General features: G+C 64.6%; 48 protein-coding genes and 1 tRNA gene (1 of these 49 running past the window's edge). 22 read left to right on the forward strand and 27 right to left on the reverse strand.

Features of this window, described 5'->3' with window-relative positions; genetic code table 11:
* The 5 genes from rplJ to D4Q51_RS16020 all read right to left on the reverse strand — a co-directional run.
* Window positions 1-43, reverse strand: the start of a protein-coding gene (rplJ, locus tag D4Q51_RS04095) for a 50S ribosomal protein L10 (protein WP_120076471.1). The gene continues 473 nt to the left of window position 1, outside the view; 43 of the gene's 516 nt are visible here — the first part of the coding sequence; it begins with the start codon at window positions 41-43; its stop codon lies beyond the left edge, outside the window.
* 354 nt (window positions 44-397) lie between these two features.
* Entirely contained in the window at window positions 398-640 is a 243-nt protein-coding gene (locus tag D4Q51_RS04100; RefSeq protein ID WP_120076472.1) for a hypothetical protein, read from the reverse strand.
* A gap of 74 nt (window positions 641-714) precedes the next feature.
* Window positions 715-954: a helix-turn-helix domain-containing protein gene (locus tag D4Q51_RS04105; protein WP_120076473.1), complete on the reverse strand. Its 240-nt coding sequence runs from the start codon at window positions 952-954 to the stop codon at window positions 715-717.
* On the reverse strand, window positions 954-1,508 hold the full coding sequence (locus D4Q51_RS04110) for a DUF2975 domain-containing protein (protein WP_120076474.1): 555 nt from the start codon (window positions 1,506-1,508) through the stop codon (window positions 954-956). Before D4Q51_RS04110 ends, D4Q51_RS04105 begins: the two co-directional genes overlap by 1 nt.
* Before the next feature lie 30 nt (window positions 1,509-1,538).
* Window positions 1,539-1,667, reverse strand: coding sequence for a hypothetical protein (locus tag D4Q51_RS16020; protein WP_276309484.1), 129 nt, complete (start codon window positions 1,665-1,667; stop codon window positions 1,539-1,541).
* Between the two features lie 406 nt (window positions 1,668-2,073).
* Between D4Q51_RS16020 and rpoB the strand changes: the two genes are divergently transcribed.
* The 6 genes from rpoB to D4Q51_RS04140 all read left to right on the forward strand — a co-directional run bounded on the left by rpoB (window position 2,074) and on the right by D4Q51_RS04140 (window position 15,523).
* Window positions 2,074-6,255, forward strand: coding sequence for a DNA-directed RNA polymerase subunit beta (gene rpoB / locus D4Q51_RS04115; protein ID WP_120076475.1), 4,182 nt, complete (start codon window positions 2,074-2,076; stop codon window positions 6,253-6,255).
* A gap of 71 nt (window positions 6,256-6,326) precedes the next feature.
* A complete protein-coding gene (gene rpoC / locus D4Q51_RS04120; protein ID WP_120076476.1) occupies window positions 6,327-10,700 on the forward strand; it encodes a DNA-directed RNA polymerase subunit beta' in 4,374 nt (1,457 codons plus the stop codon).
* A gap of 83 nt (window positions 10,701-10,783) precedes the next feature.
* The gene (locus D4Q51_RS04125; RefSeq protein ID WP_162925128.1) at window positions 10,784-11,278 is read left to right on the forward strand and encodes a hypothetical protein; all 495 of its coding nucleotides are present in this window, start codon (window positions 10,784-10,786) and stop codon (window positions 11,276-11,278) included.
* A gap of 87 nt (window positions 11,279-11,365) precedes the next feature.
* Window positions 11,366-11,836 carry a hypothetical protein gene (locus D4Q51_RS04130; protein ID WP_162925129.1) on the forward strand — a complete coding sequence of 157 codons (471 nt, stop codon included), beginning with the start codon at window positions 11,366-11,368 and terminating at the stop codon, window positions 11,834-11,836.
* Between the two features lie 69 nt (window positions 11,837-11,905).
* Window positions 11,906-13,237 (forward strand): glutamate--tRNA ligase, encoded by a 1,332-nt coding sequence (gene gltX / locus D4Q51_RS04135; protein ID WP_120076479.1) that lies wholly within the window; start codon window positions 11,906-11,908, stop codon window positions 13,235-13,237.
* A gap of 96 nt (window positions 13,238-13,333) precedes the next feature.
* Window positions 13,334-15,523 (forward strand): TonB-dependent receptor, encoded by a 2,190-nt coding sequence (locus tag D4Q51_RS04140; protein WP_120076480.1) that lies wholly within the window; start codon window positions 13,334-13,336, stop codon window positions 15,521-15,523.
* A gap of 52 nt (window positions 15,524-15,575) precedes the next feature.
* Here D4Q51_RS04140 and D4Q51_RS04145 read toward each other — a convergent pair whose 3' ends face one another.
* Window positions 15,576-16,175, reverse strand: coding sequence for a nuclear transport factor 2 family protein (locus D4Q51_RS04145; protein ID WP_120076481.1), 600 nt, complete (start codon window positions 16,173-16,175; stop codon window positions 15,576-15,578).
* Window positions 16,176-16,214: 39 nt separating this feature from the next.
* Window positions 16,215-16,769, reverse strand: a complete 555-nt coding sequence (dcd, locus tag D4Q51_RS04150) for a dCTP deaminase (RefSeq protein ID WP_120076482.1) — start codon at window positions 16,767-16,769, stop codon at window positions 16,215-16,217.
* A gap of 168 nt (window positions 16,770-16,937) precedes the next feature.
* Here dcd and D4Q51_RS04155 point away from each other — a divergent pair, with 168 nt between their 5' ends.
* Window positions 16,938-17,450, forward strand: coding sequence for a PilZ domain-containing protein (locus D4Q51_RS04155; protein WP_162925130.1), 513 nt, complete (start codon window positions 16,938-16,940; stop codon window positions 17,448-17,450).
* A 9-nt stretch (window positions 17,451-17,459) separates the two neighbouring features.
* Here the strand turns inward: D4Q51_RS04155 and putA are convergent, their stop codons facing one another.
* Entirely contained in the window at window positions 17,460-20,567 is a 3,108-nt protein-coding gene (gene putA / locus D4Q51_RS04160) for a bifunctional proline dehydrogenase/L-glutamate gamma-semialdehyde dehydrogenase PutA (RefSeq protein WP_240624557.1), read from the reverse strand.
* 91 nt (window positions 20,568-20,658) lie between these two features.
* On the opposite strand from putA, the gene D4Q51_RS04165 reads away from it, so the two are divergent.
* Complete coding sequence (locus D4Q51_RS04165) at window positions 20,659-21,384, forward strand: Nmad3 family putative nucleotide modification protein (RefSeq protein WP_276309485.1); 726 nt, start codon at window positions 20,659-20,661, stop codon at window positions 21,382-21,384.
* On the opposite strand, the gene D4Q51_RS04170 is transcribed toward D4Q51_RS04165, so the two are convergent.
* Genes D4Q51_RS04170 through ftsE form a run of 4 tightly spaced genes read right to left on the reverse strand, consistent with a single transcriptional unit; the run spans window position 21,381 to window position 24,248 of the window.
* Window positions 21,381-22,082 (reverse strand): lysophospholipid acyltransferase family protein, encoded by a 702-nt coding sequence (locus D4Q51_RS04170; protein WP_120076486.1) that lies wholly within the window; start codon window positions 22,080-22,082, stop codon window positions 21,381-21,383. The genes D4Q51_RS04165 and D4Q51_RS04170 overlap by 4 nt on opposite strands.
* Window positions 22,079-22,609: a YdcF family protein gene (locus D4Q51_RS04175; protein WP_120076487.1), complete on the reverse strand. Its 531-nt coding sequence runs from the start codon at window positions 22,607-22,609 to the stop codon at window positions 22,079-22,081. The genes D4Q51_RS04170 and D4Q51_RS04175 overlap by 4 nt, the downstream gene beginning before the upstream one ends.
* Window positions 22,606-23,526, reverse strand: a complete 921-nt coding sequence (locus D4Q51_RS04180) for a cell division protein FtsX (protein ID WP_120076488.1) — start codon at window positions 23,524-23,526, stop codon at window positions 22,606-22,608. The genes D4Q51_RS04175 and D4Q51_RS04180 overlap by 4 nt, the downstream gene beginning before the upstream one ends.
* Window positions 23,526-24,248, reverse strand: coding sequence for a cell division ATP-binding protein FtsE (ftsE, locus tag D4Q51_RS04185; RefSeq protein ID WP_120076489.1), 723 nt, complete (start codon window positions 24,246-24,248; stop codon window positions 23,526-23,528). Before ftsE ends, D4Q51_RS04180 begins: the two co-directional genes overlap by 1 nt.
* A gap of 163 nt (window positions 24,249-24,411) precedes the next feature.
* On the opposite strand from ftsE, the gene D4Q51_RS04190 reads away from it, so the two are divergent.
* The 5 genes from D4Q51_RS04190 to D4Q51_RS04210 all read left to right on the forward strand — a co-directional run bounded on the left by D4Q51_RS04190 (window position 24,412) and on the right by D4Q51_RS04210 (window position 29,749).
* Window positions 24,412-25,227 carry a zinc-ribbon domain-containing protein gene (locus D4Q51_RS04190; protein ID WP_120076490.1) on the forward strand — a complete coding sequence of 272 codons (816 nt, stop codon included), beginning with the start codon at window positions 24,412-24,414 and terminating at the stop codon, window positions 25,225-25,227.
* A gap of 120 nt (window positions 25,228-25,347) precedes the next feature.
* Window positions 25,348-25,434: transfer RNA gene (locus D4Q51_RS04195), tRNA-Leu, on the forward strand.
* A gap of 180 nt (window positions 25,435-25,614) precedes the next feature.
* Window positions 25,615-27,687, forward strand: coding sequence for an HAD-IIB family hydrolase (locus tag D4Q51_RS04200; RefSeq protein WP_162925131.1), 2,073 nt, complete (start codon window positions 25,615-25,617; stop codon window positions 27,685-27,687).
* On the forward strand, window positions 27,684-28,823 hold the full coding sequence (locus tag D4Q51_RS04205; RefSeq protein ID WP_120076492.1) for a glycosyltransferase: 1,140 nt from the start codon (window positions 27,684-27,686) through the stop codon (window positions 28,821-28,823). The genes D4Q51_RS04200 and D4Q51_RS04205 overlap by 4 nt, the downstream gene beginning before the upstream one ends.
* On the forward strand, window positions 28,820-29,749 hold the full coding sequence (locus tag D4Q51_RS04210; RefSeq protein WP_120076493.1) for a glycosyltransferase family 2 protein: 930 nt from the start codon (window positions 28,820-28,822) through the stop codon (window positions 29,747-29,749). The genes D4Q51_RS04205 and D4Q51_RS04210 overlap by 4 nt, the downstream gene beginning before the upstream one ends.
* Here D4Q51_RS04210 and D4Q51_RS04215 read toward each other — a convergent pair.
* Window positions 29,665-30,777: a glycosyltransferase gene (locus D4Q51_RS04215; protein ID WP_162925132.1), complete on the reverse strand. Its 1,113-nt coding sequence runs from the start codon at window positions 30,775-30,777 to the stop codon at window positions 29,665-29,667. The genes D4Q51_RS04210 and D4Q51_RS04215 overlap by 85 nt on opposite strands.
* A gap of 98 nt (window positions 30,778-30,875) precedes the next feature.
* Here D4Q51_RS04215 and D4Q51_RS04220 point away from each other — a divergent pair, with 98 nt between their 5' ends.
* From D4Q51_RS04220 to trxB, 7 genes are all read left to right on the forward strand, one after another.
* On the forward strand, window positions 30,876-31,640 hold the full coding sequence (locus tag D4Q51_RS04220; RefSeq protein WP_120076495.1) for a Crp/Fnr family transcriptional regulator: 765 nt from the start codon (window positions 30,876-30,878) through the stop codon (window positions 31,638-31,640).
* Entirely contained in the window at window positions 31,637-32,428 is a 792-nt protein-coding gene (locus D4Q51_RS04225) for a sulfotransferase family protein (RefSeq protein ID WP_120076496.1), read from the forward strand. Before D4Q51_RS04220 ends, D4Q51_RS04225 begins: the two co-directional genes overlap by 4 nt.
* A gap of 61 nt (window positions 32,429-32,489) precedes the next feature.
* Window positions 32,490-33,158 (forward strand): guanitoxin biosynthesis heme-dependent pre-guanitoxin N-hydroxylase GntA, encoded by a 669-nt coding sequence (gene gntA / locus D4Q51_RS04230; RefSeq protein ID WP_240624561.1) that lies wholly within the window; start codon window positions 32,490-32,492, stop codon window positions 33,156-33,158.
* Entirely contained in the window at window positions 33,155-33,745 is a 591-nt protein-coding gene (locus tag D4Q51_RS04235; protein ID WP_120076498.1) for a DUF1989 domain-containing protein, read from the forward strand. The genes gntA and D4Q51_RS04235 overlap by 4 nt, the downstream gene beginning before the upstream one ends.
* On the forward strand, window positions 33,742-34,299 hold the full coding sequence (locus D4Q51_RS04240) for a DUF421 domain-containing protein (RefSeq protein ID WP_120076499.1): 558 nt from the start codon (window positions 33,742-33,744) through the stop codon (window positions 34,297-34,299). The genes D4Q51_RS04235 and D4Q51_RS04240 overlap by 4 nt, the downstream gene beginning before the upstream one ends.
* 64 nt (window positions 34,300-34,363) lie before the next feature.
* Window positions 34,364-34,606, forward strand: a complete 243-nt coding sequence (locus D4Q51_RS04245; RefSeq protein WP_120076500.1) for a hypothetical protein — start codon at window positions 34,364-34,366, stop codon at window positions 34,604-34,606.
* A 387-nt stretch (window positions 34,607-34,993) separates the two neighbouring features.
* Window positions 34,994-35,959 carry a thioredoxin-disulfide reductase gene (gene trxB, locus D4Q51_RS04250; RefSeq protein WP_120076501.1) on the forward strand — a complete coding sequence of 322 codons (966 nt, stop codon included), beginning with the start codon at window positions 34,994-34,996 and terminating at the stop codon, window positions 35,957-35,959.
* Window positions 35,960-35,974: 15 nt separating this feature from the next.
* On the opposite strand, the gene D4Q51_RS04255 is transcribed toward trxB, so the two are convergent.
* Entirely contained in the window at window positions 35,975-36,883 is a 909-nt protein-coding gene (locus D4Q51_RS04255) for a prephenate/arogenate dehydrogenase family protein (protein ID WP_120076502.1), read from the reverse strand.
* Window positions 36,880-38,019, reverse strand: coding sequence for a histidinol-phosphate transaminase (hisC, locus tag D4Q51_RS04260; protein ID WP_420807525.1), 1,140 nt, complete (start codon window positions 38,017-38,019; stop codon window positions 36,880-36,882). Before hisC ends, D4Q51_RS04255 begins: the two co-directional genes overlap by 4 nt.
* 62 nt (window positions 38,020-38,081) lie before the next feature.
* Between hisC and metX the strand changes: the two genes are divergently transcribed.
* Window positions 38,082-39,185, forward strand: coding sequence for a homoserine O-acetyltransferase MetX (gene metX / locus D4Q51_RS04265; RefSeq protein ID WP_120076538.1), 1,104 nt, complete (start codon window positions 38,082-38,084; stop codon window positions 39,183-39,185).
* A complete protein-coding gene (gene metW / locus D4Q51_RS04270; protein WP_120076503.1) occupies window positions 39,182-39,769 on the forward strand; it encodes a methionine biosynthesis protein MetW in 588 nt (195 codons plus the stop codon). Before metX ends, metW begins: the two co-directional genes overlap by 4 nt.
* Here the strand turns inward: metW and D4Q51_RS04275 are convergent.
* The 12 genes from D4Q51_RS04275 to D4Q51_RS04330 all read right to left on the reverse strand — a co-directional run.
* Window positions 39,766-40,905, reverse strand: coding sequence for a GGDEF domain-containing protein (locus tag D4Q51_RS04275; protein ID WP_162925133.1), 1,140 nt, complete (start codon window positions 40,903-40,905; stop codon window positions 39,766-39,768). The genes metW and D4Q51_RS04275 overlap by 4 nt on opposite strands.
* 120 nt (window positions 40,906-41,025) lie before the next feature.
* The gene (locus D4Q51_RS04280; RefSeq protein WP_162925134.1) at window positions 41,026-41,496 is read right to left on the reverse strand and encodes a VTT domain-containing protein; all 471 of its coding nucleotides are present in this window, start codon (window positions 41,494-41,496) and stop codon (window positions 41,026-41,028) included.
* A gap of 105 nt (window positions 41,497-41,601) precedes the next feature.
* A complete protein-coding gene (gene fdhD, locus D4Q51_RS04285; protein WP_120076506.1) occupies window positions 41,602-42,384 on the reverse strand; it encodes a formate dehydrogenase accessory sulfurtransferase FdhD in 783 nt (260 codons plus the stop codon).
* Window positions 42,374-42,658: a formate dehydrogenase subunit delta gene (locus tag D4Q51_RS04290; protein WP_120076507.1), complete on the reverse strand. Its 285-nt coding sequence runs from the start codon at window positions 42,656-42,658 to the stop codon at window positions 42,374-42,376. Before D4Q51_RS04290 ends, fdhD begins: the two co-directional genes overlap by 11 nt.
* The gene (gene fdhF / locus D4Q51_RS04295) at window positions 42,655-45,510 is read right to left on the reverse strand and encodes a formate dehydrogenase subunit alpha (protein ID WP_120076508.1); all 2,856 of its coding nucleotides are present in this window, start codon (window positions 45,508-45,510) and stop codon (window positions 42,655-42,657) included. Before fdhF ends, D4Q51_RS04290 begins: the two co-directional genes overlap by 4 nt.
* A gap of 2 nt (window positions 45,511-45,512) precedes the next feature.
* Window positions 45,513-46,031 (reverse strand): molybdenum cofactor guanylyltransferase, encoded by a 519-nt coding sequence (gene mobA, locus D4Q51_RS04300; protein ID WP_120076509.1) that lies wholly within the window; start codon window positions 46,029-46,031, stop codon window positions 45,513-45,515.
* Window positions 46,031-47,590, reverse strand: a complete 1,560-nt coding sequence (locus D4Q51_RS04305; RefSeq protein WP_120076510.1) for an NADH-ubiquinone oxidoreductase-F iron-sulfur binding region domain-containing protein — start codon at window positions 47,588-47,590, stop codon at window positions 46,031-46,033. The genes mobA and D4Q51_RS04305 overlap by 1 nt, the downstream gene beginning before the upstream one ends.
* Window positions 47,587-48,015 (reverse strand): NAD(P)H-dependent oxidoreductase subunit E, encoded by a 429-nt coding sequence (locus D4Q51_RS04310; RefSeq protein ID WP_120076511.1) that lies wholly within the window; start codon window positions 48,013-48,015, stop codon window positions 47,587-47,589. Before D4Q51_RS04310 ends, D4Q51_RS04305 begins: the two co-directional genes overlap by 4 nt.
* Window positions 48,012-48,851 carry an S-formylglutathione hydrolase gene (gene fghA / locus D4Q51_RS04315; RefSeq protein ID WP_120076512.1) on the reverse strand — a complete coding sequence of 280 codons (840 nt, stop codon included), beginning with the start codon at window positions 48,849-48,851 and terminating at the stop codon, window positions 48,012-48,014. Before fghA ends, D4Q51_RS04310 begins: the two co-directional genes overlap by 4 nt.
* The gene (locus D4Q51_RS04320) at window positions 48,851-49,234 is read right to left on the reverse strand and encodes a VOC family protein (RefSeq protein ID WP_120076513.1); all 384 of its coding nucleotides are present in this window, start codon (window positions 49,232-49,234) and stop codon (window positions 48,851-48,853) included. Before D4Q51_RS04320 ends, fghA begins: the two co-directional genes overlap by 1 nt.
* A gap of 14 nt (window positions 49,235-49,248) precedes the next feature.
* Window positions 49,249-49,629, reverse strand: coding sequence for a VOC family protein (locus D4Q51_RS04325; protein ID WP_120076514.1), 381 nt, complete (start codon window positions 49,627-49,629; stop codon window positions 49,249-49,251).
* 161 nt (window positions 49,630-49,790) lie between these two features.
* The coding region (locus D4Q51_RS04330; protein WP_120076515.1) for an S-(hydroxymethyl)glutathione dehydrogenase/class III alcohol dehydrogenase at window positions 49,791-50,816 on the reverse strand (1,026 nt) is incomplete at its 5' end.

Raw genomic sequence — 50,816 nt, forward strand, 5'->3', positions numbered from 1 at the left:
TGTTCAGCTCGGCGACCGCTTCGGTTTTCTGCGAACGATCCATGCCGTACTCCTTCACTATGGCCGCCCGCGTATTCGTGCGGACGACCGGCTCAAGTTGCCACAAGGCTCATGCCGCATGGCATAGGTGTTGCCAGATGCGCTCACCGCGATCCGGCGTGTCCATTGATGGGGAAGGAGGTGCGTGACGCATCACGCTGGAAGCGCGCCGCATAGAGCGGAGCGCGAAAACTCTTTTCCCCGTCTAGGCTGGAAATTAAGACCGGCACATTCCGGTCGCCAACTGTCTCGGACGGATGACTGCAAAAGCAATCGGGGCGGGCAGATAGCTGCCACGCCCCGAAAGTCAAGCCGAAAGCGCGCGGGCTCCCGCGCGCCCGGCAGGAAGAAAAGCCGATCAGATCTCGTCGGCGGTTTCTTCGAGCACTTCGGCTTCTTCTTCGAGATTGGCTTCGGCAGCTTCGTCGCCCATTTCGTCGGCGAGTTCGGCTTCGGCTTCGGCAACGCCTGCTTCGGCGTCCATCACTTCGGCTTCCATCTCGGCGATGTCGTCGGCCTGTTCGCCAGCTTCTTCAGCCGGGCCGCCGCAGGCGGTCAGGGCGAAAGCGAGGGGAGCGGCGACGAGCATGATCTTCTTCATAATGATTTCCTGTCCTTGAACCCTGAAATCCGGGCGAGCCGCGATTGCCACACTGTCGCCACAATTCCAAGACCCTACTTTTCCTCGTAGCCCAGCAGGTCGCCCGGCTGGCACTGCAGTTCCCGGCAGATCGCCTCAAGCGTGGAGAAGCGGATGGCCTTGGCCTTGCCGGTTTTCAGGATAGAGAGGTTGGCCAGGGTAAGGCCCACCCGCTCCGCCAGTTCGGTAAGGGTCATGCGGCGATCGTGCAGCAGGTCGTCCAGCCGGATCACGATCCCGGTTCCTTCCGCATCGGTCGATGGTTTCGGGGGCATCAGACGGTTCCTTCCAAATCTTCGCGCATCGCGGCGCCGTGGCGGAACACGCGGGCCAGGATGAACAGGATGATGACCATGAGGATCCCGGTGAGGTCGAACCCGCCGTCGACGGTAAAGTTCACATCGTCCAGTTCGTCGGCAAACTGCGCCAGCCGGATGCCCAGCGCGACAGCCGGAATCAACGCCAGTTGCACGCCCAGCATGAGCCATCCCATGAGAGAGAGCCTGTCCGCGTTCGCGGGCGCGAATGGATCGCCCTCGCCCACCGTGCCGATTATTCTTCGCAGCGTTCCGAAGAAGACGAACAGCATGACGACGATCGCCAGGCCGATCAGCATGACGCCAAGCAGGGTGAAGACCGGGAAGACGGCATTCGGATCGCCCACGTCCACCGCGTACTCGGCAATGATCGTGCCTCGCCAGAACAGGATCGCGGCAGATGCGACGATAAGCGCAAAAGCCCCGACGGCCATGGCTGCCTGCATGAACAGGCAGAGTACCTTCCCGGCCAATAGCAGCAGGTCGTTGGGGCGGTGTGAAGCATCGGTCATGGCTCTATACTCCTCTGTCGTATCCGCCGATCAGGCCAGCGCCGGAGCCGCGATGGCGACGCCCTGCTGGGCCGGAACGGTGGTGATGGCGCCGAGCGAACTGATCGCGATGACGATTGCGGCAAGAGCAGCGAGCGAATTGTTGAGCAGACGGTTCATTTATCGATCTCCTTGAAGTGGCTTATTGAAAATCGATATGGCCGAGTCGCTCCTTATTGTCAATCAATAATATCGAAAAACAATATGCCTCTTATCGTTTTGCAAAAGGGCGTGCTCGCGGGCCGATCGCCCCATTGACCCGACTCGGCGCCGTACCTATATGGCCTCCATCGCCGGAATGGCTTCGAGCAAGGTGCGCCTTACGCGGGGGCGCATCACAGGACGGAAGCTTCCGGCATCTGCGTGAGACTTGGGAAACAAGGCTGCGGTGGCAGAACCCCTCGGGGCGTGCCCTCTTGCGGCCGTTTTTGCGTCTCACGTCCCTCCCGCTTGTGAACATTTCTCGGCGCTTCTCATCCGCAAGAGAGGCGCGCACACGCGAAGATAAGGCCAAGGGCTCTATAATATGGCGAACAAGTCTCTCCCGGCGACTGCTGGCACGAAGAAGAAGCGCATCCGCAAGATTTTCGGCGACATCCACGAAGTCGTGCAGATGCCGAACCTGATCGAGGTGCAGCGCGAAAGCTATGAGCAGTTCCTGCGCTCCGATCCCTCGATCGGCTACGTCTCGGGCTTGGAAAAGACGCTGCGCAGCGTTTTCCCGATCCGTGACTTCGCCGGCACGGCCGAGCTGGACTTCGTGCACTACGAGCTGGAAGAGCCCAAGTACGACACCACCGAATGTCGCCAGCGCGGCATCACCTACGCCGCCCCGATGAAGGTGACGCTGCGGCTCATCGTGTTCGAGGTGGACCAGGAAACCGAAACCCGCTCCGTGCTCGATATCAAGGAGCAGGACGTATACATGGGCGACATGCCTCTGATGACGGGCAACGGCACCTTCCTCATCAACGGCACCGAGCGCGTGATCGTGTCGCAGATGCACCGTTCGCCCGGCGTGCTGTTCGATCATGACCGCGGCAAGACCCACTCTTCCGGCAAGTTCCTGTTCGCCGCCCGCGTCATTCCGTATCGCGGTTCGTGGCTGGACTTCGAATTCGACGCCAAGGACATCGTGAACGTGCGTATCGACCGCAAGCGCAAGCTGCCGGTTACCGCGCTGCTCTATGCCCTGGGCCTCGATAGCGAGGACATCCTCGACTACTTCTACAACAAGGTGACCTGGAAGCGTTCGACCGGCAAGTCGGGCGAAGGCTGGGAAATCCCCTTCGTCGCCGAGAACTGGCGCGGTGCAAAGCCCGCCTTCGCCCTGGTGGACGCCAAGACCGGCGAGGAAGTGTTCCCCGCTGGCCAGAAGGTTTCGCCCCGTGCTGCCAACAAGGCGGCCAAGGACGGGCTTGAAACCCTGCTGATTCCGACCGAGGAAATTTTCGGCCGCTATGCCAGCGCCGACCTGATCGACGAGAAGACCGGCCGCATCTACATCGAGGCGGGCGACGAAGTGTCGCCGGAAAATCTCGAGAAGCTGGACGCTGCCGGTATCGACCAGCTCGATCTGCTGGATATCGACCACGTCACCACCGGCCCGTGGATCCGCAACACGATGGAAGCCGACAAGGCCGAGAACCGTGACGAGGGTCTGGAAGCGATCTACAAGGTCATGCGTCCCGGCGAACCGCCGACCAAGGAAACCGCCGAAGCGCTGTTCGAAGGCCTGTTCTTCGACGCCGAGCGTTACGACCTCTCGGCCGTTGGCCGCGTGAAGCTGAACATGCGCCTCGGCCTCGACGCCGAAGACACCGTCACCACGCTGCGCAAGGAAGACATCCTCGCCGTGGTGAAGGAACTTGTCGACCTGAAGGACGGCAAGGGCGAAGTCGACGACATCGACAACCTCGGCAACCGCCGCGTGCGTTCGGTGGGCGAGCTGCTGGAAAACCAGTACCGCGTCGGTCTGCTGCGCATGGAGCGCGCCGTGAAGGAGCGCATGAGCTCCGTCGACGTCAGCACCGTGATGCCGAACGACCTCATCAACGCCAAGCCCGCCGTGGCTGCCGTGCGCGAGTTCTTCGGCTCCAGTCAGCTCTCGCAGTTCATGGACCAGACCAACCCGCTGTCGGAAGTCACCCACAAGCGCCGCGTTTCGGCGCTCGGGCCGGGCGGCCTGACGCGTGAGCGCGCAGGCTTCGAAGTCCGCGACGTTCACCCGACGCACTATGGCCGTATCTGCCCGATCGAAACGCCGGAAGGCCCGAACATCGGTCTGATCAACTCGCTCTCCACCTTCGCCCGCGTCAACAAGTACGGTTTCATCGAAACGCCGTATCGCTCCGTGAAGGACGGCAAGGTCTCTGGCGAGGTGAACTACCTCTCCGCGATGGAAGAGCAGAAGCACACCGTTGCCCAGGCATCGGCCGCGCTCGATTCCGAAGGGCGCTTCGTGGAAGAGCTGGTCTCGACGCGCGAGAACGGCGAATTCGCGATGAGCCCGAACGAGAACGTCACGCTGATGGACGTCTCGCCCAAGCAGCTCGTCTCTGTCGCCGCATCGCTCATTCCATTCCTGGAAAACGATGACGCCAACCGCGCACTGATGGGCTCCAACATGCAGCGCCAGGCCGTGCCGCTGGTGAAGGCCGAGGCTCCTTGGGTGGGCACCGGCATGGAAGAAACCGTGGCCCGCGATTCCGGCGCTGCGATTGCCGCCAAGCGTGCGGGCATCGTCGACCAGGTCGACGCCGGCCGTATCGTGATCCGTGCTTCGGGCGAAGTCGATACGACGAACCCCGGCGTGGACATCTACACGCTGCAGAAGTTCCAGCGTTCCAACCAGAACACCTGCGTCAACCAGCGTCCGCTGGTGAAGGTGGGCGAGACCGTGAATGAAGGCGACATCATCGCCGACGGTCCCTCCACTGACCTGGGCGAACTGGCGCTGGGCAAGAACGCACTCGTCGCCTTCATGCCCTGGAACGGCTACAACTACGAGGACTCCATCCTCATCTCCGAGCGTATCGTGAAGGACGACGTCTTCACCTCGATCCACATCGAGGAATTCGAAGTCATGGCGCGCGACACGAAGCTGGGCCCGGAAGACATCACCCGCGACATCCCCAACGTCGGCGAGGAAGCCCTGCGCAACCTCGACGAGGCGGGGATCGTCTACATCGGTGCAGAAGTGCATCCGGGCGATATCCTGGCGGGCAAGATCACGCCGAAGGGCGAAAGCCCGATGACGCCGGAAGAAAAGCTGCTGCGCGCCATCTTCGGCGAAAAGGCCAGCGACGTGCGCGACACCTCGCTCCGCCTGCCGCCCGGCGTTGCCGGTACCGTTGTCGAGGTGCGCGTGTTCAACCGCCACGGCATCGAGATCGACGACCGTACCCGCGCCATCCAGAACGAGGAAATCGAACGCCTCAAGAAGGATAGCGAGGACGAGCGCGCAATCCTCAACCGTGCCACCTACAACCGTCTGCGCGACATGCTGGTGGGCCAGACCGCGAGCGCCACGCCCAAGGGCGTGAAGAAGGGCACGGAAATCACCGACGAAGTGCTCGACAGCGTCGATCGCATCGACTGGTTCAAGTTTGCCGTCGCCGACGACAACATGCAGAGCCAGCTTGAAGCGGTGAAGGGCCAGTACGACGAGGCCGTGAAGGCCATCAAGGACAAGTACGAGGACCGCAAGGAAAAGCTCGAGCGTGGTGACGAACTGGCGCCTGGCGTGCTGAAGATGGTCAAGGTCTTCGTGGCGGTGAAGCGCAAGCTGCAGCCGGGCGACAAGATGGCCGGCCGTCACGGCAACAAGGGCGTGATCTCGCGCATCCTGCCGGAAGAGGACATGCCGTTCCTGGAGGACGGTACGCCGGTCGATATCGTTCTGAACCCGCTGGGCGTGCCTTCGCGCATGAACGTCGGACAGATCTTCGAGACGCACCTGGGCTTTGCTGCGCGTGGCCTCGGCCACCAGATTGCCGAGCAGCTTGACGAGTGGCGGGCGAACAACCCGGACATCACCGCGGGCAAGCCGCCCGAGGCGCTGATGACCAAGCTGAAGGACGTCTACGGCGAGAACTACTACGACGATCTCGACAGCCGTACGAACGAGGAAGTGGCCGAACTGGCCGAGAACCTGCGTCGCGGGGTTCCGATGGGCACCCCGGTGTTCGACGGCGCGCGTGAAAGCGACGTGACCGACATGCTGCTGAAGGCGGGCTACGATGCATCGGGCCAGTCCACGCTGTATGACGGCCGCACCGGCGAGGCGTTCGACCGCAAGGTGACCGTGGGCATCATCTACATGCTGAAGCTGCATCACCTGGTCGACGACAAGATCCACGCCCGTTCGATCGGCCCGTACTCGCTCGTCACCCAGCAGCCGCTGGGCGGCAAGGCGCAGTTCGGCGGACAGCGTTTCGGCGAAATGGAGGTCTGGGCGCTGCAGGCATACGGCGCGGCCTACACCTTGCAGGAAATGCTGACGGTGAAGTCCGACGACGTGGTCGGCCGCACCAAGGTCTACGAAGCCATCGTCAAGGGTGACGACACCTTCGAGGCCGGCATTCCGGAGAGCTTCAACGTGCTCGTCAAGGAAATGCGCTCGCTGGGCCTCAACGTCGAACTGTCCTCGCTGTCCGACGGCGAAGACGAGGACGAGGACGGCTTCGGCCAGATAGCTGCTGAATAACAGGGATCGGCGGCCTTCAGTGGCCGCCTCCCCCGCCAACCCCTGTTAACTCCCCCAAGGGAAGTGAAGACATGAACGAACTGACCAAATTCACCAACCAGCTGGCCAAGCCGGAAACCTTCGACCAGATCCAGATCGGGATTGCGTCGCCGGAGCGTATTCGCAGCTGGTCGTTCGGCGAGATCAAGAAGCCGGAAACCATCAACTACCGCACGTTCAAGCCCGAGCGTGACGGCCTGTTCTGCGCCCGCATCTTCGGCCCGGTGAAGGACTACGAGTGCCTGTGCGGTAAGTACAAGCGCATGAAGTACAAGGGCGTCGTCTGCGAAAAGTGCGGCGTCGAAGTCACCGTGACCAAGGTTCGTCGTGAGCGCATGGGCCACATCGAACTGGCCGCGCCCGTCGCGCACATCTGGTTCCTGAAGTCGCTGCCTTCGCGCATCGGCCTGCTGCTCGACATGCAGCTCAAGCAGCTCGAACGCGTGCTGTATTTCGAAAGCTACATCGTCACCGAGCCCGGCCTGACGCCGCTGGAGAAGTTCCAGCTGCTGACCGAGGACGAACTGCTCGAAGCGCAGGACGAATACGGCGAGGACGCTTTCACCGCCGGCATCGGTGCCGAAGCGGTGAAGATCATGCTGATGGACCTGGACCTGGAGCAGGAACGTGCGGACCTGCTGGAAGAACTGGAAACCACCAAGTCCAAGCTGAAGCCCGCCAAGATCATCAAGCGCCTGAAGGTCGTCGAAAGCTTCATCGACTCCGGCAACCGCCCGGAATGGATGATCCTCGAAGTCGTGCCGGTGATCCCGCCCGAACTGCGCCCGCTGGTGCCGCTGGACGGTGGCCGTTTCGCAACGTCCGATCTCAACGATCTCTATCGCCGCGTCATCAACCGTAACAACCGCCTGAAGCGCCTGATGGAACTGCGCGCGCCCGACATCATCGTGCGCAACGAAAAGCGCATGCTGCAGGAATCGGTCGATGCGCTGTTCGACAACGGTCGCCGTGGCCGCGTGATCACGGGTGCCAACAAGCGTCCGCTGAAGTCGCTGTCCGACATGCTGAAGGGCAAGCAGGGCCGCTTCCGGCAGAACCTGCTCGGCAAGCGCGTCGACTATTCGGGCCGTTCGGTCATCGTGACCGGCCCGGAACTCAAGCTGCACCAGTGCGGCCTGCCCAAGAAGATGGCGCTCGAGCTGTTCAAGCCGTTCATCTACGCCCGTCTCGATGCCAAGGGTCTCTCCATGACCCTGAAGCAGGCGAAGAAATGGGTGGAGAAGGAGCGCAAGGAAGTCTGGGATATCCTTGACGAGGTGATCCGCGAGCACCCCGTGCTGCTGAACCGCGCGCCGACGCTTCACCGTCTCGGCATCCAGGCGTTCGAGCCCGTGCTGATCGAGGGCAAGGCGATCCAGCTGCACCCGCTCGTCTGCTCGGCCTTCAACGCCGACTTCGACGGTGACCAGATGGCCGTTCACGTGCCGCTCTCGCTGGAAGCCCAGCTCGAAGCGCGCGTGCTGATGATGTCCACCAACAACATCCTCTCGCCCGCCAACGGCAAGCCGATCATCGTGCCGTCGCAGGACATGGTGCTGGGTCTCTACTACCTCTCCATGGACCGCGAAGGCGAGCCGGGCGAGGGCCGCGTGCTGGGCGATATCGACGAGGTGCACCAGGCACTGCACGTTGGTGCGGTGACGTATCACTCGAAGATCACCACCCGCGTCCCGCAGACGGACGAGGATGGCAACACCTACATGCAGCGCGTCGACACCACGCCGGGCCGCATGCTGATCGCCGAGTGCCTGCCCAAGAGCCACAAGGTGCCCTTCGAGGTGGTGAACCGCCTGCTGACGAAGAAGGACATCGGCGACGTGATCGACGAAGTCTATCGTCACACCGGCCAGAAGGACACGGTGCTGTTCGCCGACGCCATCATGTCGCTCGGTTTCCGCCACGCGTTCAAGGCCGGCATCTCGTTCGGCAAGGACGACATGATCATTCCGGACAGCAAGGAAGGGATGATCGAGGAGACCAAGGCGCTGGTTGCCGATTACGAGCAGCAGTACCAGGACGGCTTCATCACCCAGCAGGAAAAGTACAACAAGGTCATCGATGCGTGGTCGCGTTGCGGTGACCAGGTTGCCGCTGCCATGATGGAAGAGATCAAGGCCACGCCCAAGGACGAGAACGGTCGTGAGGCGCAGGTCAACTCGATCTACATGATGAGCCACTCCGGCGCCCGTGGTAGCCCGGCACAGATGAAGCAGCTGGCCGGTATGCGCGGCCTGATGGCCAAGCCTTCGGGCGAAATCATCGAGACGCCGATCATCTCGAACTTCAAGGAAGGCCTGACCGTTCTTGAATACTTCAACTCCACCCACGGCGCGCGCAAGGGCCTGGCGGACACGGCGCTGAAGACGGCGAACTCGGGTTACCTGACCCGCCGCCTCGTCGACGTGTCGCAGGACTGCACGATCGTGGAAACGGACTGCAAGACCGAGAACGCGCTGGAAATGCGCGCCATCGTTCAGGGCGGTTCGGTCATCGCGTCGCTGGGGGAGCGTATCCTGGGCCGCACCGTGGCCGAGGACATCGTGAACGTCTCCACCGACGAGGTGATCGTGAAGGCCGGCGAGATGGTGGACGAGCCAATGGCCGCCGCCATCGAGGCAGCCGAAGTGCAGCAGGCGAAGATCCGCTCTCCGCTGGTTTGCGAAGCCGAACAGGGCGTTTGCGCCACCTGCTACGGCCGCGACCTTGCTCGCGGTACGCCGGTGAACATCGGTGAGGCCGTCGGCGTGATCGCCGCGCAGTCCATCGGTGAACCGGGCACGCAGCTGACCATGCGTACCTTCCACATCGGCGGCGCGGCGCAGGTGAACGAAACCTCGCACCTCGAATCCATCTCGGACGGCAAGGTCGTGTACCGCGACATGCCGACCATCATGGACAAGAAGGGCCGTCGCCTGTCGCTGGCTCGCAACGGTGAAATGGTCGTGGTCGACGCCGAAGGGCGCGAGCGCGCTATCCACCGCGTTCCTTACGGTACGGTCCTCATGTTCGAGGATGGTGCCGAGGTGAAGGAAGGCGATCGTCTGGCAGAGTGGGACCCGTTCACCCTGCCGATCATCACCGAACAGGCCGGTATCGTTCGCTACCAGGATCTGGCCGAAGGCAAGACGCTGGAAGAGCGCGTGGACGAAGCCACCGGCATCGCCCAGCGCGTGGTCACCGAGTATCGCGCCGCCGGCCGTTCGAAGAAGGAAGACCTGCGTCCGCGCATGACTCTCTTCAACGAAGCCGGGGACGAGAGCGAAGCCGCGCGCTACATGCTGGCGCCGGGCACCACACTCTCGGTCGAGGACGGTCAGGAAGTGCAGGCGGGTGACATCCTTGCCCGTGCTTCGCGTGAAGCGGCCAAGACCCGCGACATCACCGGTGGTCTGCCCCGTGTGGCCGAACTGTTCGAGGCCCGCGTGCCGAAGGACGCTGCCGTGATCGCCAAGATCAGCGGCCGGATGGAATTCATCCGCGACTACAAGGCCAAGCGCAAGATCGCGATCGTTCCGGAAGAGGGCGATCCGGTCGAGTATCTGGTGCCGAAGACCAAGGTGATCGACGTTCAGGAAGGCGATTTCGTCAAGAAGGGCGACACGCTGATCTCGGGCAGCCCCAACCCGCACGACATCCTTGACGTGCTGGGCGTGGAAGCACTGGCCGAATTCCTCTGCACCGAGATTCAGGAAGTCTATCGACTCCAGGGCGTGAAGATCAACGACAAGCACATCGAGGTGATCGTTCGCCAGATGCTGCAGAAGGTCGAGATCACCGATGGCGGCGACACCACGCTGCTGCCGGGCGAGCAGGTCGACTTTGCCGAGATGAACGAAGTGAATGCCAAGCTTTCCAAGGGCAAGGAGCCTGCCAAGGGTACTCCGATCCTGCTGGGCATCACCAAGGCATCCTTGCAGACGCGTTCGTTCATCTCTGCCGCCTCTTTCCAGGAAACCACCCGCGTGCTGACGCAGGCGGCGGTCGAAGGGAAGAAGGACACGCTCGTAGGCCTGAAGGAAAACGTCATTGTGGGTCGCCTGATCCCGGCAGGCACGGGTGCGGGCATGAACCGCATGCGCGTGACGGCCTCTTCGCGTGATGCTGCGCTGCGTGCACAGTACAAGAAGATGCAGGACGCCCTGGTCGCGGCCGAGGAAGCCAAGGCTGCCGAGAAGGAAGAAGCTGTCGTTGCAGCGGATTCCGCTACCGAGCAGCACGAAGCCGAACTGGCCCGTGATCCTGTCGATGCCGCAACCGGTGATGCCACCATGGCGACCATGGTCGACAGCGGCGAAGGCACCGATGCCGACGCTGGCGAATACAAGCGCGATGACGAAGGCGAAGAGCCAGAAGCCATCGCCAAGAAGGACGATGCCGAAGACTGATCGGCAAAGCCCGCATCGCATTTGAAGAGGCCCCGGCGGAGCGATCCGCCGGGGCTTTTTCGTGTCTTGTGCGTTGTGGCGGCATGAGACCTGCCGCTCTTGCGATCATTCTGGCGTTGGCTGCCTGCGCTCCGGAACCGGAGGACGAACAACTCACGACCCTGCCCGCGAACGACGGGGAGGAGAATCCAGCACCGCCGCCGCCCTCCACCGCCATTTCGGCTATCGAGACACTCGCGGGGGAATGGCGCGTTGCCGGGATCGACGGCGAACCCTTCGACGAGCCTTATGGCCTGGCGTTGAGCGCCGACGGCGAGGAAATCTGGTGGGAGCCGCGCTGCGCGAACTTCGCTTTCAGCTACCGGATAGAGGGGCTTCGCATCACGACGGGCGAGGGCAGGCCGAGCAATCCGGTCGAACCGGGCGCACCACCGCCGCCTGTCTGCACGGTGGGCATCCCGCCCCGACTGAACGAAGTGGCCCGCGCGCTGGACGTCGCCGATACAGTTGGTCGCCTGCCGTCCAACGGCGTACTGATCGAAGGTGGCGGGCATAGCATCACCCTCTTCTCGCAGTAGGATCGCGAAAACGCTAATGCGAATGAGTTGCAAATAGATTGCGAGACACTAGGCTGACCTCGAATCGCCGCCACGAAAGGTCTTCCCATGTCTCGCTCCACCGCTCCCGTCGCCGCCGCTCTGCTCCCGAAAACCTCCCGCGCAATGCTGGCGGATGCCTTGCTGCGTCCCGTCGTCGCCAGCCAGTTTCCGGCCCACGCCGTCACTCTTGTGCTGACCGTGCGCCTGCTGGCCGGCAGCATTGCCGCAAGGCGCGATCCGCTGGTGGACCTGACTCAGCGGCTGAACTCCTTCACCGCAGCGCGCGCGGTGCTCGATTTCTCGCAGGCCTGTTCCCGCGCCTGGCCGGAAAACGCGATGGTCAGCCGCCCCTGCTGCCATGCGCTGACGCCGGACGAGACGGTATTCGCCCAGATGGCTGAAGCAGCGCGCGGCGGCGATCGGCAGGGCTTCACGGCGGTGCTGGACGGGCTGGTCCGCCGCGAACGCCACGAACGGCTCTACGCGATCACCAGCCACGCCGTGGCGGAACTCTCCGCCGCCGACCCCACCATCTGAACCGCGCTTCTCTGCCGCGAGCCGCGTATCGCTTGTGAGCAATCGCCAAGCGGGCTAACCGCCTTGGCCATGACCACGATCACCCGCTTCGCTCCTTCGCCCACGGGCCGCCTGCACGTCGGCAACATCCGCACGGCGCTGCACAACTGGATGCTTGCGCGCAAGGCAGGTGGACGCTTCGTGCTGCGGATCGACGATACCGATGCCGAAAGGTCGAAGGAAGAATACGTCGAGGCTATTCGCGAAGACCTCGAATGGCTTGGCCTCACACCCGATGGCGAGGAGCGCCAGTCGGCGCGGCTCGACCTTTACCAAAACACATTCGAGCGGTTGCGAGCGGCGGGCCGGATCTACCCGGCATACGAAACCCAGCAGGAGCTTGAGCTCAAGCGCAAGATCCAGTTGGGGCGCGGCCTTCCGCCGATATACGATCGCGCGGCGCTGAAACTGACGGACGAGGAACGCGCCATCAAGGAAGCTGAAGGCGTTGCACCACACTGGCGGTTCATCCTCGACCATGACGAGGCCATCGCCTGGGAAGATGGCGTGCGCGGCCCGCAGAAGTTCGACGCGAGCCAGCTTTCGGACCCGGTGATCCGCCGTGCCGACGGTTCGTGGCTCTACATGCTGCCGAGCGCGGTGGACGATATCGACATGGGCATCACCGACGTTCTGCGCGGAGAAGACCACGTTTCCAACACGGCCGTGCAGATTCAGATGTTTACCGCACTCGGCGCCGCGCCTCCGCGCTTCGCGCACGAGGCGCTGCTGGTGGGCAAGGAAGGAAAGCTCTCGAAACGCCTCGGCTCGCTGGGATGTGACGCGTTCCGCGAGCGCAGCATCGAGCCGGAGGCGCTGGTGGCGTTGCTCGCACGGCTTGGCACCAGCCAGCCGGTAGAGCCGATTGCTGCGCGGGAAACCCTTGTAAACACGTTCGATCTGTCCACCTTCGGGCGCGCCCCGGCGAAGTTCGACGATGTCGAGCTGGATCGGATCAACACCGCCATCGTCCACCAGTTCGACTACGCGCGGGTGGCAGACCGCCTGCCAGAAGGCATGGACGAGGCCGCGTGGCACGCCATCCGCCCGAACCTGGAGCGGGTGGGCGATGCAGGCGAGTGGTGGTCGATCGTCACCGGGCCGGTCGAGCAGCCCACATTCGACGATGAGACGCGGGCCTATCTGCAGCAGGCCTCCGAAGCGCTCGAATGGTCCGCGAACCCGTGGGGCGACCTTACCGCCCGCCTGAAAGAGTCGACAGGGCGCAAGGGGAAGTCGCTGTTCCTGCCGCTGCGACAGGCGCTGACCGGCATGAACCATGGCCCCGACATGGGCGAACTGCTTCCCTTGATTGGTGAGGCAGAGGCCCGCAATCGCCTGCAATCCGCCGCGTACGGCTGACTCCCGGCCTTTTTTTGCACTTGCTCACTTGACGTTCAGCGCGCTTTCTCTAGATGCGCGATGATACATCGTTACCTAACTTGAGAGACCTGCCCAATGATCCGCAAAACCGCCCTGCTATTGGCAAGTGTTGTTATTCCATCACACGCGCTGGCGCAGGAAGCTCCGCAGCAGCCTGCCTCCAGCGAGGTCGACGTCTTGGACGAGCGCGGCGAACCGGCAAACGATGACTTTCACGGCGCCATCTATGTCACCGCCAGCGGCGTCGACCGGCTGGACGTGATTGCCGGCACCTCCGTCCTTTCCGGCATGCAGTTGCAGCGCGAAAGCGCAGGCCAGGTAGGCGATATCGTCGCCAGCCTGCCGGGTGTGGAAGCCAGCGGCTTCGCGCCGGGCGCCTCTCGCCCGATTCTGCGCGGCTTCGGCGGCGACCGCGTTCGCGTGCTGCTCAATGGCATCGGGACGATCGACGCCTCCGGCGCGTCGGACGACCACGCCGTGGCAGCCGATCCGCTGATCGCCGAGAGCATCGAGGTCCTGCGCGGGCCCGCCGTGCTGCTTTACGGCAGCCAGGCCATCGGCGGCGCGGTGAACGTGATCACCAAGCGCATCCCGCCCGGCGTTCCCGACGAACCCTTCCACCTGGACATGCTGGGCGGCGTCGATAGTGCCACCGGCCTGTGGGAAGGCGGGGTGTCGCTCGATACCATGGTGACCGACAACATCGTGTTCCACGTCGACGGCTCCTATCGCAACACCGACGACATCGAGATTCCCGGTTTCGCCGCGTCCGAAACCCTGCGCGCAGACCTGCTGGCCGACGCTGCCGAGGAAGAGGAAGAAGGCGAGTTCGAGGAAGCCGAGGAATTGCGCGACGCCGCCAATATCTCCGGCACCGTGCCCAACACCTATAGCGAGACATGGTCCGCCGGGACGGGCATCGCCTTCTTCTCGGGCGAGAGCAATTTCGGCGTCTCGTTCGACTATTACGACACCGAATACGGCGTCCCCGGTGCTCCGGGCGTGGGCCACCATCACCACGGCGAGGAAGAGCATGGTGACGGGGATCACGAGGGCGAGGAAGATCACGACCACGAAGGCGAAGAGGAAGGCGAGGAAGCCGTCTCCATCGGCCTGCGCCGCTACCGCGCCGATTTCCGCGCCAACATCGACCTTGGCGAGGGGTTCTTCGATTCCGTCCAGTCGCGCATCGGTTATTCCGACTACACCCACACCGAGTTCGAGGGTGACGAAGTCGGCACCGTATTCGAAGTGAAAGGCGTGGAAGGCCGCGTTGAACTCGTGCAGTCACGCCGCGGCAACTGGAGCGGCGCCAGCGGCTTCCAGTTCTCTGCGCAAGACTTCGTTGCGACGGGTGCTGAGGCCTATATTCCGCCCAACAACGTGGAGACGTTGGCGCTGTTCACCCTGCAGGAGTTCTACTTCGGCCCCTTCGAACTGGAAGCGGGTGCGCGTTACGAAAACACCGAGATCGAAGCTACCACGCTCGGTCTGGAACGGGATTTCGACACCGTTTCCGCCTCGGTCGGCGGCAGCTACATGCTCTTCGATGATTTCCGCGCTGGGCTTAACGTCTCACACACGGAACGCGCGCCCACGGCGGCAGAACTCTATGCCGAAGGTCCGCACATCGCCACGCAGCAGTTCGAAATCGGCAATCCCGATCTGAGCGTCGAGCGCAGCTGGGGCGCGGAAGGCTACGTTCGCGGCGAGATCGGCGAAGTGAAGATCAACGCCAGCGTCTATCGCAACTGGTTCGACGATTTCATCTACCTCGTCGGCACCGGTGAGGAAGAGGACGATCTACCGGTCTTCGCATTCCTGCAGCAGGATGCCGACCAGTGGGGCGCCGAAGCGCAGATCACTTTCCCGGTCATCGAGGGGCGAGACTTCTCGCTGCTGGGCGATGTGCGCGGTGCCTACACCAGCGTCGAGTTCGACGATGGCACCAATGCCCCGCGCATCCCGCCGCTGAGCCTGTACGGCGCCCTGGAAGGCCGGTGGGACCACTTCGACCTGCGCGGCGAGGTGGAATGGTACGACAGCCAGACCGATATCGCCCCGTTCGAGACCGCCACCGACGGCTTCACCATGGTCAACGCATCGCTGGGCTGGCACCCGTTCGAAGGGCGCGAGAACCTGACGATCATCGCCCAGGTGGACAACATCTTCGATGTCGAAGGTCGCCGGCACACCAGCTTCACCAAGGAGTTCGTGCCGATGACGGGACGTAACTTCAAGCTGACCGCACGGGCCAGCTTCTAGTCGGAACCTGTCGCCGCGAGCGCGCAATCGTGCATTCGCGGCGGCCCTTCTCTCACACTTCGTCGTAGTGGAACGGCGCGATCACCGCCTTGGGGTGCGCTTCGTATTCAAAGGTCTGCGGTCGGTCCGGGGTAATGCCCTCGGTCGAGCGGAGCAGGGGGACGCCGCCCTTGTGCCAGCCCTCGTCGTATTCGCAGTAGAAATTGATGATGCCGTGCAAGGATGCGATGCGCCACTTGCCACCTTCGCGCACGTAGGTGTTCTCGTAAGTCGCCTCGCCCCAGCGCCCTACGCTCGCATCCATGATGCCCACCATCATCAGCGTGCGCCAGCGGCCCTTCGCGGTGCCCGCCGCGCTGTCGACATGCAGCACGGGCTGCAATTGCATGTGGTTGAAGATCACGCCGTCGCGGTATTCGGGCAGACACTTGAGGTATTCGCGAACCCGCTCTCGTCCCACGTAGACCCCGCGCCCGGCGATCTCCAGCGTGCCTTCGTCAGAGAAGAGGTCCGCCGCCTTGTCCCACAGGCCCTTGTCGACATAGTAGCCGTAGGCCGCCTGCAGGTTCATCAGCTCGCGATAATCCTCGGCCGCAATGGCGCGCGCTTCAAGCGCCTCGATCCGGGCGAGAAGGTCTTCGGTCGATGGCATGGAAATCCCCTCTCCAAAGTCGTGGCGGCGGCAGGGCGATTAAAGCCTGGGCAAAGTCACTCCGCGCTGGCCCATGTATTTGCCCGCCCGGTCGGCATAAGTGACTTCAGGCCGTTCGTTGCCCTGCAGGAACAGGAACTGGCACGCGCCCTCGTTGGCGTAGATCTTCGCCGGAAGCGGCGTGGTGTTGGAAAACTCCAGCGTGACGTGGCCTTCCCAGCCCGGCTCCAGCGGGGTGACGTTCACGATGATGCCGCAGCGGGCATAGGTGCTCTTGCCGAGGCAGATCACCAGCACGTCTTCCGGGATGCGGAAATATTCGACCGTGCGCGCAAGGGCGAAGGAGTTTGGCGGGATGATGCAGACCTCGGTCTCCCGGTCCACCAGGCTGTCGCCGTCGAAGTTCTTGGGGTCCACCACCGCGGAATTCACATTGGTGAAAATCTTGAACTCGGGCGCAACCCGCGCGTCGTAGCCGAAGCTGGAGAGGCCGTAGGAAATGCACCCGTCGCGCCGCTGAGCTTCGACGAACGGCTCGATCATGCCGTTCGAAGTCGCTTGTTCCCGAATCCACTTGTCTGAAAGAATCGCCATAGGACGAGGGATTCCCGAAGAGGCGGGGCGGGGCAAGTGCGGCGCGATGTTATCCCCCCTTCGCGACGTTCGATCCGGCGGGAAAGGGCAGATCGGACAGGGACTTGTCGTGCACGGTCTTTACCGGATTTCAATCCTGCGCGGCGATTCTGGTGGCGGAGGTTTTCCGTGCTGCCCCGAATCGCCAGTCTCGACCAGTCTGCTTTCTCGCTCGATCGGCGGAGTGCGAAGCGTCGCACGCTCAAGCTGGGTTTCGATACCGCGGAGCGTCGCGGGAGGACCCGCGTTCTCATCATGGACATTTCCACGACCGGCATGAAGCTGCAGACATCCGCCAGCTTCGAGATTGGCGAGCAGATACAGCTGATCGTGCCCGAAGCCGGGCCGGTCACCGCCACCATCGTTCGCGAGGCATATTCTGAAATCGGCTGGGAATTCGGCGCGGCGTTCGACGAGCCGATTACGTCGGCTGCGGTCAGTGCCGTGTTGCTGGCAGCGCCCGCCTTCGCGCCACCCATACCGGATGAGGACGCAAAGCAATGGGTGCGCGAAGCCCGGGCAAGGTATCCCGAACCCAGCCCGGTATCCGACCTGGTCCTGGCGGTGTTCGCAATCCTTGCCCTGCTTATCGCAGGCAGCTTCGTCTACGCACTGGGTTTCCTCTCGCCAGCGACAGGCTGACCTTTACGGTCAACCCCCTGCCAGCAGGCTCGCGTTGCCGCCTGCTGCCGTGGTGTCGATCGTCGTCACCCGTTCCGTGGCGAAGCGCGTGACGTAGTGCGGACCGCCAGCCTTGGGACCGGTGCCGGACAGGCCTTCGCCGCCAAACGGCTGGCTGCCGACCACCGCACCGATCTGGTTGCGGTTGACGTAGAAGTTGCCGACCTTTGCCCGCGCTTCCACGAAACGCCGGGTCTCGTCGATGCGGCTGTGCAGCCCCAGCGTCAGGCCGTAACCTGTAGAGTTGATGTCATCCAGCACCTTGCCGAGGCCGCCTGCCGGGTAGCGGCAGACGTGCAGGATGGGGCCGAATTGCTCTTCGTCGAGGTCGAGGATGGAGCCGATCTCGACGATGGTGGGCGAGAAGAAGTTGCCCTGCTCGCAATCGGTCGGCATCGAGCGGCGCCACACGGGGAAGCCCGCGTCGATCATTTCCTGCACGTGATTCTGCAGCTTCTCGCGCGCCTCGGCGTCGATCACCGGGCCGATATCGGTGCTGAGATTGGCCGGGTCGCCAATCACCTGCGCCTTGAACGCGCCCTTGATCATTTCCAGCATCTCGTCGGCCACGTCTTCCTGCAGGTACAGGACGCGCAGCGCCGAGCAGCGCTGGCCCGCGCTCTGGAAAGCGGATGCGATCACGTCGCGCGTCACCTGTTCGGGCAGGGCGCTGGAATCGACCACCATGGCGTTCATCCCGCCGGTCTCGGCGATCAGCGTGCCGATGGCACCTTCACGCGCGGCCAGCGAGCGGTTGATGGCATGGGCCGTGCCGGTGGAGCCGGTGAAGGCCACGCCCGTCACGCGCGGATCGGAGGTGAGCGCCGCGCCGACCTTGCCGTCGCCCGGCAGGAGTTGCAGCACATCCTTGGGAATGCCTGCCTCGTGGCACAGGTCGATGGCGAGCGCGGCGATCAGCGGGGTCTGTTCGGCCGGCTTGGCCACCACGGTGTTGCCCGCGGCGAGCGCCGCGGCGGCAGGGCCCATGAAGATCGCCAGCGGGAAGTTCCACGGGCTGATCGTGGCGAAGACGCCGCGGCCGTGCAGGCGCAGCAGGTTCTGCTCCCCCGTCGGGCCGGGCAGCGGCTGCGGGGCACCGAACAGCATCCGCGCCTCGCAGGCGTAGTAGCGCAGGAAATCCACGGCCTCGCGCACTTCCAGCACGCCGTCCATCATGGTCTTGCCTGCCTCGCGGCGGCACAGGTCCATGAAGCGGGCCATGTTTTCTTCCAGAAGGTCCGATGCCTTGATCAGCAGGTCCGCGCGGGCCTGACCGCCCATCGCATCCCACATCGGCTGCGCCGCCACGGCGCGGGCGAGAGCGAGGTCCACGTCGCGCTCGCTGGCCATGACCTGGTGGCCCACGACCTTGCCCGATTGCGGGGCGCGTACTTCGTGCTTCTCGTGCTCCACGTCTGCCATCAGGGTGGGGCGGGCAACCGGATGATCCTGCCGCCAGTAGGCGAGCTTTTCCTGCAATTCCTCAAACTCGGGCGGGTGGGCGAGGTCTACGCCCATCGAATTGCGGCGGTTGGGATAAATATCGATCGGCAGCGGAATCGCCGGGTTGCGATAGGGGCGCATCGCGGCAAGGTCGCTGATCGGGTTCGTCACCAGTTCCTCCACCGGCACGTCGGCATCCGCCATGCGGTTGACGAAGCTGGAGTTCGCACCGTTTTCCAGCAGGCGGCGCACCAGATAGGCCAGCAGCTCCTTGTGCCCGCCGACGGGTGCGTAAATACGCACTGGCGTTTTCTTGTCGCCCTGCATCTTGGCGAGCGCGCCGTAGATCTCCTCGCCCATGCCGTGCAGGCGCTGGAATTCGAACGGGGTATCGCCTGCCATCGCGAGGATCGCGCCGATAGTGTAAGCATTGTGCGTGGCGAAAGCGGGATAGATCGAGTCTTCCGCCTTCAGCAATTCGTTGGCGCAGGCGAGGAAGGACACGTCGGTGCCAACCTTGCGGGTGAACACGGGGAAATCGGTGTGCCCGCCAACCTGCGAAAGCTTGATCTCGGCATCCCAGTAGGCGCCTTTCACCAGCCGCACGAACAGCTTGCGCTCGTTCCTGCGGGCAAGCTTTGCCACCCATTTGCACAGCGGCACGCCGCGCTTCTGGTAAGCCTGGATGGCAAGGCCGAACCCGGTCCAGCCTTCCTCGGTGCCGTCGTCGAACAGCTCGTCGTCCTTCATCAGGTCTTCGAAGATGTCGAGGCTCAGCTCCAGCCGCTCCGCCTCTTCGGCGTCGATGGTGAAGTGGATATTCGCCTCGCGCGCCTTGATCGCCAGTTCCTTGACGATGGGCACGATGGCCTTGCGCGCCGCTTCGGCATGATAGAAATCGTACTTGGGATAGAGCGCCGACAGCTTCACCGAGATGCCGGGGCCGGTGTGCACGTCGCCCGGCTCCTTCGCCAGCCGCTCGATCGCGTCCCAGTAGGCATTGGCGTACTTCTCGGCATCGTCGTAGGTCATCGCCGCTTCGCCGAGCATGTCGAAGCTGTGGGTCAGCCCGCGCTTCTTTTCCGGCTTTGCCCGGCCCATCGCTTCCTCGATGGTGCGGGCGTAGACGAACTGGCCGCCGATGATGCGCATGGCCTGCCAGGTGGCGTTGCGGATAACCGGCTCGCCCATGCGGCCTGTCGCCCGGCGCAGCGCGTTGGCGAGGCCCTTTTCCTGGCTCTTGCCGCCGCGGATCACTTCGCCTGTCAGCATCAGGGAGAAGGTGGCGGCGTTCACGAACACGCTGCCGCTCTCGCCGATGTGCTCGGCCCAGTCCTGCGTCGCCACCTTGTCGCGAATCAGCGCGTCGGCGGTCTCCTCGTCCGGCACGCGCAGCAGCGCCTCGGCAAGGCACATGAGGGCAATGCCCTCGTCCGTGTTGAGGCCGTAGCTGTGCAGGAAGGCGTCCAGCCCGCTGCTTTCACGTTTTCGCGCGTCGAGAATCAGCTTGCTGGCGAGACTGGCGGATTTCTCGTGCAGCTGGTTGACGATGGAAGCCTGTTCCATCCGTTCGGCCAGGCAGGTGTCCTCGTCCTGGCGGTAGGCATTGCGAAGTGCGGTTCTATCTAGGGCCATCGGGTGGGACATGGACATGGTTTCCAAAGTTATCAAGCAAAGTCGAGGGTGTAGCGACGCCGTGCAATTCGCTAGGGCGTGACTGATGAGAATGGTCCTGAGCCGCAAAGGTTTCGACTCTTCTGCCGGAGGGGGTCCCTCCCCGGTGGTGGATAAGCGCCCGAAAAGTCTGCCAATTCCGGCGAGCGGAGGGCTTTCGCGCACGTCTTACGGCGACCTGGGCCTGGGCGATCTGGCCCGTGCCGCAAGTCGCGGCAAGCTGGGCGCGGCAGACCTTTGCCACCACGATCCGATGTTCCTGCACGATGGCCGCGCATTGCTCGGCCAGTGCGGCGCGGCGCAGACTCACCTGGAGCGGCAGGGAGTCGGCGCAGGCGATGTGTTCGTCTTCTTCGGCCTGTTCCGGGAGGAGAACGGCACGCCGCACCACCGCATCTTCGCCTACCTGCAGGTGGAGGAGGTACTGCCGCTGACCGGTGCGCCACCCGAGAGGGTGGCCGAACTGGAGCAACTGGGCGTTCCCCACGCCATTGGCCTGCACGCCGCGAACGACACGGTCTACATCGGCAAGGGCCGCACCGCCGCACGCGCCAGCGATGCCTTGCGGCTGACGGTGCCGGAGGGTCCGCCGAGCCTGTGGCAAGTGCCGGACTGGCTACGCGAGACAGGACTATCGTATCACGACCGGGCAGATCGCTGGCGGGAAGGAGGCCGATTGCAAAGCGTGGCGCGGGGGCAGGAGTTCGTGGCCGATATAAGCGCGCGCGAGGATGCCCGCGCGTGGCTGAAAGCGATTATCGCGGAGATCGAAAGCTAGAGCTGCTCCGCGATCTCGGGCGGATTGAGCGCGTTCATCGCGGCATGGGTGCGCGCCTCGATTTCCGCGCGCGGCAGGCCCGGCTCTATGGGTTCGCCGAAGTGATAGGTGATGGTGCCGGGGCGCTTCCACTTGCGGTGGTAGTTCGGCCCGCTGTCTACCGCCACGGGCACCACCGGCAGGCCCAGCAGCTTGTAGAGCGCAGCGAAGCCCGCACCCAGCTTGGGCTGCGTGCCGTGGCGCACACGGGTGCCTTCGGGGAAGATCACGATGGGGCGGCCCTGGTCGATGAAGCCGTTCGCCTCCCGGATCATGGCGCGCAGTGCCTTCGCGCCTTCTTCCCGCGCCACGGGGATGACGCCGTATTCGCGCGCCGCCGTGCCCCATCCGGGAATATCGAACAGCTCCTGCTTGGCAAACAGGGCGGGGTGGTCGAAGCCATGGGGCAGGTCGATCGCCTCGAAGAAACTTTCGTGCTTGATGGCGTAGAAGGCGCGGTAATCGGGCCGCTTGCCGGTTTCTACGACGCGGATGCCCAGCAGCTTCTCGCAGGCCCAGCGATGCAATGCGGACCAGTTGTCGCACACCCCGCGCACCTTGCCCGGCGCAATGCGCGCAGCGATCACGGCTGCCAGCACCATGAAAATGGAGCCGCCGTAGAAGACGAGATAGAAGGCTATGTTGCGCAGGTAGATCATGCCAGGATTTGCAGCGTCCTTACCGCGATCAGCTTGTGGTATTCCAGAAAGAGCGTGGCAAGGCTGGGTTCGGATCGCACCGCGTCGCGCAGCACCGTGATATTATCGGGCAACTGGTCCTGCAATTCGGCAGCGGCGCGCCGCATGTGCCAGTCCGCCGTGACGAGACGCAGGGAACTGTAATTGCGCTCCGCCAGCCATTGTGCCGTTTCCCTCGCGTTGCCGCGGGTATCGAGAGCGGAAAAGCCCAGCGTGACGCAGCAGTCCATCACCCGCTGCGGCACGGCGAACTGATCCACGAATTCGTCCGGTTGCACGCTGGCATCGACGCCCGTCACCAGCATCTGCTCCGCCGCGCCTGCCTGCAACATCTCCAGCCCGCGCTGGATGCGCCCGCCGCTGCCGGTGGGCACGACGATCGCATCGGTGCGCGATTGCGGCGCGGGCTGCGGCAGGGCGACGGTGAACCAGATGAAGCCCAGCGCCCACGCGATCAGCGGTATGGCGAGGATGCGGCGAATGGTCATAGCATCCTCCTTAGCGCGCCGGTGACGGTAATGCGCGCGGTCAGCACGGCCAGGGCCACGCCGATCACCGGTACGGCAGCGATGGCGAGCCAGTCCTGCCAGAGCAGTGCCCCGCCTGCGACAAGGCCGGAGCCAAGCCCGGTGAATTGCTGCCCCAGAACGAAGATCGCCGCGGTGCCCAGCGCCAGCCCCGCCGCGCCGCCAAGGGCTGCGTCCATGCCGATGGAGCGCTGGAAGATGCGGGCGATCTGTCCGTCGGTCCCGCCAAGATGGTGAATCACGTCGATCGTCTCGCGGTTGGAGCCAAGCGCGCTGCGCGCCGCCAGCCATACGGCAGCAATGCTGGTAAAAGCCAGCAGCACGATGAGGCCAATGGCCAGGTATTGCAGCGAACGGATGGCATCGAACACGGGAGCAAGCCAACCCGCCTGCGCGTCCAGCCGTGCGGCGGGCACTTCGCGGATCAGTTCCGCACGCAGGTCCTGCAACCGCCTGGCCGTCACCGGGCCGGAGAGGCGCACGTCGATCAGCGCGGGCGTCGGAACGGCCTCGCTATTGCTCGCTGCGGAACCCAGCCACGGCTCCAGCAGGGCGGCGAGTTCCTCGTCCGGCACGCGGCGGACGGAGGCGACATCCTCGCGGCCGGTAAGGAAAGTCACGGCGCGCCGAGCCTGTCGCTCCCTTGCGGCTGGCGCGCCTTCGACCACCTGCACGGTCACGCCGCCGGCGATCTCCATGCGCGCATTGGACGCAACATTGTTCAAGGCCAGCCCCGCGCCGGTCGCCATCACGGTGAGCGCGATCATGATGGCGATCACCCACGGCATCGGCCCGGCGATGCGCGCCTGCGGCATCATCCGGGCAGTGGACCCACCGAACCGCGGCGCCCCGCGACGTATGACTGCGCCGAGCGCCATCAGGCCCTGACTTCCCGCCTTGGCGGATAGCGCAAGGCCCCGGTGGGATCGGACAGCTTGCCCTTGTCGAGCCGCATGATCAGCGAATCCGGCACCTTGCGCAGAAGGTGCACGTCGTGGGTGGCCACCACCACGGTGGTGCCAAGCCGGTTCAGCGCCTCGAACAGGCGCAACAGCTTCACCGCCATTTCCGGGTCCACGTTGCCCGTCGGCTCGTCCGCCACCAGTATCTCGGGCCGGGAGATTACCGCGCGGGCGATGGCGACGCGCTGCTGTTCCCCACCCGACAGCGTCGCCGGTCGCGCGTCGCTGCGGTGGGACAGGCCCACCCATTCCAGCATGTCGGCCACGGGCTTCTGGATTTCGCCTTCGCCCATGCCCGAGATGCGCAGGGGAAGAGCCACGTTGTCGAACGCGGTCAGGTGCGGGATCAGCCGGAAATCCTGGAACACGGTGCCGATGCGCCGCCTGAAAGCGGGCAGTGCCTTGCGCGGCTGGGTGATCAGGTCGTGCCCGAACATGCGGATTGCCCCGCGCGTCGGCCGCTGGGCAAGGTAAAGCAGTTTCAGCATCGAGGTCTTGCCGGCACCACTCGCGCCGGTGAGGAAATAGAAGCTGCCGGGGTAGAGCGTGAAGGAGATGTCGCTCAGCACCTCGCGATCGGTGCCGTATCGCAGCCCGACGTTGTCGAACTGCACTATTGAATCCCCTGCCGCGCTCATGGCCGGTTGCTAGTGCCTTCTCGGGGCGCGGGAAAGGGGGATGCGGCCATCGGCGGCGGATATAGGCGCCGGTGCTTGTGGAAAAAAGCCGCAACCGGGCCACTGTTGCGACCGTGCACGCTTGCCCGCAGGCAATTGCTGGGCCTAGGGGTTATGCAGTGCAATGATAATTCAGTGCCCCGCCTGCTCGACGCGTTACGTCGTGCCCGATACCGCCGTCGGCGTGGAGGGACGCACCGTGCGCTGCGCGAAGTGCCGTCACAGCTGGTTTCAGGAAGGGCATGACCTGGCGAAGCCTGCTACCGAAGCAGCGCCACAGGAGCCAACTCCTCAGCCCGAACAGGCGCCACCACCTCCGCCGGAGCCGGACGAGAACGCCGAACCCGAACAGCCGGTCGTCGCCCCGCCCGAGCCCGAGCCCGAGCCCGAGCCCGAGCCCGAGGCAGACGAGCCCGTTGCTCCGCCACCCGTGGTGGAGCCACAGGGTTACGGCGCTCTGGCAGAGGACGATGGACAATCGCCCTTCGATGCAGAGCCGCCGTTCCGCCCGCGCCGCAATCCCCTGAAGATGTGGACATGGGCGGCGGCGATCTTCGCGACCGTCGTCGCGGGCACGATCTTTGCAGTCAGTTACTGGGGCCTGCCGGACTGGGTGCCGGTGGAGCGGCCCACGTTCGCTGCCGACCAGCCGGACCTGCAACTGGACTTCCCGCCGGAAGAGCAGGAGCGCCGGACGCTGCCCAACGGCACCGAGTTCTTCGGCGCAAGCGGGCGCGTGACCAACATCGGGACCGAGACGCGCACGCTGCCCACCATCCTGATCGTGCTGCGCGATGCCCGCGACACCATCGTCTTCAGTTACGAGATTCCGCCGCCGCAGCGTGAGCTGGCACCCGGCGAGACGGTGACGATCAACGAGGCCGTCACCGATATTCCGCGCCGCGCGGCCTTCGCCGAATTCGGCTGGAAACCCGAGTAACCCCAGGCGTCGGCAAGAGCTGAAAATTCGCTGCAAGAGTCTGCTTGCAGCGGGGATGCCTTCTTGCTAGTGGCGCGCTCCTACCACGGCGGGCTGCGGCCCGCCTGTCTGTATCGGTGTGCGGTCGTGGCGGAACTGGTAGACGCGCAACGTTGAGGTCGTTGTGGCCGAAAGGCCGTGGAAGTTCGAGTCTTCTCGACCGCACCAAACAGTCCACAGATCAGCGAAGAACCCAATCGCGGCAGGAACGGCCCGGTCCCCGTCGCTGATCGGACGTAGCGCATTGCCGCGCGCCGATACGTTCCCGCGATAGGAAATCCTAAACTTGGAACGGGGACGCTACGAAGCGGCTTCTCGATGGTATTCGCATCATCGAAAGCACTCAGTTTGCACATTATTTCTCTCGCACTGGGAGGGTGTATCAAGGCGCCTCCCGTCCGCTACGGACTCACCGAGGATACTGGCGGCCATATCGCCTATATCCTTGGCGAGATGGCGGCCCTCGCGGCTCATCCGAAGGTGGAAAAGGCCGAAATCGTCACGCGCCTGTTCGACGACGACGATCTCGGCGCGGAATACGCTAGGGCGCGCGAACTCCTGCCCTGCGGAACCGTGATCACCCGCATCGACAGCGGCGATCGCCGTTATCTGGCCAAGGAAGCGCTGGCAGCGGATCGCGCCGCCTTTACCGAGGCCTTCATCACCGAACTGCAATCGCGTGACCGGTTGCCGGACCTGATCCACGCCCATTTCGCCGATGCGGCGGACGTGGCCTGCGAGGTTCGTCGGCGGCTGGGCATTCCCTACATGTACACCGCGCACTCGCTTGGCATCGACAAGCTGCGCTCGATGCAGCCCGGCGCTGCAGCCGACCTGCAAGAACGCATTGCCGAGGAGAGACGCGCAATCTGCTATGCCGATGTTATCGTCGCATCGTCGCGCGATGAGTGCGAGCGGCAGTTGCTGCAATACGACGGTTGCGAGCCGACGCGCGTCCATCGCCTGCGGCCGGGAACGCTCGCGGCCTCGGCCGAGCCGGACCTCGGTCCCGCGCAGCGCCTTGTCGCGCCGTTCCTGCGTCACCCGGACAAGCCGGTGATCCTGGCGATTGCTCGTCCGGTAGAGAAGAAGAACCTGCACGCGCTGGTGGAGGCCTACGGCAGGAACGAGGCGCTGCAACGCGCGGCCAACCTCGTCATCCTCGCCGGGCTTCGGTTCGGTCTCTCCGGCGGGGAGAAGGAGCAGCGCGGCGTGATCGCAGGTCTTGTCGACCTGATCGACCGGCATAACCTTTATGGAAAGGTCGCCTATCCCCCGCGCCATACACAGGAAGACGTGCGCTCGCTCTATGCGTTCGCCAGCGCCTCGGGCGGCGTGTTCGTCAATCCCGCGCTTACCGAGCCTTATGGCCTGACCCTGGTCGAGGCGGCGGCCCACGGCCTGCCGGTCGTCGCCACCCGCAACGGCGGGCCGAGCGACATCATCGACGAGCTCGAGCACGGAACGCTGGTCGACCCGACTGATATCGACGCGATCGGCTCTGCGACCCTGAACCTGCTCACCGATCGCGAGGCCTGGCTGAGGGCCGCCCGCAACGGGCGCAAGAATTGCCGCGACATGAGCTGGGACGTCTATGCCGATGGCTTCGTGCAGCTTGCGACAGACGTGCTGCAACGGCGCGTCGCTCCCGCTGTGCGGAGCCCGGCTGGGGAACTCCTCGTCTGCGACATAGACAACACGCTGACCGGCTGCGTTGCCAGTGCGAGGCGTTTTCGCCGGTATATCGAGCGGCGCCGCGACCTGTCCTTCTGCGTTGCGACCGGGCGCAGCCTCGTCGAGGCGCGGCGAATCTTGCGCGAATGGCAATTGCCGCAGCCGTCCATCTTCATCACCAGCGTCGGCAGCGAGATCTACCGGCAGGGCGATAGCGGCCTTGAACTTGATCAGGACTTTGCCCGCGCAATCGGCGCGAACTGGCATCCCCACGAAATCGACGCGCTGCTAGCCACGGTAAGCGGGCTGACGCCGCAATCCGCTGTGGAGCAGCGCCGATGGAAGCGATCCTATTTCGCGGACGATCCGGCGGTTTCTGCCCGTGTCCGTCGATTGCTGGCCGCGTCGGGCATCGAGGCGAAAGTGGTCTACAGCCATGGGCGCCTGCTCGATGTCCTGCCCGCGCGTGCGGGGAAGGGCGCCGCAATGCTGCACGTCGCCCGCCAGGCCGAAATCGCCCCGCACCGCATCGTGGCGGTCGGTGACAGCGGCAACGATTTCGACATGCTGCAGGAATGCTCGAACGCGGTGCTGGTGGGCAACCATGACAGCGATCTCGACCGGCTGGTGTCGGCCCCGAACGTCTACGTCGCCCGCCGGTCGCACGCGGGCGGTGTGCTGGAAGGGCACCTGATTCACTCGCGGCGGCGGCGATACATTTCCATGCAGGCGGAGAAAGCAGCATGAGCAAGCGACCCATAGGCTATTTCGTCCACCACCAGGGGCGCGGCCATGCCGAACGTGCCGCCGCTTTGGCGAACGAACTGGCAACAGAGCGGCCGATCACGCTGTTCTGCACGCGGGACGATATCTTCCCGGCAATGGACGAGCGGGTGGAAATTGCGACCATCCCCTCCCTGTTCGAACCCACGGGTGACGAACCGGCGGCGCTGTCCGATCATCGGACCCCGGAGACGCTCCATTGCGCTCCGCTGGGATGGCGTTCCGTCAGGCGCGCGACGGCCACCTTGCTGCAATGGTTCGACGAGAACGATGCGGCGCTGTTCGTCACCGATGTTTCCGCCGAACTCGGCCAACTCGCGCGTATAGCTTCCGTGCCTCACGTCGCGGTGTTGCAGCACGGCGAGCGGGACGATGCAGGGCACATGGCGTCCTACGAGAGCGCCGTGGGCATCCTCGCGCCCTATGCCGCAAAGCTGGAACAGCCGGGAAGACCGGCATGGATGGTGGGCAAGACGCATTACGCGCCCGGCCTCGGCATCAGTTCCGGACGGATGCCCTCGCGCGAAGAGGCACGCCGCCGGCTCGACCTGCCGCAGGACAAGCGCATCGTGCTGGTGGTGGCCGGAAGCGGAGGGGGCGGCACGCCCACTGCGCCGCTGACGCTGGGCGCGCGCGACGATTGCGACGCCTTGTGGATCACCATCGGCGAGATCAGCAGCGAGTGGCACGAAACGCCGCCCGGCAACCTTTCTCACAAGGGTTGGGTCGATAACCCGGCGGACTGGATCGCGGCGGCCGATGGGGTCGTCTCAAGTTGCGGGAACACTACGGTCCACATGGTCTGCGCGGCCGGAAAGCCGTGGATCGTGGTTCCGGAGTGGCGTTATTTCGACGAACAGATGTGCAAGGCGGAGGCGCTCACCGATGCCGGACTCGCTGCCGTAACAAAGACCTGGCCTTCCCACACAGGATCATGGCGCAAGCTCTGGGATGCCGCGTCCCGCCTCGATACCGAGGCGCAGCAGGCCCTGATCGACGAACACGCTGCAAAGGGCGCCGCCACCTGGCTGGACGATCTCGCGACACAGATCTGGGCTGGCACGGGGGTGCAAGGCGAGAAGCAGGAGGTGCTGGCATGAAAGTGTCCGTCTGCACGCTGGCCCATGGCCGTGACGAACACCTCCGCAATCTGGTGACCGGGCTATCCCATTCGCGCAGGCCACCCTGCGAACTGGTGATCGCGGTGATGCAGCAGGACAAGTATCGCCTGCCCGATGCCAGCTTCCCGATCCGGCAGATCGTGCTCGGCAGCGATGGCATTCCGCTTGCCGCCGGGCGCAACCGTGCGGCGCGCGAGGCGCGCGGCGACGTGCTGGTGTTCCTCGATGTCGATTGCATCCCTCACCCCACGCTGATCGAGGACTACGCCGCAGTGGCGCAGGATCACACCGGGGTCCTGATGGGGGAAGTCGGCTACCTTCCCGCAGGCGCAACCGAGGGCGGGATCGACTACGCCCGGTTCGAACGACTGGCCGAAAAGCATTCCGAACGCGCCGGACCGCCCGAATCCCGTTCCGCCCCCTGCCGCGATTATCGCTGCTTCTGGTCGCTCAACTTCGCGATCGGCGCGGCGGATTTCGAACGCTCCGGCGGGTTTGACGAGTGCTATGACGGCTACGGCGGGGAGGACACCGACTTTGGCCGTGCAGTGCAGACGGCGGGCCTGCCGATCTGGTGGGTGAGGGGCGCCAAGGCCTATCACCAGTATCACCCGCATCACATGCCGCCCGTCCATCATCTGGAAAGCGTCCTCGCGAACGCGCAGCGTTTTCAGGAAAAATGGGGTCAGCCGACCATGCAGCACTGGCTGCGCGCCTTCACGCTGATGGGCCTGATAGAGCGATCCGGCGATGGCTGGCGTGTGCTGCGCCAGCCGGACGAGGCCGATTTCGCCCTGACGCGGCAGCAGGAAATGCAGCCCTATGCCAGCAGCGCTGCCGTGCTGGAACGGCTGGAGGCGGAGGTTGCCGAACCTGCTCTCGCCGCCGCGATCGCCGCGCAATAGACCTGCTCATATCCAGCCACCATCGCTTCGGCGGAGAAGTGGCTGACGGCGCGCTGGCGGCAGGCGGCGCGGTCGAACGTGTCCGCATGGGAGACGGCCTCGGCCAAGGCAACGACCGAACCCGCGTTCACCACGGCGCCGCATGTCCCCACGACCTCGCGCATCGCGCCGCGGTCGAAGGCGATGACGGGAACGCCGCTGGCCAGTGCCTCCGCCGCGACGAGACCGAATGGTTCGTCCCACATGGGTGTAACCAGCGCCGCCTTCGCGCTGCGGACGAGCGCGCGCAGTTCCTCGCCGTGCAGTTGTCCGAGAAAACGGATGTCGGCATTCCCGGCAGCAGCCTTGCAGGCAGCGAGATATTCACGATCCTCGACCTGTCCCGCGATATCCAGTGCGGCGCCCGCCCGACGCACCGCCTCGACCGCTTCCAGCAATCCCTTGTTCGGCGTGATCCGCCCGGTCCAGACGAGGCGGTTCGAGCGTTTCTCTCCGGGGTGCCAGATGCGGCAATCGATCCCGTTGTAGACGACGCTGGCGTTCGATGGCCTTTGCGCAAACCATAAGGGCAGCTGGCTTTCGGAAACGAGAGTGATCTGCGCCAGATCGTCGTTTTCGGCCCGCCGCACCGCCTCGGCCATTTTCGCGAAAGGAGGGACGTGCTGAGTCGTCACCATGGGAATGCCGTCTTTCCGCGCCCAGTCGATCAGCGCCGGGAACAGCGAGTTGTTGTGGACCACGTCGAACTGGCCCGCCCGCACGATCTCGAAGGCGGCGGCATAGGCCCGCGTCTGGAAAGCTTCGAGCTCCGGGGTCCCTCGATATATGTCCCACGGCAGCTCCGCTTCGTAGGGGGCGGGGCAGATCGGCGTGAGGCAGGCGTCGTCGCTTCCCCGTGCCGCCAGCAGCGTGGCCGCGTGCCCCGCCGCGCGCAGCGCACGACACAGCAGGTGGGTGTGTGCTTCCATCCCGCCCATGAATGGCTCTGCCACCGCGTGGCGATTGTGGGCGATGACAGCGATATGCATCTGATTCGAACGGCCTTCGAGCCACGCCGTTCCGGCGGGAACCGATACCTCGCCTGAAAAATTGAGTGCGCAGGAAGGAGCGACGAGGAACCATTCCCATGGCACGTGAAAACCAGGCCTATCCGGCCACGCAAGCTTTCCTGAAGAACCGCCTGCGCCACTTGATGACCAGCGAGGAAAAGTCCCTGCTGGAGGAGGTCTGCGCGGTCGAGGAGAGCGTCGCCTCGGGCGCAGTCGTCCTGGAGGCAGGACGTGTCTATGACAAGAGCATGATCCTGATCGAAGGCTTCATGCTGCGCACGCTGGAAGCGGACGGCAGGAAGCATATCGTTGGCCTGCAGGTTTCCGGCGATTTCGTGGACCTGCACTCCTTTGCCCTGAAGCGGCTCGACCACAACATCGAGGCGCTGGGGGCGTGCCGCATCGCCTATGCGCAGCACGCCGACCTGAAAAAGGCGATAGAAGGCAACGCGCATTTCGCCCGCGTGCTGTGGTTCGCCACCCTGCTCGACGCAGCGATCCACCGCGAGTGGATTCTCAAGTCAAAACAGCTGCGCGCAGATGCCCGTGCCGCGCATTTCATGGCGGAAACCTGGGCGCGGCTGGATCTGGTCGGCGGTGCGAAGAAGGACGGTTTCAACAGTCCGCTGACGCAAAGCCACATCGCCGAGATATGTGGCACGACGCCGGTTCACCTCAGTCGCTGTTTGAGTTCTCTGAACGCGATGGGCCTTGGCGAATTTCGCCGGGGCCGCTTCTATTGCGACAACCGCGCGGGGCTGGAAGCGTTCGGGAAGTTCGATCCCGCCTATCTCTACGGCGACGAGACGCTTGGGATGGTCGACGAATTGCAGCCCGAATGACCGCGCCGGTCTTTCGCCGCTACCTCTTCGTCGGCGGCTTGCACCGCACGGGCACCAGCCTGATCGCAAAGCTGCTGGCCAGCCATCCCGAGATCGATGCGATCACGGACGCGCCCGTTCCCGAAAACGAGGGCGCCTACCTGCAAGGCGCCATCCCGCACACCGCGCGCCACGGCATCCCCGGCCACTTCGCGACCGATCCGGAGCAGCACCTGGTGGAACAGTCGCGCTTTGACACTCTGGAGGTTCGCCGCCGCATCGAGCACGATTGGAACCCCTGGTTCAGCGGCGGCGGAAGCTGGCGGATCGAGAAATCGCCCGTCAACCTCACGCGGATGCGGCTGTACCAGCAGTTGTTCCCATTGAGCCAGTTCGTCGTCGTCCTGCGCCACCCCGAAGCCATGGCCGCCGCGCTGGCCAAGTGGACCGACAACCCCGCACCCGCGCTGATCGACTATGCCCTGGCGGCCTACGACCTCGCCTGCCGCGACCTCGACTACCTTCACGCCGCCATGGTGGTGCGCTACGAGGATCTTGTCGCCGATCCGGAAGGCTGCGTCGGCAGCGTGGCGCGGTTCTGCGGTCTCGATCCGGTCGAGGTCGATAGCCCGGTTTACGATGGCAACCGGGACTATGCAGGGGCCGTGGAAATGACACGCGCACAGGCCGCACGCGCAGCTGCCTATGGCTACGCCCCCGGCCTGCAAGTCACACCCGTCGCACCGCGGGTCCAGCATCCCCTGCGGTCTTTACGCGAGGCGGCGCTGCGCCACTTTGATATTTGCTAAAGGCGGAACATCCGCCCTGCCGAGGGGCTGTTATCCCAAAGAGTTGGAGAGACTCATGGTGATGACACAAGAAGCCGCGAACGTCGATGAACAGTTCGCGCAATACATTCAGGACAAGGGTTTCCCCTGCCTTGGCGCCAAGTCTGCCCTGGCGACGGGAAACCTGCGCGTTGTCGAGGCGCGGGACATGACCAGCGCCTGGAACGACGTGGCCATTCACGAGGCGCTGCTGGAATGGGCCTTCGCCTATCGAAACGACCCGCAGGGCCTTCGCAGCCTTGTCGTGGTGTTCGAGGGGCCGGATTCGCTTTCCGAGGAGGAGTTCGAAACCTGCCTGTGGGAGCGGCTGCAATCGCTGGCGGACAAGGATCACTGGCGCGGTCAGGAATACGATGCGCGCGTCAGCGCCGATCCCGGCAGTCCGCATTTCAGCCTCAGCTTCGGCGGCGAAGCCTTCTTTGTCGTGGGGATGCATCCGAACGCCTCCCGCCCGGCGCGGCGGTTTCCAAAGCCCGCGCTGGTTTTCAACCTGCACGACCAGTTCGAACGCCTGCGACAGCAGGGCAAGTACGAACGGATGCGCGAAGCCATTCTCGAAAGGGACAGGAAACTGGCAGGCGATCTCAACCCCATGCTCTCCCGCCACGGCGAAGCCAGCGAGGCGCGCCAGTACAGCGGGCGAATGGTCGATGACGGATGGACACCGCCTTTCGAGGACGTGCGATCATGAGCGCCGATATGGTAAGAATCGAACCCCGCAGCGGGACGGCTTTCAAACTGAAACGCGGTCAGCAACTCGAAGTGATCGACCTGGAGGGTGGCCAGGTGTCGGACCTGCTCGCCTTCGCCAGCGACGATCCGCGCGAAAGCCTCTCCAACGGGAGGACTTTCGATTACGAGGAAACGATCAGGCTGACCAGCGGCAGCACCTTGTGGTCCAACAGGTCGAACCCGATGCTCAAGATCACGCATGACGATGTGGGATCGCACGACTTCCTGCTCACCCCGTGCAGCAAGGACACGTTCCGCCACTTCTATCCCGACAAGCCGGTGCACCGCGGCTGCTTCGGCAATCTTGCCGCCGCGCTGGAACCGTATGGCATCGCGCCCGACGACATCCCCTGCGCGTTCAACGTGTTCATGAATGTCCCCGTCGATGGGGAAACCGGCAAGCTGTCCGTCGAGCCGCCCATTTCCAAGGCGGGTGACGTGCTGAGGCTGGAAGCGCAGATGGACCTCGTGATCGGGCTGACCGCCTGTTCGGCCTATGCGTCGAATGGCGGCACGTTCAAACCCATCGGCTACCGGGTAACATGAACCGCAGCGCGTTTTCCCTGTTCGAAACCAGTTGGAGCCAGCTTGGCGAAGTCGCGCTGGCGGCGGTGCTGGCATACCTGGCGATCATCCTGATCGTGCGCGTCAACGGTTCACGCACCACCAGCCAGCTCAACAGCTTCGACTGGATCATCAACGTGATGATCGGCAGCCTCGCGGCCAGCGGCGTCCTGCTGGAGGACGTGTCGCTGCTTGCCGCTCTCGTCGCGATCGTCGTGCTCACCGGCCTGCAGTTCCTCCTCACGTGGGTCACCCGCAAGTCCTCCGCCGCAGAAGCCGTGGTGAAGCAGGAGCCCGTGCTGCTGACTCACAAGGGGCAGTTTCTGGAACGCGCCATGACGAAAACAAGGATCAGCAAGGACGAGATCATGACGGCCCTGCGCGGAAACGGCATGACATCGGTGCGCGATGCCAACTGGGTGGTGCTGGAAACCAATGGCACGCTCAGCGTCATTCCGCGCCAGGACGACCTTTCCATCGAGGACGCCGATGCGGTGAAGGACATGCGGATGGCGCGGTCGCTGAGGAACGGCTGAACCCGCCTTTTCCGGCGGAACCATTGCCTCGGCTTGACCGTTTGACCGGCAAAGGAGATTTCACATGATTGGCAAGCTTATCGGCGCCGGGATCGGCGCGAAACTGGGTAACGAAAGCCGCAAGATGGGCGGCACCACTGGTGCGGTTCTGGGCGCAGTTGCCGTACCGCTGGTGCGCCGCCTGCGTCTTCCCACCCTGCTGGCGCTGGCCGGTGGCGGCTACCTGGTGAAGCGACTGGCGGACAAGTCGAAGGAGGAGCCTGCGGCACCCGCCACGCCGAAGACACCGAAGACGCCTGCGGCCTGATCGCAAGACCTATCGAGATCGTGAAGGGAGCGGCCCGTAAAGGGTTCGCTCCCTTTTCACATGTCGAGCTGCCTCGCTTTACCGGTCTGCGCTTTCCTACCCCAGCCTGCATGGGAGAGGTAACTCGCCTCGAAAGGAAAGCCTCATGCCGCGCCAGGCCAGATCGAAAATCGGAAGGTTACACATTCGCAGGCGGCTCCCATCCGTAAAGGGGATAGAGCGGAACTTTTCGAAAAGGGCCACTTGCGCGTTCCACATTGCCGCCCGCACCATCACGCTCGGCCATTGCGGGCCGGTGAAGGGCGCCGTTGAGAAGGCAGCCGCGTCGCTTGCACCGAATCGGCTCGGTTCCTACCTGACTCGTTCCACAAGCGAATCGAGACGACCATGACCACCCATCGCACCCGCATGCTCATCATCGGCTCCGGCCCCGCCGGATACTCCGCCGCCATCTACGGCGCGCGCGCCGGGATGGAGCCAATTGTCGTGCAGGGCCTGCAACCCGGCGGCCAGCTGACCATCACCACCGACGTGGAGAACTATCCCGGCTTTGCCGACGTGATCCAGGGCCCGTGGCTGATGGAGCAGATGCAGGCGCAGGCAGAACACGTGGGCACCCGCATGATGTGGGACACCATCGTGGAAGTGGACCTCGAAGGCGGCTCCCCGTTCAGGGCCATCGGCGATTCGGGCGATGAATACGTGGGCGACGTGCTGGTGATCGCCACCGGCGCGCAGGCCAAGTGGCTGGGCGTGCCGGGTGAGCAGGAACTGGGCGGCAAGGGCGTTTCCGCCTGCGCGACCTGCGACGGGTTCTTCTACCGCGGCAAGAAGGTGGCCGTGATCGGCGGCGGCAACACCGCCGTCGAGGAAGCGCTCTACCTCACCAACCATTCCGACGACGTGACCCTGATCCACCGCCGCGACGAACTGCGCAGCGAGAAGATCCTGCAGGAACGCCTGTTCAAGTCCGACAAGATCTCGACGCTGTGGAACAAGACGGTGGAGCGTTTCGTGGCGGGCGAGAACGGCGCGCTGGCGAAGCTGGAACTGGTCGACACCGTGACCGGCGAGAAAAGCGAGCTGGAAGTGGACGGGGCCTTCGTCGCCATCGGCCACGCGCCCGCGACCGAGCTGTTCAAGGGCAAGCTGCCGATGGACGACAGCGGCTACCTGCTGGTCGAACCCGGCACGCCCAAGACCGCCATTCCCGGCGTATTCGCCTGTGGCGACGTGATGGACCACACCTATCGCCAGGCAGTGACGGCGGCGGGCACGGGCTGCATGGCCGCGCTGGATGCCGAACGCTTCCTCGCCACGCTGGAATTCGCCGAGAAAGAAGCGGCGGAGTAAACCTACTAAAATAGACTAGTCATGATCGTGGCGGCCGAAGTCCGGCCGCGCGTCGTCCTGTCCGTGCTCGATGATCCGGCGGCGGATGGCGCGGGTCTTGGAGAACTGGTCGAACATCATCTCCCCGTCGCCCGCCTTGATCGCCTCGCGCATCATCGCAAGGTCGGTGAGGAACCGGTCGAGCATGTCGAGCACGGCGTCGCGATTGTTGAGGAAGACGTCGCGCCACATGACAGGGTCGCTGGCAGCGATGCGGGTGAAATCGCGAAAGCCACCGGCGGAATACTTGATGACCTCGCTGCGGGTCACTTCCTCCAGGTCGCTCGCCGTGCCCACGATGGTGTAGGCGATCAGGTGGGGGATGTGGCTGGTGACAGCCAGCACGCGATCGTGATGTTCGGCATCCATGATCTCCACGGTGGAGCCCAGTCCGCGCCAGAACGTCGTCAGCGCCTCCACCTTGTCCTCGGGCGCGCCTTCGGGCGGCGTGATGATACACCAGCGATGGTGGAACAGGCTGGCAAAGCCTGCGTCCGGCCCCGATTGCTCGGTGCCGGCAACGGGGTGGGCGGGAATGATGACGTGTTCGGGCAAGGCGCGGGCGAGGCTTTGCGACACACTGATCTTGGAGGAGCCGACATCGCTCACCACGGCGTCAGGCTGCAGGCCCGGTGCTATGGCCGCAGCGGCCGCTTCCATCGCGCCCACAGGCACGCACAGGATCACGAGGTCCGCCCCGCGCACGGCCTCTGCCGGATCGTCCGCGATGGTGCCGGCAAGGGCACGCTCACGGGCGCGCTCGCGCACCTTGGCATCGGCGTCGTAGCCGGTGGTCGTGACCTCGGGCAGGTGCTCCCTGACGGCGAGGCCGATGGAACCGCCCAGCAGGCCGAGGCCGATGATGGCGACGTGGTTGAAGCTCATGCGCCGCTCTCGCAAAGCTGGCGCAGGGCGTCGGCGATGTCGGCCATCTGCGCGTCGGTGCCGATCGTGATGCGCAGAGCATGGGGCAGGCCCTGGCCCGGCAGGTGACGCACGGCATAACCTGCATCGGCAATGGCGTGCAGCGCGGCTTCGGCTGTCACCGCCCCCTGAAACAGCACGAGCACGAAGTTGGCCTCGCTCGGCACGGCGCGCAGCCCGTGGTTGCCGAGGCTCTCCACCGCTTCCGTAAACCGCGCACGGACAGCGGCGTTGTGTTCGCGGCTGCGAGTGACGAAATCCTGGTCGCCCATGGCCGCGATCCCCGCGCGCTGGCCGCTGGTGGTGACGTTGAAGGGCCCGCGAATGCGATTGAGCGCGTCGATCAGGTGCGGCGCTCCGGTGGCCCAGCCGATACGTTCACCGGCAAGGCCGTAGATCTTGGAAAAGGTTCGCGTCACCAGCACGTTCGCGTGCGCGGCGGCAAGTTCCAGCCCGCCATCGTCCATGTCGGCAGTAACGTACTCGCCGTAGGCTTGGTCGATCACCAGCAGCACGTCTGCGGGAAGCCCTGCGTGCAGGCGGGCAAGCTCCTCGCGCGGCAGGAAGGTGCCCGTGGGATTGTTGGGATTGGCGATGAAGACGACGCGCGTATCGGGCGTGACGGCGGCCAGCAGTGCATCGACATCGGCGGTGAAATCGGCGTCGTCCACCTCCACCGGCGTCGCGCCGCAGCGGCGGGCTGCGATATCGTAGACAGAGAAGCTGAAGCGGCTGAACATCACTTCGTCACCCGGCCCCGCAAAGGCCTGGGCCGCAAGGTTGAGCAGTTCGTCCGAGCCAGTGCCGCACACGATGCGCGCAGGGTCGATCCCGTGCACCTTGCCGATAGCTTCGCGCAGGGCGGTGGAGCCGGGATCGGGGTAGGGCGCGGGCGACTGCACCTTCTCCAGCGCCTCCAGCGCCAAGGGAGAACAGCCCAGCGGGTTCTCGTTCGCGGACAGCTTCACCAGCTCGCGCCCGTCGGCGGATTTCGACTTGCCCGGCACGTAGGCGTGGATCGCCTCGACATAGGGCTTCATCTGGGGGCGGGTGTAATCGGCCATGGCGTCTGTCTCGTCAGTTGCGAAGGCGCGCATAGCCGTCCTTCGCGGCGATTGACAGTGTGCTTTACCTCCCCCAATTGCGCCAGACCGAGATCATGGCCACGACAACCGCAATCGACTTCCGCAGCCTCACGCTGGACGCGCCGCTCCCGCTGGATAGCGGGCGCGAGCTGGCGGGCGTGCAGGTCGCCTACGAGACATACGGCGAGCTGGCGGCGGACAAGAGCAACGCCGTGCTGATCTTCCACGCGCTGACGGGCGACCAGTTCGTGGCGGGCACCAACCCCGTTACCGGCAAGCCGGGCTGGTGGGAACGCATGGTCGGCCCCGGCAAGCCCATCGATACGGATCGCTTCCAAGTGATCTGCGCCAACGTGATCGGCAGCTGCCTCGGCTCCACTGGCCCCTCCAGCACAGGGCCGGATGGCGAACCTTACGGCATGGAGTTCCCGGTCATCACCATCCGCGACATGGTGCGCGCGCAGATGGCCATGCTCGACATGCTGGGCATCGAGAAACTGCACGCGGTCGTCGGCGGATCGATGGGCGGGATGCAGGCGCTGTCCTGCGCGGCCAATTTCCCGGAACGCACGGACCGGGTGCTCGCCATCGCCACCACCGCGCGGCACACCGCGCAGAACATCGCGTTTCACGAGATGGGTCGGCAGGCGATCATGGCCGATCCCAACTGGCATGGCGGCGACTATTACCATGGCGAGGCGCCTGCCAAGGGCCTGGCGGTGGCGCGCATGGCGGCGCATATCACCTACCTCTCCGAAGAAGGGCTAACCGAGAAATTCGGGCGGCGTTTGCAGGACAGGGAAGCCAAGAGTTTTGGCTTCGATGCCGATTTCCAGGTGGAAAGCTACCTGCGTTACCAGGGGCTGAGCTTCACCGACCGGTTCGACGCAAACAGCTATCTCTACATCACCCGCGCGATGGATTATTTCGACCTCGCCGAGGAACACGGCGGCCTGCTGGCCGATGCCTTCCGCGGGGCGAAAGACACCCGCTTCTGCCTCGTCAGCTTCGATACCGACTGGCTTTACACCACTGCCGACATGCGCGAGGTGGTCCACGCGCTCAATGCCGTGGCCGCGCCCGTCAGTTTCGTGGAACTTTCCGCCCCCTACGGGCACGACAGCTTCCTGCTCGACGTGCCTGCGCTGGACCGCGTGGTGGAAGGCTTCATCGCATGACCTTGCGCGCGGACCTTGCCAAGATTGCCGCGCACGTGCCTTCCGGCAGCCGCGTGCTCGATGTCGGCTGCGGCGAGGGCGACCTGATGGAGGCGCTGCAATCGCAAAGCGGCTGCGACGCGCGTGGCATGGAAATCGACCCCGAAGCCGTTGCCGCGGCAGTGGCCCGCGGGCTTTCCGTCGTGCAGGGCGATGCCAACCGCGACCTTGCCGATTACCCCGACGGGGCGTTCGACGTGGCTATCCTCAGCCAGACCCTGCAAACCGCGCAGCGCCCCGACTGGCTGCTGGAGCAATTGCTGCGCGTGGGGCGGGAGGCTTTCGTGAGCTTCCCCAACTTCGCCTATTGGCGGATGCGGCTGGCGCTGCTGCGCACCGGACGGATGCCGATCTCGCGTCACTTGCCGGGCAGCTGGTACGAAACCGCGAACATTCATCACGTGACCATCGCGGACTTCCGCGAATTCCTGGCCGAGCGCGACGTGAAAGTGGCGGGCAACTGGTTCTTCGCCAATGGGGAGGAGATCGGCAGCCAGAACGCCAACTGGCGCGCCGAGCACGCGGTTTTCCAGCTTAGCCGCTAGGCCGCGGCGCGTTCGCGCAGCGGCTCCCGCTTGGGTTCGGGTCGCGAGGCAGTGCCGATGCATACGCGGTTACGCCCCGAGTTCTTCGCCATGTAGAGCGCCCGGTCCGCCGCGATCATGGCCTGCGAAAGCGGAATGTCCCTGCCGCAGGGAGCTACGCCGAAGCTGGCGGTGATCCGGTAATCGTCGGCCAGTTCGATGACCTTGAGCGACATCAGCTCGCCGCGCAGCTTCTCGGCGTGCTGGCGGGCGTCCTCGACACTGGTGCGCGGCATCCAGATCGCGAATTCCTCCCCGCCTATGCGCGCAGCCATGCCGCGACCTTCCAGCAGCGAGGCGACGGCGCGGATCACCGCGTCGCCGGCGGAATGGCCGAAGCCGTCGTTAATGCGCTTGAAGTTGTCGATATCGCAAACCACCAGCGAGCCGGTGCCGCGCGTGCGGTGCCCGGCAACGCTTTCGAATGCGCGGCGGTTGGGCAGACTGGTAAGGAAATCGTGCTCGGCCCGTAGCCTGTAGGTCTGCAGGGCGTTCAAGATCACGCGCGCGAGCGTCAGGAACACGACTGCTGGTACCAGCACCGCGAAGGCGATGATGAGCATGTCCTGCAGGCTCTGCCGGGGAATCGCAGCGAAGGGGGATCCGAGGCCCACAAGCACGGGGAAGACCGGCACACGAACGATGTAGATGGCGGTGACGAGAGACAGTGTCACAGCAAGGCCGACATCGATGAAATCGCCCTTGCGTCCGTCCTGGCGCACGACGGCCACGGCCCTCGCCAGCGCCGCTGCGCCGACGAGTTGCGCTGGCAGGAACTGCAGGACAGGCGGCAGTGGCGCTAGCAGGAACAGGAGCGACGCCAACACCGCTGCGCCGCTTATTGCGAAGCATCGCCATGAGGAACGCGCACGGCCATAGGCGCTGCGAATGGATTCGCCCACGCAGACATAGGACATCGGCACCGTCGCCGCGGTCAGCCACAGGTCCAGCCGGGAGATGTTGCCATCCTTGAGCGCGAGGCTTTCGAGAACGCCGATCGCCAGGGCAATAGCCATCCATGCCACTGCCGAATTGCGATGCAGCGCGGCGAAGGCGAGGGCGCATACAACGCACAGGCCCGCGACGAGAGCCGTCATCGCGATGATCGCGCTGATTGTCACAGGGGATGCGGCGATGAAACGTGCATGACCCGGACGCTTCTAAAGGTGCGGGGTAAACACTATCCTTATAATGGCCTGGATAGTCGGCCCGGTGTTTCAGAAAGCGGCGAGACCGGTCCCCGCGAGGGCCGAGAGCAGTATCGCAGGCAGCATTCCCAGCATACTGGCGCCGAGGAACGCGCGCATGGTCATCGGTGTAGCGGCACAGCCCGCCGTGACCACCACGTGTGGCACGCCGCCCAGCCTCGCGCCCACCACGTAGACGGGGCCGCGCCGGGCCAAGTGCTCCTGCACCCCCTGGAGCTTCGCGCCGAACCGGCGCTGCATCCGTTCACCAAGCCAACGGCGCGTGGCGAGGAACAGCAGGTGGGTGCCGAGCGCGCATCCGAGCACGACGACGAAAATGCCGCCGACGCCCAGCACGAGGCCGCTCAGGAACGACATGGTGTTGACCGCGCCGGGCACTGACATGGCGACGAGCGAGGCGGTGACGGCGGCGATGAGCGCGGGAAGGGCGAAGGGCCCGATGGGCATGGCGGCAAGACTGTCGAGCAGTGTCAGTGGCAACAGTGCTGATATCGTCGCATCCATGTGAAACTAGCGCCAGATGAGAGAACAGGTTCCCGTCTATACCACAAGTGCTGCCAAATTGTTGCAGCTTCGCCACATGGATTACTTCGGGACAGCTCCGTTGTTCACGCACAGCACGCTGTCGTCGCGCGCCAGGCACCACAGGCTGAGGCCCGCCGCGCGGGCGCGCTCCACCGCCATCGAGGTGGGCAGTGAAATGGTGACGAGCCGCGTGGCGCCAGCGCGCACGGCCTTCTCCACGATCTCGTAGGAGCATCGCGCGCTGGAGAGGATGAAGCCGTCTGATGCACCCTGTCCTGCCAGCGCGAGCGCGCCGATCAGCTTGTCCATGGCGTTGTGCCGCCCCACATCCTCGCGCGCCTGCAGGATCGCGCCGTCGGGTGCGCAGAAGGCGGCGGCGTGGGCCGCGCCCGTTGCCGTGGTCAGCGGCTGGTGATCGCGCAGCTTGCCTAGCGCGGCGAAGATGGCTTGGGGTTCGAGCGCTTCGTGCGTGGCCACGCGGGGCAATGGTGTGCTGACCGCCTCCAGGTTCTCGATCCCGCACAATCCGCAGCTCGATTCCGCCACGCGGGTGCGCACGCGCTCGGTCAGTTTTTCGATGCCGAGGCCGGTCAGTTGCGCGCGAGCGATCCAGCCGTGTTCGACCTCGACGACGGCAATGTCGGTAATGTCGTCAGGCGATCTCGCCAGCCCTTCCGTCAGGGCAAAGCCGCGCGCGAAATCTTCCAGGTCGTGCGGGCTGGCCATCATCACCGCGTAGGACAGCCCATTGTATTCGAGCGCGACCGGGACTTCGGGGACCCATTCGCGCTCGATAGTTTTCGTGCTGCCATCGGCAGCGTGCTGGATCGGTCTATCCGGCATCCGAGTTGTGCAGTTCGCCCTTCTTGGAAAAATCCGTGGCGCGCGTCTGCGAACCGGGATTGCCCTTTTCCATCAGGTGCTCGATGGCTTCCGCCGCGATCGGGTCCAGCCCGGAGCGGTCGCCGTTGAAGATGCCCGCCTTCATGCGCGGATCCCAGAAGCTGTCGATATGGTCCGCCGTGGCCAGCACCGCCTTGTCGTGCCCGATGGCGACGAAGTTCTTGGCGATCTGGTTGGCGAACCGGATCAGCGTTTCGTGGGTGGACTTGCTCATTCCGCCGGCTCCATCGAGTCCTCGCCGGCGATACGGCGGGATTTCTCGGACCAGCTTTCGTAGCTTTCCTGCCAGTCGGTCGGGCCGTTGCTGGGCGTAACCTGCACCGCAGTCACCTTGTATTCTGGACAGTTGGTGGCCCAGTCGGAGAAGTCGGTGGTGACGACGTTGGCCTGCGTCGCAGGGTGGTGGAACGTGGTGTAGACCACGCCCGGTGCCACCCGGTCCGTCACCTTCACGCGCAGCGTGGTCTCGCCCGTGCGGCTGGCGAGCTTGGCCCAGTCACCGTCTTTCAGGCCGCGGTTCTCGGCATCGGTGGGGTGGACTTCCAGCAGGTCTTCCGGGTGCCACACGGTGTTGGCCGTGCGCCGCGTCTGCGCGCCGACGTTGTACTGGCTGAGGATGCGGCCGGTGGTCAGTAGCAGCGGGAAGCGCGGGCCGGTCTTCTCGTCGGTGGGTACATAGTCCGTCACCACGAACAGGCCCTTGCCGCGCACGAAACCTTCCATGTGCATGACGGGCGAGCCGTCCGGGTGCTTCTCGTTCACCGGCCACTGCACGCTGCCGCGCTCGTTAAGCATGTCCCAGCTGACCCCGGCAAAGCTGCCGGTTAGGCGGGCGATCTCATCGAGAATCTCGCTGGGGTGGGTGTAGTTCCACTCCGCCCCCAGCGCATTGGCGAGCAGCTGCGTGACTTCCCAGTCCTCGTAACCGTTGGCGGGCGACATCACCTTGCGCACCGGCTGGATGCGGCGCTCGGCGTTGGTGAAAGTGCCGTTCTTCTCGAGGAAGGTCGAACCCGGCAGGAAGACGTGGGCGTAGTTGGCGGTCTCGTTGAGGAAGAGATCGTGCACGATCACGCATTCCATCGCCGAGAGGCCATCGGCCACGTGCTGGGTGTTGGGATCGGACTGCAGGATGTCCTCGCCCTGGATGTAGATCGCCTTGAACGTGCCATCCACGGCGGCATCGAGCATGTTGTTGATGCGCAGGCCCGGATTGGGATCGAGCGACACGCCCCAGTCCTTTTCGAACATGGCGCGGGTCTCGCCGTCCGACAGGTGGCGATAGCCAGGCAGTTCGTGCGGGAAGCTGCCCATGTCGCAGGCACCCTGCACGTTGTTCTGGCCGCGCAGCGGGTTCACGCCCACGCCCTTCTTGCCGATGTTGCCGGTGCACATGGCAAGATTGGCAATCGCCATCACGGTGGACGATCCCTGCGAGTGCTCGGTCACGCCGAGGCCGTAGTAGATCGCGGCATTGCCGCCGGTGGCGTAGAGGCGCGCGGCTTCGCGCAGGTCTTCGGCGGGAACGCGGGTGACGGGTTCCAGCGTTTCGGGCGAATGGCGTTCGTCGGAAACGAAGCGGGCCCATTCCTCGAAAGCGTCGACTTCGCAGCGCTCCTCGATGAACTTGCGGTTCTCCAGCCCCTCGGTGATGATCACGTGCGCCATCGCGGTCAGCACGGCGACGTTGGTGCCGGGCTGCAAGGGCAGGTGATGCGCCGCCTCCACGTGCGGGCTGCGCACCAGATCGATGCGGCGCGGGTCGATCACGATCAGCTTTGCACCTTCGCGCAGGCGCTTCTTCAGGCGGCTGGCGAAGACGGGGTGGCCGTCTGTCGGGTTGGCGCCGATTACCAGGGCCACATCGGTGTGCTGCACCGAATCGAAATCCTGCGTGCCGGCGCTGGTGCCGAACGTCGTCTTCAGGCCATAGCCCGTCGGCGAGTGACACACGCGAGCACAGGTGTCGGTGTTGTTGGAGCCGAAGACGGCGCGGATCAGTTTCTGCACGAGGAAGGTTTCCTCGTTGGTGCAGCGGCTGGAGGTGATGCCGCCCAGCGCCATCGCGCCGTGTTCCTGCTTGATCGCTTTCAGCTTGGTGCTGGTGAATTCCAGCGCCTCTTCCCAGGTCACTTCGCGCCAGGGATCGGTGATCTTGTCGCGCACCATCGGCGTTGTGATGCGATCCTTGTGGTTGGCGTAGCCATAGGCGAAGCGGCCCTTCACGCAGCTATGGCCGCGGTTGGCCTTGCCATCCTTGTAAGGCACCATGCGCACCAGTTGTTCGCCGCGCATTTCGGCGCGGAAAGTGCAGCCAACGCCGCAGTAGGCGCAGGTGGTGACGACTGACCGCTCGGGCTTGCCGACTTCGATCACGCTCTTTTCCATCAGCGCGCTGGTGGGGCAGGCCTGCACGCAGGCACCGCACGACACGCATTCGCTGGAAAGGAAGTTGTCCTCGTCCTGTCCGGCAGAGATGACGCTGGCAAAGCCGCGTCCGTCCACGGTCAGCGCGAAGGTGCCCTGCACCTCTCCGCAGGCGCGCACGCAGCGCGAGCAGACGATGCACTTGTCGGGCTGGAAGGCGAAATAGGGGTTGGACGTATCGTCCATGGTGCCGAGATGGTTGGCACCCTCATAGCCATAGCGCACGTCGCGCAGGCCAACGGCAGCCGCCTCGTCCTGCAATTCGCAGTCGTTGTTGGCGGAGCAGGTGAGGCAGTCCAGCGGGTGATCGGAAATATACAGCTCCATCACGCCGCGGCGCAGCTTTTCCAGGCGCGGGGTCTGCGTCTTCACCACCATGCCATCGCTGACGGGGGTGGTGCAGCTGGCAGGCGTGCCGCGCGCGCCCTCGATTTCCACCAGGCACAGGCGGCAGGAGCCGAAGGCCTTCACGTTGTCGGTGGCGCAAAGCTTGGGGATGTGGCCGCCGCTTTCCGTGGCCGCGCGCATCACGCTGGTGCCGGCAGGCACCGTCACCTTGCGCCCGTCGATCGTCAGGCTGACCGTCTGGTCCGACTCGACTGCCGGAGTGCCGAAATCCTTGGGGGCTTCGTATCCCATAACTATCGCTCCATCGCCGCAAGATCTGCGGGAGTATTTATATTTGCTGGCACATCGTCGCATTGAACCGGCCGTGCCCTGACGGCCTCTGCGAAAGCGAGCATCGAATGGCGTCCTTCACTCTGGAGGATGGCCGAAACGACGGATGCGTGGTTGCTTTTCCAATGCCCTATAACGGGCTGTGTTTCAAGATATGCCGGGGCCGGTGAAAGAACCGACAAGAGGTTTGCGGGCAGCGCGACAGAATCGACCCCGCAGGTGAGCACGCTGTCGAAACCCTCGGTCTCCGCGTGGCGCAGGGCACCGGCGATGCCGCCCAGCGGACCCATGTGGGGCCGGGGCCAGTCGGGAATGGTAGGGGCGGGCGCTTCGTCGCGGCCCACCACGACCACCTTGTCGCAATAGCTGCGAAGGGTATCGACCGCGCGGGCGATCAGCGAACGGCCGTCCAATTCGGCAAGCGCCTTGTCGCTGCCGAAGCGTGAGGACTTGCCGCCCGCAAGGACCGCGCCCAGGATCATTACTCCGCCGCCTCTGGCAGGGCCTGCTTCACCAGCTCGGGATTGCGCGTGAAATCTTCCGGCCACTGGCGCAGCGCGCTCATCACCGGGTAGGGTGTGAACCCGCCCAGCGCGCACAGCGAGCCGAACTTCATCGTTTCGCACAGGTCCGTCAGCAGGCCGATCTCGTCGCCCGCGTCGCGTCCGCTGTCCTTCTTCGTGTTGTGCATCTGCGGGGCCAGCTCGATCACGTCGCGCTCCCGCCCGCCTGCCTTGATCCGGTCGAGGATTTCCACGCCGCGCACCGCGCCGATGCGGCAGGGCGTGCACTTGCCGCAGCTTTCGACCGAGCAGAACTCCATGGCGAACCGCGCCATTTCCAGCATGTCGGCGCTGTCGTCGAACACGGTCACGCCGCCGTGGCCGATCAGGGCCTCTGCCGCGGTGTAGGTCTCGTAATCGAACTCGATATCGAACTGGTCGGGGTGGATGTAGGCTCCCAGCGGGCCGCCCACCTGCACTGCCTTGACCGGACGGCCCGATGCGGTGCCGCCGCCGATCTTGTTCACGAGATCGTCGAGCGTGATGCCGAAGCCGACTTCGTAGAGACCGCCGTGCTTGATGTTGCCGGCAAGCTGGATCGGCATGGTGCCACGCGAACGGCCGAAGCCTGCGTTCTTGTACTGCTCTGCCCCGCCTTCCGTCAGGATATGCGGCACGGCCTGCAGGCTCAGCACGTTGTTCACCACGGTCGGCTTGCCGAGGAAGCCTTCGAGCGCAGGGAGCGGCGGCTTGGCGCGCACTTCGCCGCGCTTGCCTTCGAGACTGTTGAGCAGCGATGTTTCCTCGCCGCAGACATAAGCGCCCGCGCCCACGCGAACCTCGCACTTGAACGGCGTGATGATGTCTTCGCACAGTTCCAGCGCGGCGTTCAGCTTGCGGATCGCATCGGGATATTCGCTTCGCAGGTAGATGTAGCCCTGGTTCGCGCCCACGGCCTCGCCCGCGATCGCCATGCCTTCGATCAGCGCGAAGGGATCGCCTTCCATCGCCATGCGATCGGCAAAGGTGCCGCTGTCGCCTTCGTCGGCGTTGCACACGATGTATTTCTGCGGGCCCGGCGCTTTCATCACCGTGTCCCACTTGATGCCGGTGGGGAAGCCCGCACCGCCGCGACCACGCAGGCCCGAGTGCTTCACCTCTTCCACGATGGCTTCGCTGCCGATCTGGCGCGCGCGCTTAAGGCCAGCCCAGCCGCCGGTCGCCTCGTAGTCTTCCAGGCTGAGCGGACGGGTCTTGCCGGCGCGTTTGAACGTGATGCGCGTCTGCGTGGCGATGAAGGGATGGTCCTCGATTGTGCCGATGGACTTGTCCGACTTGCCATCGAGAATGGCGTCGACATCGTCCAGCGTCGCGGGGCCGAAGCCTTCGCCGTCGATCTCCACCAGCGGCTCCAGCCAGTGCATCCCCCAGCTGGAGGTGCGATGGACTTCGCAGCCTTTCTTCTCGAATGCCGCAGCCAGCTTGTCTGCGCCGCCTGCTCTGGCGAGGGCGTCGTCGGAAATGCGAACGATGGTCATGCGTTTTCTACCAGCTTGGTGATTCCAGCCTCGTCGAGGCGGATGTGCAGGTCGTCTCCCGTGCGCGCGGCGGGGCCGGCGCTGCACAGGCCGAGGCAGTAGACCGTCTCGATCTTCACCCGCTCGCCCGCGGCGGCGGTGGCCTTGTCGATGATGCGTTCCACGCCGCGCGCCTTGCACGCCTCTGCGCGGCACACCTGCACCACGGGGCGCGGGTCAGCCTTGATCTTGTAATCGTGATAGAAGCTGACCGTGCCGTGCACGTCGGCGCGCGAGAGGTTCAGCCCCTTGGCGATCAGCGCCTCGCTTTCCGCATCGACGCAGCCGAGTTCGGCCTGCACGTCGTTGAGGATCGGCAGCAGCGGCCCCTCGCGGTGGTGGTGGCGGGCGATGATCTCGCCCAGGAGTTCGCTCTTCTCGCTCATGCCTTGAGTCTTTCTGCGTGCCACTTGATATGTTCGGCGATGAAGGTGGAGACGAAGAAGTACGAGTGGTCGTACCCTTCCTGCATCGCGATGCTGGCGTTCATGCCGGCCTTGCGGACAGCATCCTCCAGCAGCCAGGTCTTCAGTTCGTCCTCGAGGAAATTGTCGGCGCGGCCCTGTTCCACCAGCAGGTGATCGATCCGCGCGCCGTCCTCGATCAGGGCGCAGGCGTCGTATTCGCGCCAGGCGTCGCGATCGTCGCCGAGGTAGCCGGTCAGCGCCTTTTCGCCCCAGGGGCAATTCATCGGGCTGACGATGGGCGAGAACGCGCTGGTCGAGCGGAACCGACCGGGATTGCGCAAGGATACCGTCAGCGCGCCGTGGCCGCCCATCGAGTGGCCGGAGATGCCCTGCCGCTCCATGTCGACCGGGAAGTTTTCCGCCACCAGCGCGGGCAGTTCCTCCTCGACATAGCGCCGCATCTGGAAATGCTTCGCCCATGGCTCCTGCGTGGCGTTCACGTAGAAGCCCGCGCCTTGGCCGAAATCGTAGGCTTCGTCATCGGGCACGCCTTCACCGCGCGGGCTCGTGTCCGGGCCGACCAGGATCACGCCGTGTTCGGCGCAGGCCTGGTGGTAGTGGCACTTTATCATCGCGTTTTCGTGCGTGCAGGTGAGGCCCGACAGCCACCAGAGCACCGGCAGCTTCTCGCCTTCGCGGTGCTCGGGTACGAACACCTGGAACGTCATGTCGGTGCCGGTGGACGTGCTGGTGTGCCTGTAGACGCCCTGATTGCCGCCGAAGCACTTCGTTTCGCTGACGGTTTCCAGAGCCATCAGGAGGCCTCGCGGTGCATGGCGCACAGCTTGTTGCCATCGGGATCGCGCAGGTAAGCGAGGTAGAGGCGACCGAAGTCGTTCTGGCGCCAGCCGGGCGGATCCTCGATGGAGGTGCCGCCTGCCGCTGCCCCTGCATCGTGCCACTCGTCGGCCTGCTGCGTGCTTTCCATGGCGAAGCCGATGGTGGCACCGTTGGCGCACGTCGCCGGATTGCCGTCGATGGGCTTGGTCACAAGGAACACAGCGCCATTGTGCAGATAGACGAGCCGGCCCTTGCTATCGATCACGCCTTCTTTCGCACCGAGCACCCCGAACAGCGCATCGTAGAAGGTCTTGGCTTTATCGAGGTCGTTCGACCCCACCATCATGTGGCTGAACATGGCCGCTCTCCCGATCAGGCGTTTTCGTTGGGGCAGAAGACGCAGATCTTGTTGCCGTCCGGATCGCGCAGGTAGGCGCCGTACATCTGGCCGGGGCTGTTCTCGCGAACGCCGGGTGCGCCTTCGTCGGTGCCGCCGTTGGCGAGGCCTGCCGCGTGCCAGGCGTTCACTTCGTCGTAGTTCTTCGCCTTGAAACCCAGCGTCGCGCCGTTCGACGGGTTTGCCGCTTCGCCGTTTGCAGGCTTGCCCACGGCCACCGCGCCGCCTTCGTTGGCGTAGATCGTGGCGTGCGGCAGCTCGTTCACCGGCTTTACGCCGATCGCATCCATCGTCGCATTATAGAAAGCGCGCGACTTCTCGACATCGTTGGTGCCCAGAAAAACGTGGTTCAGCATGGGTGTTTTGTCCTCTCTTCCATTGGCGCACGGCAACGTATCGCCGAACGCGATTCTCTTGTTTCATCACATAGCTGAAATTTTCAGCATTGTGAAAGAATGATTGGCCGGGCCGCCCGTTTTTTGCAATCTGCCCTTAGGGCGGCCTCGTCACCGAATGCCTAGTAGACCACCACCGAGCGGATCGACTTGCCCTCGTGCATGAGGTCGAAGGCTGTGTTGATTTCTTCGAGGCCCATGACGTGGGTGATCATCGGGTCGATCTCGATCTTGCCCTGCATATACATGTCCACGATCTTGGGCACGTCGGTGCGGCCCTTAGCCCCGCCGAAGGCGGTGCCGCGCCAGTTGCGGCCCGTCACGAGCTGGAACGGACGGGTGGCAATTTCCTTGCCCGCTTCGGCCACGCCGATGATGACGCTGGTGCCCCAGCCGCGGTGGCAGGCCTCCAGCGCGGTACGCATCACTTCGGTGTTGCCGGTGGCATCGAAGGTGTAGTCCGCGCCGCCGTCGGTCATCTCGACGATCTTGGCGACGATGTCCTCGCGGCTCATGCCCTTCGTATTGAGGAAGTCGGTCATGCCGAACTTGCGGCCCCATTCCTCGCGGTCGGGGTTGATGTCGACGCCGATGATCTGGTTCGCCCCGGCAAGGCGCGCGCCCTGGATCACGTTGAGGCCGATCCCGCCGAGGCCGAAGACCACCACGTTATCGCCCACCTGCACCTTGGCGGTGTTGGTGACAGCGCCAACGCCCGTGGTCACGCCGCAGCCGATGTAGCAGCTGGTCTGGAACGGTGCGTCCTCGCGGATCTTCGCAACCGCGATTTCCGGCAGCACGGTGAAGTTCGAAAAGGTGGAGCAGCCCATGTAGTGGTAGATCGGCTTGCCTTGGTAGGAGAAGCGCGTGGTGCCATCGGGCATCAGGCCCTTGCCCTGGGTTGCGCGGATCGCGGTGCACAGGTTGGTCTTGCCCGAAAGGCATGACTTACACTGGCGGCATTCCGGCGTGTAGAGCGGGATCACGTGATCGTCCGGCTTCACGCTGGTAACGCCGGGGCCGACCTCGCGCACGATACCTGCGCCTTCATGGCCCAGCACCGAGGGGAAGATGCCCTCGCTGTCATGCCCGTCCAGCGTGTAGGCATCGGTGTGGCAGATGCCGGTCGCCATGATCTCGACCAGCAC

Origin of the sequence: Aurantiacibacter odishensis, from assembly GCF_003605195.1 — a bacterium.
GTDB classification, from domain to species: Bacteria; Pseudomonadota; Alphaproteobacteria; order Sphingomonadales; family Sphingomonadaceae; genus Alteraurantiacibacter; species Alteraurantiacibacter odishensis.

Excerpts from the sequence above, each read along its gene's own strand:
- D4Q51_RS04100 (WP_120076472.1), bottom strand. The coding sequence starts at position 640 with ATGAAGAAGATCATGCTCGTCGCCGCTCCCCTCGCTTTCGCCCTGACC.
- D4Q51_RS04105 (WP_120076473.1), bottom strand. The coding sequence starts at position 954 with ATGCCCCCGAAACCATCGACCGATGCGGAAGGAACCGGGATCGTGATC.
- D4Q51_RS04110 (WP_120076474.1), bottom strand. The coding sequence starts at position 1,508 with ATGACCGATGCTTCACACCGCCCCAACGACCTGCTGCTATTGGCCGGG.
- D4Q51_RS16020 (WP_276309484.1), bottom strand. The coding sequence starts at position 1,667 with ATGAACCGTCTGCTCAACAATTCGCTCGCTGCTCTTGCCGCAATCGTC.
- rpoB (WP_120076475.1), top strand. The coding sequence starts at position 2,074 with ATGGCGAACAAGTCTCTCCCGGCGACTGCTGGCACGAAGAAGAAGCGC.
- rpoC (WP_120076476.1), top strand. The coding sequence starts at position 6,327 with ATGAACGAACTGACCAAATTCACCAACCAGCTGGCCAAGCCGGAAACC.
- D4Q51_RS04125 (WP_162925128.1), top strand. The coding sequence starts at position 10,784 with ATGAGACCTGCCGCTCTTGCGATCATTCTGGCGTTGGCTGCCTGCGCT.
- D4Q51_RS04130 (WP_162925129.1), top strand. The coding sequence starts at position 11,366 with ATGTCTCGCTCCACCGCTCCCGTCGCCGCCGCTCTGCTCCCGAAAACC.
- gltX (WP_120076479.1), top strand. The coding sequence starts at position 11,906 with ATGACCACGATCACCCGCTTCGCTCCTTCGCCCACGGGCCGCCTGCAC.
- D4Q51_RS04140 (WP_120076480.1), top strand. The coding sequence starts at position 13,334 with ATGATCCGCAAAACCGCCCTGCTATTGGCAAGTGTTGTTATTCCATCA.
- D4Q51_RS04145 (WP_120076481.1), bottom strand. The coding sequence starts at position 16,175 with ATGCCATCGACCGAAGACCTTCTCGCCCGGATCGAGGCGCTTGAAGCG.
- dcd (WP_120076482.1), bottom strand. The coding sequence starts at position 16,769 with ATGGCGATTCTTTCAGACAAGTGGATTCGGGAACAAGCGACTTCGAAC.
- putA (WP_240624557.1), bottom strand. The coding sequence starts at position 20,567 with ATGGCCCTAGATAGAACCGCACTTCGCAATGCCTACCGCCAGGACGAG.
- D4Q51_RS04165 (WP_276309485.1), top strand. The coding sequence starts at position 20,659 with ATGGTCCTGAGCCGCAAAGGTTTCGACTCTTCTGCCGGAGGGGGTCCC.
- D4Q51_RS04170 (WP_120076486.1), bottom strand. The coding sequence starts at position 22,082 with ATGATCTACCTGCGCAACATAGCCTTCTATCTCGTCTTCTACGGCGGC.
- D4Q51_RS04175 (WP_120076487.1), bottom strand. The coding sequence starts at position 22,609 with ATGACCATTCGCCGCATCCTCGCCATACCGCTGATCGCGTGGGCGCTG.
- D4Q51_RS04180 (WP_120076488.1), bottom strand. The coding sequence starts at position 23,526 with ATGGCGCTCGGCGCAGTCATACGTCGCGGGGCGCCGCGGTTCGGTGGG.
- ftsE (WP_120076489.1), bottom strand. The coding sequence starts at position 24,248 with ATGAGCGCGGCAGGGGATTCAATAGTGCAGTTCGACAACGTCGGGCTG.
- D4Q51_RS04190 (WP_120076490.1), top strand. The coding sequence starts at position 24,412 with ATGATAATTCAGTGCCCCGCCTGCTCGACGCGTTACGTCGTGCCCGAT.
- D4Q51_RS04205 (WP_120076492.1), top strand. The coding sequence starts at position 27,684 with ATGAGCAAGCGACCCATAGGCTATTTCGTCCACCACCAGGGGCGCGGC.
- D4Q51_RS04210 (WP_120076493.1), top strand. The coding sequence starts at position 28,820 with ATGAAAGTGTCCGTCTGCACGCTGGCCCATGGCCGTGACGAACACCTC.
- D4Q51_RS04215 (WP_162925132.1), bottom strand. The coding sequence starts at position 30,777 with ATGCATATCGCTGTCATCGCCCACAATCGCCACGCGGTGGCAGAGCCA.
- D4Q51_RS04220 (WP_120076495.1), top strand. The coding sequence starts at position 30,876 with ATGGCACGTGAAAACCAGGCCTATCCGGCCACGCAAGCTTTCCTGAAG.
- D4Q51_RS04225 (WP_120076496.1), top strand. The coding sequence starts at position 31,637 with ATGACCGCGCCGGTCTTTCGCCGCTACCTCTTCGTCGGCGGCTTGCAC.
- gntA (WP_240624561.1), top strand. The coding sequence starts at position 32,490 with ATGACACAAGAAGCCGCGAACGTCGATGAACAGTTCGCGCAATACATT.
- D4Q51_RS04235 (WP_120076498.1), top strand. The coding sequence starts at position 33,155 with ATGAGCGCCGATATGGTAAGAATCGAACCCCGCAGCGGGACGGCTTTC.
- D4Q51_RS04240 (WP_120076499.1), top strand. The coding sequence starts at position 33,742 with ATGAACCGCAGCGCGTTTTCCCTGTTCGAAACCAGTTGGAGCCAGCTT.
- D4Q51_RS04245 (WP_120076500.1), top strand. The coding sequence starts at position 34,364 with ATGATTGGCAAGCTTATCGGCGCCGGGATCGGCGCGAAACTGGGTAAC.
- trxB (WP_120076501.1), top strand. The coding sequence starts at position 34,994 with ATGACCACCCATCGCACCCGCATGCTCATCATCGGCTCCGGCCCCGCC.
- D4Q51_RS04255 (WP_120076502.1), bottom strand. The coding sequence starts at position 36,883 with ATGAGCTTCAACCACGTCGCCATCATCGGCCTCGGCCTGCTGGGCGGT.
- hisC (WP_420807525.1), bottom strand. The coding sequence starts at position 38,019 with ATGCGCGCCTTCGCAACTGACGAGACAGACGCCATGGCCGATTACACC.
- metX (WP_120076538.1), top strand. The coding sequence starts at position 38,082 with ATGGCCACGACAACCGCAATCGACTTCCGCAGCCTCACGCTGGACGCG.
- metW (WP_120076503.1), top strand. The coding sequence starts at position 39,182 with ATGACCTTGCGCGCGGACCTTGCCAAGATTGCCGCGCACGTGCCTTCC.
- D4Q51_RS04275 (WP_162925133.1), bottom strand. The coding sequence starts at position 40,905 with ATGACGGCTCTCGTCGCGGGCCTGTGCGTTGTATGCGCCCTCGCCTTC.
- fdhD (WP_120076506.1), bottom strand. The coding sequence starts at position 42,384 with ATGCCGGATAGACCGATCCAGCACGCTGCCGATGGCAGCACGAAAACT.
- D4Q51_RS04290 (WP_120076507.1), bottom strand. The coding sequence starts at position 42,658 with ATGAGCAAGTCCACCCACGAAACGCTGATCCGGTTCGCCAACCAGATC.
- fdhF (WP_120076508.1), bottom strand. The coding sequence starts at position 45,510 with ATGGGATACGAAGCCCCCAAGGATTTCGGCACTCCGGCAGTCGAGTCG.
- mobA (WP_120076509.1), bottom strand. The coding sequence starts at position 46,031 with ATGATCCTGGGCGCGGTCCTTGCGGGCGGCAAGTCCTCACGCTTCGGC.
- D4Q51_RS04305 (WP_120076510.1), bottom strand. The coding sequence starts at position 47,590 with ATGACCATCGTTCGCATTTCCGACGACGCCCTCGCCAGAGCAGGCGGC.
- D4Q51_RS04310 (WP_120076511.1), bottom strand. The coding sequence starts at position 48,015 with ATGAGCGAGAAGAGCGAACTCCTGGGCGAGATCATCGCCCGCCACCAC.
- fghA (WP_120076512.1), bottom strand. The coding sequence starts at position 48,851 with ATGGCTCTGGAAACCGTCAGCGAAACGAAGTGCTTCGGCGGCAATCAG.
- D4Q51_RS04320 (WP_120076513.1), bottom strand. The coding sequence starts at position 49,234 with ATGTTCAGCCACATGATGGTGGGGTCGAACGACCTCGATAAAGCCAAG.
- D4Q51_RS04325 (WP_120076514.1), bottom strand. The coding sequence starts at position 49,629 with ATGCTGAACCACGTTTTTCTGGGCACCAACGATGTCGAGAAGTCGCGC.